Below are 57,671 nucleotides of genomic sequence, written 5' to 3'. Positions count from 1 at the left end.
TCACGCGCAGGCCGCTGCGCAGCGCGTACTGCATGATGTTGCCGTAATGGCCGCCGAACGCGCCCTTGCCGTGGATGACGACGAGCACCTTCGGATCCTTGTCGGTGCCGGCATACTCGTCCATGTAGCCGATTTCCCAGGAATTGCCGCTCTTGTCCTTGGCACTGCCGAATTTGACCGGATAGGGATAGGTCACATAGGCCTTCCAGAACGACTTCTTGGGATCGATGGTCTGGGCGACGTCGGGCACGCGGTAGTTCTTGTCGACAAACTTCTGGGCGCGATCGAGGGCCGCCACGTCATCCATGAAAGCGACGAACTTCGGATCGTTCTTGCGCTGGTTGATGATCGGGAACACGCCATAATGCGCGACCGGGCTCTCCTGCGCGATGAGATCAGCGCCGGGCACGCGATCGACAGCCTTCTGCGCCAGTTTGAAGTTCAGCCAGAGGTCGTTGGTGATGTGCATCACCAGCGTGCGGGCCTGAATGCGGCCGAGATACAGATTGACGTTATGGGTCTCGCCGACCCTGTTGCGCCAGACGAGGTCGACGGCATCGTAGAGCTTGGCACGGTTGGTCACGTTGAGACCGGCCTTCTCGTTCGGCGGATCCCAATAGAAGATTTCAGGCTGTACCGCCGCCCAATTCTGGGTCGTACGGAAGGCGAAGTCATAACCCGTCATGCCGAGGATCGACCAGCCGAAGGCCACGCCAGGCACCGGATGCTTTTCCTTCGGGAGCTTGTAATAGTCGCCTTTGGTTGCCTGCCAGACCGGATCGCCCTGGATCGCGGCTGTCATCATCTGGAAGGTCCAGTTGCCGACGGGATCGTCGCCATCCGATTGCGTCGTGCCGCCGATCGGCATCAGGGCGCTGACATATTCCGGATGCATCACGCCCCAGACGTAAGTCTGCGTGCCGCCCATCGAGACGCCGGTCACCAGTGCGACGCGCGCGACCTTCAGCTCGTCGCGCAGCAGGCGGTAGTTCGCCTGCACCATGTCGTAGTAGCTGTATTGCGGAAACTTGATGCCGAGTCCGTCGGACGGCTTGCTCGCGCCCCAAGTGCCGAGCGGATCGACCATGATGACATAATAACGATCCGTGTCGATCGGCCGGCCCGGACCGATGATGGGCACGCCACCCGACAACGCCGCACCCTTGACCCATTGTTCATACATGTCGGTGGAATCGCCGGAATAATAGGAGTTGATCACGATGGCATTGGTGATCTCGCCGGCGGCGTTACGTCTTGCGTTGCCGACGGCGATGTAAGCGGCGCGCAACTTGCCGGCGCCGAGCGATTCCAGCGTGACGCCGCCCTCGCCGCCGTTCTCCCATTTGGAGGGATCGGACAGGTCGTACTTGCCGCCGAGACGGAAGTTGGCGATTTCGTAGGTCTTCTTCAGCCCATCATGCTGCACCTGCGACGAGCGGCGCGTGAAAGGCTGTGCGGTTGCAATCGCCGTTCCAAGCACCAGCACGATCAGGCTCATGAAGCAGCGCTTCATCGCGTCTTGTCCGGCCATGACGCAATCCTCCCTGGAAGATTTTTCTGAAACGCTAGGCAGGGCGGCCGGGGGAGGTTTGATCTAACTCAATGGAATCCGTTCGGAGGGATCGAGGATCGCGGGCATCAAAACACCGGCAGTACCCTCGCGATGCCCTTCCTCAGCCTCGGCTCATATCGGATCCGCTATGAGCTCGACGGGCCGGTGGGCGCGCCGGCCTATGTCCTCGTGAACGGGCTGACGCAATATTCCGAATTGTGGGGCGCCTATCGCGAGGCCTTGGCGGCGCGAGGCTTTCGCGTTGCGACTTTCGATCTGCTGGGCCAGGGCGCCTCCGACAAGCCGAGGCTCTTCATCAGCCAGGACGACCAGGTCGCCGCCTTGCGCCTCCTGATCGACGAGTTGGGGGACGGTCCCGTTTTTCTGAGCGGGATCAGCTTTGGCGGCCTGATTGCACTGCGATATGCGATCGAGCAGGGCAAGCGACTGGCCGGGCTCGTGCCGATGAGCTGCTTTGCGGAGCTGTCGCCACAACTCTTGCTGCTCGGCAATGCGCTGCGGACCGCGCTGATCCTCGGCGGCACCAGTTACCTCCAGGACCTCCTGTTGCCCATGAACCTCTCGGACCAATGGCTGAAGCCGCTGCTGGACAAGCTCGATAGCGTGAAGCGGCAAGGTTGGCTGGTCAACGACGTTTACGCGCTGCAGAACCTGATGGAATCCTTCCTCGACTTCCAGCCGCTCACGCCGCGGCTGTCGGCGATCGCCGTTCCGACCATGATTCTCAACGGCGAGTTCGACTTTCTCACGCCGCGGGGTCTCCACGAAACCTTGCGTGTCGAGATTCCCAACAGCTCTTTGGTGATCATTCCCAAGGCCTATCACGCGTTCACGCTGGAGAAGGGCGCGCTGACGGCGGACCTGCTGGCGCGCTTCGCCGATGACGTGCTGGCTGGGCGATGGCAAGGCAACAAGACCGTCTGGGTGGCGTCGGACGAGCCCGGCGGCGAGCTTACACCGTTTCCCGAGGGTTACGACCATCTGCGTGCCATCCCGGTCAGAAGAGCGATGCCATGAGCGGCTTCCTCGGCCCGCTCGATCCTGACAGCCGCATTCCGCCGCGCCAGCAGACGCGGGTCGCGGCGTTCCTGATCTCGGCGCATGGTGCCCTCGCGCGGCAATTTGCCCTCGCGTTGCCGGCGAGGCTTGAAGCGGCCTGGCAGACCGAATTGAACGCGCAGTTCTATCGCGAGACCGAGATCGTCTCCCTGCTGATGCGCGCCACCTCCTGGGTCCCGGATGTTGCCCTGGGATACATGCTGATGACCTGGGAGACCGCTTGGCTTCCTGCGCCGATCGCAGAGATCACGGACCCTCCCCTCGCCCAGGCGGTTCACCTCGCAACGCTCGCCCATGCCGTGCACGCCGCTATCCGGCCGGCGGCGCTGGTCCCGGTCGAAGCCAATCCGCAGGATCCTTTCGTCATGGCGTTGCGCCGCATCGAGTTCGAGAGCGGCCGGCTGCTGCAAGCGCAGATCCTGTTCCTGAGAGGCCCTAACCTTGCTCCATACCGGGATGCGGTGAGCGCGGCCCTCGAGCAGCGCCACGTCGGTGTTCGCAAGCTCTGGCGCGAGACACTCGAAAGCATCGGCATCGACGCAGCCGGAGCGGAATGATCCGGAAGCCTTGACCCAGATCGCCAACATCCGCACGTTACCGCGCTTCAGCCCATCTCGGCCGACGGGAGTTTCGATCATGACGGCCGTTTCCGTCGAAGAAGCCGTGGAGCGGCTCATCGAATTTGGTCGCCATGCGGTCGCAACACGATGCGAGAGGCTTCCTTCTGCTCATCATCGAAGCCACAATGCGAATAGTTCGGATAAGGATCCAGGCCGCACATTAACAGACCAGTATACGGAGCAGGCTATTCAACATCGGCCCTGCGTCCTGCTCGTTTCGGTCGACGACAATGCAACACTTCAAATCAGCAGGTCATGATGCGCAGGTACAGTGGCGTGATGCGGACCGTTATTGCCGTGGTTGGCCACATGTTCGTCCAGTGCATTGGGGAGGATTTTGACGAGGATATCGGGGGTGGCCACCTGACCGGGCTGGACGTGTGGATCGAGCGGAATGTGGACCTCGCTAGGTTCAGCTCTGACGATGAGAGTGAAAGGAGTTGCGTCGCTATCGAATCGGAACACCCGTTCTTGATCGGCGCCGCCGGTCTCGAACGCAGCGTTAGCCGGCTGTGCGGCCGCTAATGCGATTGCAGCAGGTTGCGTAGCGTGCTGCGAGTTTCCGTTCCCTGCGCCATCGCCTCTTGTGGCGCTCGATTCGGCAATCTCGGTTGCTGCTGATGCGTTTGGAGAGGTCGAGGGTAAATTGTATCCCGAATTGCTGTGCTGCAGGTCAGCCGTGGCCACTGTTGCCGACATGCTTGCGTTCGATGCACGATGATTGTCGCCATCGCCGACACCCTTCTCGGATGTGAAGAGAGTTTCAGGTAACTCGGCGGTTGCCGCCGCCTTTGCAGGCTCCGGCTCCGCGACATTTTGCGTGCCAACTCGGTCCGCGCTACCGGCCGCTGCAGCACTTTCGTCATCTTTCGGCCCGTGGGCAGAGGCCGAGTGCTCCCATTCGTTGCTGTGCTCCACGCCGCCGGGCTCTGCCATTTTCGCGGACCCAGGCGTATCCGCCGGAGTCCAGGAATGATGCTCATTGTCATTGCCAACGTCCTTGCCCGGTATGGCCATGGCTTCGGCCGTCTCCGTGGCTGCCTTTGCCGCCCCTCGCTCCGACGCGTGCGAGTTGCTGTGGTCCAGGCCGCCTGGTTCGGCCGTTTTCGCTAGCCCTGACGAATCGTCCGAAACTAGTGAATCATGCGCGTTGTCATTGCCGGCGCGATTGCCCGGCATGGACTTCACTTCGGCCGTCTCCGTAGCCGCAGTTGCCGACCTTCGCTCCGATGCGTGCGGGTTGCTGTGGTCCAGGCCGCGTGGTTCGGCCGTTTTCGCTGGCCCTGACGAATCGTCCGAAGCCACTGAATCATGCAAGTTGTCATTGTCGGCGCGATTGCCCGGCATGGACTTCACTTCGGCTGTCTCCGTAGCCGCAGTTGCCGACCTTCGGTCCGATGCGTGCGGGTTGCTGTGGTCCAGGCCGCCCGGTTCGGCCGTTTTCGCTGGCCCTGACGAACCGTCCGAAGCCGGTGAATCATGCGCGTTGTCATTGCCGGCGCGATTGCCCGGCATGGACTTCACTTCGGCCGTCTCCGTGACTGCCTTTGCCTCCCCTCGCTCCGGCGCGTGCGGGTTGCTGTGGCCCAGGCCGCCTGGTTCGGCCGTTTTCGCTGGCCCTGACGAATCGCCCGAAGCCACTGAATCATGCGCGTTGTCATTGCCGGCGCGATTGCCCGGCATGGACTTCACTTCGGCCGTCTCGGCGGCTGCCTTTGCAGACTCTCGCTCCGATGCATGCGGGTTGCTGTGGTCCAGGCCGCCTGGTTCGGCCGTTTTCGCTGGCCCTGACGAATCGTCCGAAACCACTGAATCATGCGCGTTGTCATTGCCGGCGCGATTGCCCGGCATGGACTTCACTTCGGCCGTCTCCGTGACTGCCTTTGCCTCCCCTCGCTCCGGCGCGTGCGAGTTGCTGTGGTCCAGGCCGCCTGGTTCGGCCGTTTTCGCTGGCCCTGACGAATCGTCCGAAGCCGGTGAATCGTGCGCGTTGTCATTGCCGGCGCGATTGCCCGGCATGAACTTCACTTCGGCCGTCTCCGTGGCCGCCTTTGCCGACCTTCGCTCCGACGCGTGCGAGTTGCTGTGGTCCAGGCCGCCTGGTTCGGCCGTTTTCGCTGGCCCTGACGAATCGTCCGAAGCCACTGAATCATGCGCGTTGTCATTGCCGGCGCGATTGCCCGGCATGGACTTCACTTTGGCCGTCTCCGTGGCTGCCTTTGCAGACTCTCGCTCCGATGCGTGCGGGTTGCTGTGGTCCAGGCCGCCTGGTTCGGCCGTTTTCGCTGGCCCTGACGAATCGTCCGAAGCCACTGAATCATGCGCGTTGTCACTGCCGGCGCGATTACCCGGCATGGACTTCAGTTCAGCCACATCTCTGGCGCCCGCCCTTTCAGACATTTGCTCGGGAGCGTGCCGCGCCCCTTCGCGGTCGTCCCTGTGCGCTGTCGCGGGGCTCGATTCACCAAACTCGGCTGCTTCTGGTGCGTTTGTAGAGGTTGAATGCACCGGATTGCCATGTTCCACGCGGTCTGTTTCTGCCGTCTTCGCTGACCTTCCCGAAGGGTCCGACGCCGGGGATTGATGCGCGTTCTCATCACCGACATCACTCCCAGGTATGAAGCCAGCTTCTGTCTGCTCCGCCCCCGTTTCCTTTGCAGGCCATGGCTCCAGAACATGCTGTGAGTTACTGCCGCCCGCGCTACCGGCTATGCTAGGACCGGTATCTGCATCGATCCGCTGGCTCTTCAATGTAAGACTTTCAACTGCCGTGACCGCCGCGGCATGAGCAAGCACGATCGGTGATGTTCGAGCCGACCCGTCGGCCCGATCGACTCTCTCTTCCGTTGTGCGGGCCGGCGCGAATTCGGTCCTCCAGTCGACATCAGCCAGAATGTCCCAGACTCCAGCGGTCCCGAATGCGCTCTCCCTCGTACCGATAATTGTATGGACACTGTCCGTACTCAGAACAGTTTCGGTTGCAGTCACCGATGTCAGCGCTTCTTCGAGCTGCTCCAAGGTGAGAGCGGCGGCCGCGGCCGTCGGCTGGCCGACGAAATCCGATTCTGCGATGGATACACCCCCCTGCAGATGGATTTCCAACAGGTCGCGATCTCCGATCTTCAGAACATGATCGGTCGCATTCACATAGACGATCGTTTCATTGCTTGCGGAGTCGAAGATCCAAGCGATGGTGTGTGGCGGTATGGACTTGCTTGCTGCTGTCATATGAAGCCTGGCAAGGGCTCCGAAGGCCGCAAGATTGATCCTGCTCGGCCCAGACGCGAAGTTGAAGACAGAGCCGGAAGAGGTAGAATTGGAATCGGTCGGGTCGCGATGAACGACGTTTTCAGCGACGTTGCCGCCCATCAGCTTATCGCCACTATATCCGCCACTCCCGGCATCGTGACCGAAGTGCACGAGGCCAGCAAGTTTTTGGAGGGTCTCCCCTTCTCCGGCGGCGCTTTCGTTTTCAGCGGCCACAAACGCGGAAGACAGGCGAGAATCGTGCGCACGGAAACCCTGGACTGAATCGTCTACATGATTATCGTCGGCATTGCTGATCGCAGCCAGTTTGGTGGCCGCCTTGTATCCGGTAACGTCCACGAAGCTGTCGAGCGGCGCTTTGGCCGGGTCATGCGACAGCAATGCCAAATGGGGATCGCTGAGTGCGTAGATCAACGCACCGGTGAGAGTGGCGAAAGTACCATACCCTCCGTGAATCAACGTCGGATTGGATGTAAGCCGCGAGAATAGATGTTCCGCGGTGGACTCACCGCCAATCTGCGCGTCGTTCATTCCTCGCAGGGAAGGTGTGGCCGAACCGGGCGTGCTTGATCCAACAGAACTGTAGTCCTTCCACGATTTCGCGCCTGCGGATTGCTCGGCGGTGCGAAGCGCTTCTATTGCCGATGCCGCGGTCGAGATTTGGCTCGCCCCGACCAGGACACCTCTCTGAGTGAGCGACGGGTTTTCGTCAGAGTCCGCGACGATGACGTGACGGAGAATAGCTCGCTTCCAGAGCTCATATTCGGCATGCTCCGCTGCGGAGCCGGTACTGTCGTCGTGCGGAAGCAGGTCGTTCGCCTCCGACGCCTTGAGTTCGTCCGCAATGGCGACCGCCAGGAGAGCCAGCGAGAGCATGCCGAACCCAGACGGGCGTTGTAGCAATGCGAGGGTGGCGAGCACCGTCCTGTTGGTTATTTCAAGCTTCTGAAATATGTTGTGCAGGTGTACTTTAACGGTTCCATCGGAAACGTTTAGCTGGTGCGCGATCTCCTTGTTCGACATTCCTTCTGACACAAGTCGTACAATTTGACGTTCGCGCGGCGTCAATAGCTCCAGCAGGTTCTCGTTTTTGCTGCTGTCAGTTTCCTCTGCGGTTGGCGAGAGATCGGACTGCTCCAAAAAGCTACGCTTCGCCATCAGTCGCAGTGATCGCAGCATAGCGTCCGGTGCGACATACTTCGCGATTGCATGACACGCGCCAGCAGCGATGGCCGAGGTTAGATCGTGGTCCGTGTCGGAATCCGTAAAGAACACCAGGCGCGTGGGCAGGCGCTCAGCTTTCGCAATGGCGAGGATCTCGGATACCGTCAGATCTGGCAGGGTGTCGGCAAGAAGTGCAACGTCGGGTGTCAAATTCCGGATCGCTTGGATACAACTTGTCCCGTCGCTGCACGACGCGACAACGTCGAAGTCCGGCTGTGCCCCGAGAACCGACTTAAGCCCCTGCAGAACGATCGGCTGTCGGTCTACGATCACAAGCCGGATGCGCTTGAATATCCGCTCTTTCGCAGACGTGTCTAACATGGACCCTGCCTCGACCCGGCCGTCTATGTCCTTCGGCATATAGCCGAGGCCGAGTGAGGGCATTAAAATACAACTAATCGAATAAAGAAAGAGATTTAATTAGTTTAACCATACCTAAAATCGTTAGTTTCGAGCGGGAAATGTGCACATTTTGCCGAATGTGTTCATTTTGCCGAACAGTATAGCGACGCCACGCCGTTGGTTGGTTTCGAATGGGCACCTCGAACGCGTCACGGCCGTCATTCCAACACTGTTAGTCCCGGGGCCAGAACACCACCTTAGAAATTGTTCGACCTGAGACGAGACTTCCAGAGCGCGCTCGCGATCCGCACCTGGCGCGCTTCACAACTCGCGGCCTATCAGCTGTTCGGAGAATGATCGTTGGCTGGGACGCTGTTCAGCCGCCGCGCAGGCTGCCGTCGGCGAGTCGACAGCATTGATTGCGCGTCCGCGACAGGTCTGCATTGACGCAAGCTGGAGTCGCGGGCGCAGGCCGTCCGTGCGATTGGCATCCGCCTCAACGAGGGAACGATATCTGTGGTTGCCAGTTAACTGCTGTTGAGCTGCACGCAGGCGAGCAGTTCGACGAGCCGGCATGAGTTCTCGCGCCGGGCATCCGTCGGGGGTCGATCCCATGATGGACCACGCGACCAGGGTTGGTAATCGGTTGTTAGCAGCGTTGCCGCCAGCGGATTTTGCTTTGCTTGCGCCTCATCTGCGGAAGATCGTGATCGAGCGCGATTCGGTGCTCGTCCGATCAGGCGATCGGATCGAGCATCTTCTCTTCCCCCTGAGCGGCGCGATAGCCACTATCATGGAGCTGCCGAACGGGCAGACGGTCGCCACGACGATAGTCGGCCATGAAGGGGCTGTGGGTCTGACCACAGCGCTTGGCGCATCCCACTCGCCCGTGACGGCCGTTGTTCGCATCTCGGGGGCCGCGCTGCAAATATCGCCCGCGCAATTCCTCACGGCGCAACATTGCAGCGCCCCCGTCGGAGCCATGGTGCAGGTCTTCACGAGATCGTTGCTGACGCAACTCCAGCACGTGGCGGCTTGCAACGCATTACATTCCGTCGAATCCCGCCTGGCGCGCTGGCTGCTTCACATTCACGATCGGGCAAATGGCAGCGATCTCCTCCCGCTGACCCAGGAAACGTTGTCGGAATTGCTGGGCGTCCGCCGCACCACCGTCACACATGTCGTAAGCACAATGCGGGCATCAAGAGCACTAAGATCCAATCGACGTGGCCAACTCGAAATCGATCGGCCGCGGCTCGAAGCCATGGCATGCGAATGCTACAAGGTCATGAGCCGCAGAATCGATCGAATAGTCTCGCAGAGCACGGTCGGGCTCGTTCATAGGTCTTCAGCGCGGAGCGCCTCCCGCTCGCCTGGCAGCCGAATAGCCGGGACAGGCTCTTAGAACCGGTGAACCGGTTCGTTTTCGCGAACCACACCGCATGTACCCTCGCCAATCGGCAAAACCGCGTGAGGCTCGGCCGCTGCAAACGCCCAATCCTGCGTAGAAGCGAGTTCAAGATTTTGCAGCTTTGCGGCCGGGCTCCCCGGCCGAAGCGAACGATGGACGAGAAGTCCGTCACCCATTCGCCTCGGGATGCTCGTCACAACAGCCCGACTTCTCGCGACTAAGCAGCACAGGCATGAGCTTTGCCTATGCGAAGCTGGAACGCCCATTCGCGGTCCGAGCTCGGTTATAGGCGCCGCCCGCCCTACGCAGCTCGCGCTGAAGATTTTCCTCTCGACCTACCCGCTCTCTGAGCCTCTCAAGTTCCGCGAGCTGTGCGACCAGCGCCTCGAGACGCTCGCGCAGCATAGCGGCAGGCCCCTCCGCTCGAACGCGGCTATTCATGACACGCCTCCTGATCGACGTCTTGAGGAGAAGTCCCCCACTGACGAGTCGGGAAAACTATGCAATTGCGGCACAATCGCACTAACAGCACTAAACATTTGGCATGCTGCATCCGCCAACGCGTTGCTGCGGCGCAACAAGGGATCACTCGGCCGGGCATTTAGGCAGGGAGAAAGGGTCCAGCCCTGCCAACCATGCGGTGGCCCGCAGGCTCACGCATGGGCTGAGAAGACTGCTATCGGCCGGACTCGGTCGCACTCGAAATCCTCGTGTTAGCTCCCGGGCAATCGGCCTTGCGCTTTTCCTCGTTTTCTTCGTCTGCGCAATCGAGCCCTCCAGTTGCGTTTGGAATTCCAGAGCCGCCGGTCGCGAAAGGCCCTTTCGCACTGCCTCCGCCACCGCCAGACCCACCGCTACCGCTGGATCCGCCACCGCCGGCTGCTCCTCCGGCGCGAGATGATCCAGCAGAGGCTCCCCCGCCCCCAGATGACCCGCCGCTGGAGCTCCCCGGCCCTGATACGGACGACCGGTCGTTGTCAAAGAACGACGACTGCCTCGCGTCCTTCTGCGTCACTCCATGCAGCCCCCCCGACCTTGCAATGGCTCTTGAGGTCAGGGAAGTGGACAGAAGCAGGGTCATCACTGGGGGTGTCACGGCCGCAAACCTTCCGCAGGTTTTCAAAAACGCCCGCCGGTCGTCATCTTCGTTACCGTCCCGGGTCACAACACGCTCTCCTTGGTTTAAAATTCTATTTACGGTATTATATATTAAATGCACTTTCAACCGATAATTTTCTTTATGCCGCTGACGTTATTTAACGTGCACCATCAACTGATCGTCGGCAATTTCCGCGCTCGTTCTTGCACTTCCTGGCTCACTCCTGCCTGTCGGGCGCCGTTTCGGAGTTGCGCTCGCCATTTAATGCGATTAATTTGTTTTTAACGGAAGTCGAGCGCGGGGCTCGATTGCAACGGATCATGACGATGCCACTGCAATTCCATCGGTCCGTCCGGGACATGGAGATCTGGAGCGCGACTAGCGAGGGCTTCTCGTTCGTGATCAGCTTCGAAAGCCCGAGAGGCCCCGGCTTTCATGGACGCGCCGGCTATTTGGCGAGCTGGCGTCCGCTCCACAAAAACCAGGCCGCAATCAAGATTGGCGGCTCGCCCTTTCGAACGTTAGCCGAGGCCGAAGAGGCCTGCAGCGACATGGCTGGGCATCTGGCGCCACGATCACCCCCCGCGCACGCTCCGGAAGAAGCCAGACACCCTCATCATTTCACGCTCGCCGGATCCTGACGCAACAGATCAGGGAGATCCATCTCACGTGACGCGGCATGCAGCTCGTTTCGCGAAATCGCCAATGCCGCGAGAACCGTGCGATTGCTGATGTCCAGCTTTTGGAAGATATGATGAAGGTGGACCTTGATCGTACCGTCGGCAAGGTTCAACCGACGTCCAATCTCCTTATTCGATAGACCCTCCGACACGAGCCGCATGATTTGCCGCTCCCGGTCCGTCAGTTGTGTCAGGAGCTTCTCATCGGGGCGGGCCTCATCTTTGGCTGGCCAGGCGCTCGGCGAGACCGCTGCTTGGCCCTGGGCGGCCTTCCGCAGGGTTGAGACCAGCATTTCGGCATCCGAATCCTTCGAGAGGACGATACAGCCGCCCTCCAAGGCCAGCCTTTGCAACTCACAATCGGCCGCGACACCGGCGAAGAAGACTACCGCGGGTCCTGGGCCTGAATCGTTCGCACGAGCGAGGATCAGCTGCCGGCTGACATCGGGCAGTGCAGCGTCGACAAGCGCGACGTCCGGCACAAGGAATCGGATTGCCTCATTGCAGCTTGCACCATCGCTGCAGGACGCAACGATCGTAAAATCACGCTGCGTCGCAAGAACGCTCCTGATCCCTTGCAAGACGATCGGATGTCGATCCGCGATGACAATTCTGGTGCGGTGCATGCTTCCCCTGCCTATCGCTAACAACCCCCCGTGCGGCCGTTTAATCCAACAATTTCTTCGAAACGCGAAGATGACCAGTCCGCTCGGCCAAAGCGTCACACCGCCTCAAATCCTGGACAGTCCAACATTCGACGACTGCGCCACGGTAACTTGACTGGCAATTGCGCGCAGCACCGTAAGAATGCGGTGCTTAAAATTCAAGGCTGCAAGCTCCTCGACGAAAGCGACGCACTTTCGACAACGCCTGATAGATTAAATCAGCAAATTCCCCCAGAGAATGTCGTCGGCGCACCGATCAGCTAAGGTGTTATGTTGGTCAACATTCAATTAACTTCGTTGGCACCGTTATTACCAACGATATATTGGGCTATTCACGATTCAAATCTAACATTCGACGAAATTTCGACGAACGCGAGACCGTTCAAAAGCCGCGCTTCTCAAAGGAGGAAAAGTAATACTATTCATCAAGGCGAAGCTGGGCAATGAAGCAGGAAAATGGCTGCGTTGCGCAGCCAAGTGTGTAGCAACGATGAAAACCGGTCACCCAAATTGGAGCTGCATATTCGTCGGCAACTTCAACGAGCGGTCATGGAGGGCATCGTTGGCAATGAGTAAGGTGGTCACATGTATTCTTCAGCAGTTTTGCGTCAAACTCATCAGGCTCTAATCGTTCAATTCACTGAATTGCAGAACTTACGTAGCCGCGTGTTGAAGGCCGAGCAGCGATTGCTTGCGCCAAGGCGACGAGTCCGGGGGCGGAGGGGCAAAGCGGCCGCTGGTTCGGAGGCAGGGGCCCAGCCGGTAACTCCGACCACCACGTTGCACGCTGGCGCAGCGGCACGGGTGGATCGTGCTTGCCGGACCCCGGTTTGACCTGATAATCCCCCCTCCTGTTTCGGTTCGGAGGTAGTGGGGACGGCTTCCATGGAGAACGACGACTGGGCATCCATGACCACAGCTGAGCTGTGGCGACTTTACGATGAGGTCACTGCTGTTCTTAGTCGCAGGATGACCGCGGAAAAAGCCAAGCTCGAAGAGCGGCTTCGCAAGATTGAGGGGACGGCCGCTTCGGCCCAGAACGGGGAACGTCCTCGGCGCCCCTATCCTCCAGTGTTGCCGAAATACCAGAACCCCAAGAATCCGTCCGAAACTTGGTCCGGTCGCGGTAAGCAACCCCGATGGCTGAAAGCCCAGCTTCGAGCCGGCAAGAAGCTGAATGACCTTCTGATCGACCGCCCGTCCGGACAAAGGCGCCGCCGGGCCGGCTGAACCTCCAACCCGTCACCGGGACGGCGGTGGCGGGACCGGGGCCGCAGGCGCCACTTTAGCGAGTAACGTCCTCTTTCCCGTTAGGACTGCCGTCGCTACCAAGGTTACCCTTGCCATTGTTGCCCTGCACAAGTTTTCCGCCAGAACTAGCGATGGCGGTCGAGGTCAGAGAGGTCGAAAGCAGCAGCGTCATCACGGGAGGAGTGACGGCGGCAAATTTTCCGCAGCTTCTCAAGAACTCACGGCGGTCTTCACTGTTGGAGTCGAGCGGGTTCATCGGCGCTATCCCTGCGATGGTCGAGGATAGAAAATAAGCTGATTTGGATGCGTCGCAAGTTAAATATGTTAATCCGACCTTTAAATTGTCTGCCCGCAAACGACATCTTGAGAGCTATCGCGTGCCGCGCTCCCGTCGCGCGCAGAGCGTTGAGGTGAGAGCTCCTGCGCAAAGCGAGATCCGGAAGCAGCTTATACCAAACGCCCTATATGCACAGGACGCGCTTGGAGCTATTATAATTTTAAATACATTAAATGATACGGCACCTCTTTAGCCGCCGCTTCGGCACAAAACGAGGCTAGAGCAGTCCCGGCACATGCGCCCAAACGACCACTTCCCAACTGGCGAGAACGAGGGGCAGTTCATGATCGGAGCCGAGGCCGGTGTAGCATTCGGGCAATTGCGGTCTCGCTTCGACACCACCTTCCGACCAGGCTTCTCATTGCCACGTCTGGGCGCCCTGATGGGCCGCGCCCTCACCGAAACTCTCTTAGACCTTTCGGAACTAACGGTTCTCACCGAGGCTGCGACCGGTGCGTATGCCGTGACGGCCGTTCTTGCGGCGATGGCCGGAGCCAGGCAGGTCTATGCCTTTACGAAAACTACGCGGCACGGCACCTCAGCTGAGGCCAGGGAACAGACCCTCAAGCTCGCAGATTCGGTCGGTGTGGCCAATCGCATCGACATCCTGGAGCAGATCACCCCGGATATCCTCCATCAAACGGACATCATAACCAACAGCGGCCATCTTCGGCCTCTTACCGCCGCGCTTATTGATGAGCTGCCAAGGGAGGCCGTCATCGCCTTGATGTTCGAGGCCTGGGAATTTCGCTCCGAGGACCTCGACATGGACGCATGCTTGCGGCGCGGAATTCCAATCGTCGGCGTGAACGAACGTCACCCGTCAGTCGATGTCTTCTCGTTTCTCGGTCCGCTGTGCGTGAAGCAACTGCACGATAGCGGTTTATCCGTTTACAAGAATCGCATTGCTCTGCTGTGCGACAACGACTTCATTGGCTCGCTTCGCTCCGGTCTGGCGAGCTCCGGAGCGAGCGTGGACGTCTTCGAGGACGTCCAGACCCTCTATCGCGACCAATGGGACGCAATCATCGTCGCGCTGAGACCGACGGCTGAGCCTCGCATCGGTTCGCCGGAAGCAGCTCACCTCGCTGCGTGCGCGCCCGCTGGCGCCATTGTCGTGCAGTTTTGGGGCGACATGGATCGAACCTTATTGTCAGCAAACGGGTTGGGCGTTTGGCCAACAACGCCTCCGGGATTGGGGCACATGGGCATTCTACTGTCGGAGCTTGGCCCCGAGCCGGTCGTGAGACTGCAGGCCGGCGGCCTGCGCGCTGCTGAATGGGTTCGGCGCAGCGGAGCTGTCTCGTCTGACGGATTCGCGCAAATCGTTACCCCAGCATCCGGATCAATCGCAAATTCGCGCTAGGTCCTCGCCTCGATGAGCTCAACGAGCGTGAGCGTCGCGGAGGCAAGAAACACTATGCGGCGCATGTCGAACGCGACCGCCGGCGCGGGTGACGATACAGGAAGATACTGCTGCGCCCTGAAGCTGGCGATCGCGTCGTCGAAGCGAGCCGCTTCGTAAGCAAGATGATAGAATTTGCTGCCGCGCTTCAAGATACCCGCCACCGGCGATTGTGCGCCGGCCGGCTCAATGAGCTCCAGGCGCGGACCGCCGCCTGATACAAACTGAATCCGAACCTGCTGGATCGGGTCCTCGAACATGGGGCCTTCAGCACTGTAACCAACGACTGCGAGCTCGGGCAGCTCCGCCGCGATCTTTCGACACGCCATTCCCACGTGATGAAAGCGCAAATCCATGCGCTGCTCCTCCCTTCCCTGCCAGCCTAAGGAGACGGGCGGCGTCGAACGGAATCTGGCCGGTTGCTCCGACAGTTAACTTTCTCGTGCATCGAGGAGCAGCGCCGACCAGACCTGTTTTAGCCGTGGATAGTCTGCGCGCGACATCCGAAACGTAATCACATCGTCGCCGTTCCACCAAGCTTTCGGCGCAACCTTTTCAATCTGGAAGCCGAGGCGGATATGAAAGTTCTTCGCGGCCTTATTCCTGCTTTGAACGTTGGCCACGACGGCCGTAAGCTCCAGCTGCTCGAACGCGAATTCGAGTAAAAGGTCGAATATCTCTGCCAAAAAGAGGCGCGCGCCAGGATCGACGATCAACCGCGCAACTTCGCCCTGTCCCGCCGCGAAATCCAGGTTCGCAAGCGCGATGCTGCCAGCCGGCTTCTTCGAGCGCTTGAATTCGGCAATGAAATAGTAATCGTCCACTCTCGCCTGATATTTCCGGAAAAACTCTTCCTGCTTAGCCAAGGTCAGCTTCTCGCGGGTCAGGAACTTGCCGAGAACGGGATCATTCCGCCAAGCGATGATTTGCGCGGAGTCCTCCAGCCGGACCTCTCGGAGAAGCAGGTTATTTCCTCCGGGAAGCTGCTTGAGATTCTCAGCCTTGGTGGAAAGCGTGCTTGGGCTCACCGGCTGCGGTCTGATATTCGCCACCATCTATTTATTACACCCTAATAATGTGTAATTTAAATACATTTAATTGACCAGAACCTTATCATCATTTAATGTGAAGGACAATCAAATGATGCCGCTGTTCTGACGGAGGCTCGCCATTCTCGCTGCAGTACCCGTGCCGGACCGGCCCATCAATGATGCCGAACTCAAGTCCCGGGCGTTGTCGGGCGATGCCACGTTCTGGGGGCATCTTGTCGCGCGCTCGCGGCAAGCGACGAGCTTCTCCGAGCTGTTCTTTCTGTCGACGCTTCGAAAAAAGGCGAAGCTTTATGCACCCGAAAGCGTCCAGCCAAGACTCCGCCTCGCCCTGATAGGCGGCTACAACCTTTATCCGTTGCACGAACTGGTTGAACATCTCCTGGCCATTCGTGGGATCGAGTGCGAACGTTTCCTCGGCGAGTACGATAATTTCGTCTCGGAGATCCTTGACGGCTCGAGCTCACTGTACGCCTTCAGGCCGGATCTCGCCTTCATACTGCCGAACGCGAGCCACTCCCGGTTTTCCGGCTCGCTCCTCGATGCCGTCGAACATCAGCGCGAAGCCGCAGTCCGCGCCGCCGAGCACCTCCTCAACCTCGCGCAGACTTTCACCGCGCGCTCCGGTGCGGCGGCGATCCTCGCCAACCTTGCGCTGCCCGGCGACCTCGATCTCGGCTCGTTTCGTTCACGCACGCTTGGCACCGACTGGAGTTTCCGAAAGGCGGTCAATCTCGAGCTCGGGCTTCGGGCCCCAGCTGAAGTGCAGATCTGCGACGTCGAGTTCCTCTCGGCGCGCCGGGGGATCTCAGCCGCGGCGGATGCGCGAGCGTGGTATGAATCGAAGCAGCTCGGCTCACCTGACTTTCTCGTCGACATTGCGCAAGAGCTAAGCCATCTGATCGCCTCCCGGAAGCAGGGCCCCAAGAAGGTCCTGGCAATCGACCTCGATCACACGCTATGGGGCGGCGTGATCGCGGAAGACGGTATCGAGGGAATCGAGCTTGGCGACTCGTCCCCCCGCGGTGAAGCTTTCAAGGCTTTCCAGAGATACCTGCTTGGACTTTCCCAACGCGGCGTCCTGCTTGCGGTATGCAGCAAGAACGACCATGCACGCGCAATCCAGGTATTCGAAAAGCATCCCGAGATGGTTCTCCGGCTGGAGCACTTCGCGGCCTTCAAAGCCAATTGGGACCCGAAGTCCGACAACCTGCAGAGGATCGCGGAGGAACTCCGCCTTGGCCTGGACAGCTTCGTGTTTGCCGACGACAACCCGGCGGAAATCGAGATCGTGCGCCAGTTTCAGCCCTTGGTTACAGGTGTACTCCTCGGGCCGGACCCCGCCGAATTCATCGTTCGCATCCAGGCCGGACGTCATTTCGAACCGCGGACCGTCACCGAGGAGGATCTCGAACGGACGGCGCAGTACAGGCAAGAACGGCGACGTACGGAGCTCGCAGCGAGCGTAACCGACATGCCTGCCTACCTCGCCTCGCTTGAGATGCGAAGCACGATCAAAGAGTTCGACTCGCTCGACGTTCCCCGCATCGCCCAGCTGATCGCGCGCAGCAACCAGTTCAACCTGACGACGATCCGTCGGTCCGAGACTGAGATCCAGGCACTCCTAGGAAGGCTGGACTACCGGTGCTTCACGATGCGGCTCGAGGATAGGTTCGGTGATTCCGGGCTCATCTCCGTAGTCATTGCAAAGATCGAGGGCGGCGTCTTCGTTCTCGATACCTGGCTCATGAGCTGCCGCGTGCTGAAGCGCCAGGTCGAGGACGAGATCATGAATGAGATTTTTCGGCTCGCAGAGGTGGCTGGTTGCACGACAGTACGCGGCATTTATCTTCCGACAACCAAGAACGGTATCGTCGCGGAAATTTACGAGGAGTTTGGTTTCGCGCGTACGGAAGACTCCACAGCCCGAAAAGTGTTCGAGCTGGAGGTGAGGAAGTATCAGTTGCGTTCGACAAAGATAGATGTGGCCCGGAGAGCTTATGATGCAGGCTGAAGTATTAGCGAAGTTGCAGGAGGTATTCGACGGCATCTTCCTCGAGAAGGTCGCGGCCACGCCCGAGCTCTCGGCGGCGGATGTCGATGAGTGGGACTCACTCATGCAGATCTCGCTCGTGATCGCCGTCGAGCAGAAGTTTCGCGTCCGCTTTCGCATTGGCGAGGTCGAGGCGGCGCGGAACCTGGGTGAGCTCGCCGACCTGATCGCGCAACGGATGGAACCATAAAAGGTGGACCTCGAGGGTAAAACGCGGGAATACGTGGCGTAGCGCCGCTTTTGGTGTCTCGCACCCCAATCTGTCGGCGTACTCCGCACCGCTTCGCAAAGCCGCCCCGGCGACCGCTCGTCTGAGAGCGAGCGGACGCCCGCCAACCAGCTTTTCTTGAGTAGAGGCCGACAGCGACTACATCCTTCAAGAGAAATTGACATCCGTGCTCACGCTGGCTGCTTCCCAAGTGCAATAAAGAATGAGACACATTTAATCTTAATTTGGTTTAAATGCACTGTCTGCCGTTTGGTTTGTAAATCACCAGGTTCGGGAATTCGACTGCGCGGGAGAACAAAATGGCGAGTTTGTTCACCACCCAGACGCCGGCTAACACCAATGCCACCGACGGGACTGGGGCCGATTATGAGCTGGGGATGCGCTTCACAGCTGATGCCTCCGGCGTGATCGAGGCGATCCGGTACTACAAGGCTGCGAACGAGACCGGTACCCATATCGGCCACATCTGGTCGGCCACGGGCCAGCAGCTGGCGACCGTCACGTTCACCAACGAAAGCACATCGGGCTGGCAGCAGCAGGCGCTGGCCACGCCGCTCACCATCGCGGCCGGCACGACCTACGTGGTCTCGGTCAACATCAACAGCTACTACGTCTCCACCACCCAGGGCTTCGCGTCCGGCATCAGCAACGGCGGCCTGAATTCGCCCGTCGGCGCCGGCGTGTTCGACTACAGCGCGGGTGTCTTCCCCACCAACGTCTATCAGAATGCAAACTATTTCCGCGACGTCGTGTACACTGCCGGTTCGAAGAAGCCGAACAATCACCCGGGTACGGTGAGCGTCAGCGGGACCCCGACGCAGAACCAGACTTTGACTGCGACCGTGAGCGATGCCGATGGCGTGCCGGCCACCGTCACCTATCAATGGCAGCAAAGCACGAACGGCACCACGTGGAGCAACATCACGGGCGCCACGGCGAGCACACTGACCCTCGGGCAGGCCCAGGTCGGCAGCTTCGTACGTGTCGCCGCCATCTACACGGACCAGCTGGGCAGCAGCGAGACCCCGGTGAGCGCTGCGACCGCCACCAAAGTGGCCAATGTCAACGACGTCGGTGTCGTCACGATCAATGGCACGGCGACCCAGAACCAGACGCTGACGGCCAGCGTCACGGATCCCGACGGCGTCCCGGCAAACATCACCTATCGCTGGCAGAGCAGCCCCGACGGCACCACCTGGACCAATCTGTCCGCCACGACCGCGAGCCTCACCCTCGACAGCAGCCTGGTCGGCAAGCGGATCCGGGTGAATGCCACCTATACAGATCTGCTCAGCACCAACGAGAACGCAACCAGCGCGGCCACGGCGATCGTTGCAGCCGCCAGTGCCACCACCACCCTGTTCACCACCCAGACGCCGGCCAACACCAATGCCACCGACGGAATTGGGGCGGATTATGAGCTGGGGATGCGCTTCACCGCCGACACGTCCGGCGTGATCCAGGCGATCCGGTACTACAAGGCTGCGAACGAGACCGGTACCCATATCGGCCACATCTGGTCGGCCACGGGCCAGGAGCTGGCGACCGTCACGTTCACCAACGAAAGCACATCAGGCTGGCAGCAGCAGGCGCTGGCCACGCCGCTCACCATCGCGGCCGGCACGACCTACGTGGTCTCGGTCAACATCAACAGCTACTACGTCTCCACCACCCAGGGCTTCGCGTCGGGCATCAGCAACGGCGGCCTGAACGCGCCCGTCGGCGCTGGCGTGTTCGACTACAGCGCGGGTGTCTTCCCCACCAACGTCTATCAGAATGCAAATTACTTCCGCGACGTCGTGTTCGCTGCGAGCTCCTCGACGCCCAACAATCACCCAGGTACGGTGAGCGTCGGCGGGACCCCGACGCAGAACCAGACTTTGACTGCGACCGTGAGCGATGCCGATGGCGTGCCGGCCACCGTCACCTATCAATGGCAGCAAAGCACGAACGGCACCACGTGGAGCAACATCACGGGCGCCACGGCGAGCACACTGACCCTCGGGCAGGCCCAGGTCGGCAGCTTCGTACGTGTCGCCGCCATCTACACGGACCAGCTGGGCAGCAGCGAGACCCCGGTGAGCGCTGCGACCGCCACCAAAGTGGCCAATGTCAACGACGTCGGTGTCGTCACGATCAATGGCACGGCGACCCAGAACCAGACGCTGACGGCCAGCGTCACGGATCCCGACGGCGTCCCGGCAAACATCACCTATCGCTGGCAGAGCAGCCCCGACGGCACCACCTGGACCAATCTGTCCGCCACGACCGCGAGCCTCACCCTCGACAGCAGCCTGGTCGGCAAGCGGATCCGGGTGAATGCCACCTATACAGATCTGCTCAGCACCAACGAGAACGCAACCAGCGCGGCCACGGCGATCGTTGCAGCCGCCAGTGCCACCACCACCCTGTTCACCACCCAGACGCCGGCCAACACCAATGCCAGCGACGGAATTGGGGCGGATTATGAGCTGGGGATGCGCTTCACCGCCGACACGTCCGGCGTGATCCAGGCGATCCGGTACTACAAGGCCTCGAACGAGACCGGCACCCATGTCGGCCACATCTGGTCGGCCACGGGCCAGGAACTGGCGACCGTCACGTTCACCAACGAAAGCACATCGGGCTGGCAGCAGCAGGCGCTGGCCACGCCGCTCACCATCGCGGCCGGCACGACCTACGTGGTCTCGGTCAACATCAACAGCTACTACGTCTCCACCACCCAGGGCTTCGCGTCGGGCATCAGCAACGGCGGCCTGAACGCGCCCGTCGGCGCCGGCGTGTTCGACTACAGCGCGGGCGTCTTCCCTACCAACGTCTATCAGAATGCAAACTATTTCCGCGACGTCGTGTTCGCCCCGTCCAACGTCATCGCTCTGCTCAACACTTCCACGATCTACGTCAGTGAAGCGGCCGGCACCGTCACCGTCACCGTCACCCGCTCCGGCGACCTCCAGTCTCAAAACACCGTTGAGTACACGACGAACGAAGTCGGCGCAGGCGGAAGTGCGACGGCTGGATCGGACTTTATCCAGCCCACCTTCAATGGTCGGGCGAACACCGGCCAGATCGTGTTCCAACCGGGAGAGAGCACCAAGAGCTTCACCATCCCCATCGTCAACGATCAACTGACCGAGGGCAACGAAACGTTCGCTGTCGGACTTCAAAATCCCGGCTCCGGATCCCTCGGAGCTCCACGCACTGTGCTCGTGACCATCATCGACGACGACTCACCCGCTACAATCGCAATGGCTGACGTTGTGCTGAGTGTTGCAGAGACTAGTCCGACCGCGACGATCACGCTGCTGCGCAGCGGGCCCGTCAATCAAGCAGCAACGGTCGGCTTCACGACGAGCAGCGGCAGCGCACTCGCGGGATCCGATTACACGACCACATCAGGCACGGTGACCTTTGCCGCCGGACAGGCGAGCCAGACCATCTCTGTGCCGATCGTCAATGATACGACTCCGGAGAACGACGAGACCTTCACCGTCACCTTGAGCAACCCGACGGGCGCCACTCTCGGATCCCAGGCGACGACGACAGTGAAGATCCTGGATAATGACAACCCCGCTCTCGGCAACCTGGTGGGCGAGACAGCGGTGACGGGTCTGAACCAGCCTGCGGCGATGGACTGGACGCCCGACGGCCGCTACATGCTGATCGCGCAGAAGGACGGGGTGGTGCGCGTGGTGGACAACGGCACATTGCGATCGACTCCGCTCATCAACCTCGCGAGTGAAGTGAACGATTTCGGCGATCGCGGGCTGCTGGGAATCGCGGTGAATCCGAATTTCGCAAGTAACCACTACGTCTACCTGCTCTACACCTATGATCCGCCCGAGACGGCGACCCAGAGCGGTCTCGCGGCGGCCGATGGGGGCGGCAACCGACCCAGTCGTCTGGTGAGAGTCACCGTCGACCCCACCACAATGATTGCCGATCCAGCCAGTAAAGTGGTGCTGGTCGGCAAGAACAGCGTATGGGCCTATACCAGCCGTCCCGACGCAAACAGCGGAGGTGATCCCAGCATCGCTCCTTCCGGGATCGTCAACGGCACCACAATCACGGCTCCCGTGAGCCAGATCGAGACAGGAGCGCAGGACAACGATCCCGACAGGTCCGGCATCCAGAACCAGAACATCCGTGATTATCTTGCGACCGACAGCGACTCGCATTCGATCGGTGCCGTTCATTTCGGGCCCGACGGTTACCTCTACCTCACGGTCGGGGATGGCACGTCGTACAACTTCGTCGATCCCCGCGCAGTGCGGGTCCAGGACATCCACAATCTCTCGGGCAAGCTCTTGCGGATCGATCCCGTCACGGGTGAGGGAGCGCCGGGCAATCCGTATTATCAGGCCAGCGATCCAAACAGCAATCAATCGAAAGTGTTCTACTACGGTGTCCGCAACGCCTACCGCTTCAGCTTCGATCCGGTCACGAATCTGCCTGTGCTTGGAGACGTCGGCTGGAACAATTGGGAAGAGATCGATACCGGTCCCGCCGGCTCCAATTTCGGATGGCCCTACTTTGAAGGGCCGGACAGAACAGCCAGCTATCAGAATCTCGCTCAGGCGATCACCTTCTACAACAATGGCAACCGCAACAATTTGTCCGATCCGCCTGCCGTGTTCCCGATCCTGCCTCTCAGCCACGGGGCACCAGACAATGCCCATGTGATCACCGCGGGAGACTTCTACAATCAGAACACGATGTTCTTCGATGACGTCTACAATGGAACGATCTTCGCCGCTACATTGAATGCGAGCCGCCAGGTCGCAACCGTCCAGTTGGTGGACACCGTGCCGGGCATTGTAGATCTGCAGAAGGGGCCCGACGGCTGGCTCTACGGCGCCGACATATACGACGGCACGATCCGACGTTGGGTGGACCCCTCGGCCGCCCCCAACGCGCTGGGCCTCGCGGCGTCATGACGGCGGGCGCGCCTGGAGAAGGTGCAGCTTGAAAGACTTGTGTAGGTCAACGGGGCACGACAGAGCCGAAGCCAACACCGCACTTGCACGCTTGGCTCAGGCGTCCCGCCGGCAGAGCCCAGCGTGATTCCGGCGGCATGGCAGGAGGCATGCTCAAGCTCCCAGGCGGCCAATCGTCGCCCACATCCGGCTATCGCTCGGCATCTGCATGCGGACCCAGCCGTATGGCACTTGCGACCAGGACTTGATCTCGGGCGTCAGATTATCGAGGACCAGATCGCCGCTCTTGGCGCGCACCACCAGCACAAGGTGATGATCTCCAGAATTGGTGACCACCTCGCTCAATAACAGGACCCGCGCCGGCCAGCCGCGTTGCAGCAGTTCGTGACGCTTGCTTACTGCATAGTCGTTGCAATCACCGCGATCGGGGTTGACGATCCACTCCTCACCCGCAAGGCCGAGTTGATTGGGCTGCGGAACAATGGCGCGGTTCACGGCGCGATTGACTGCTTTCAGCTCTGCCCATCGTTCCCTCGTCAACCGGACCGGCCCGCCGCGGAAGAAGCGGCGCGGACGACATTCGGCGTGATAGCGCAGGCAAAACACCGTGTAAGTGAGGGGCGGAAGAGCGGGGCGCCCCAGCTCGATATGCGCAAGGTCCGCTTGGGAGGCCCTTGGCATGACCAGCAATGCCGCACGCGCCCACTGAACGCCACCGATCACAATTGCTATGGCTGCCGCGATGACCGGGCCCGAGGTTCGCTGCATCTGCGGATCCCCCTCCGTACGCCAAACCGTGTCGGGTCCACCCCGGCGCGCGCCGAGTCACACAAAACGATTTAATGCATCGTTTATAATTCAAATATATTTAAATGACAATAAATATTAAATAAGCCGCCGACCGCGAGTGCACAGCAGTGACACTGGGGGAAGACGAGCAGAATGAATGAAGGGGATGGAGCGAGACGGCCTCAATCGACGCCCAGTTGTTCTCGGCGAGAGTCGTTGACGTGCGGCGCGCCCCAAGTCGCGCTCCGTGCACCGGTGGACAATTATTTGCCACCAAATATTTTGATCATTGCTTTAAATCATTATGCGCGCCAAACGGGCCTTCTCGAACAGGACCTCATTCGCATGCCGGTCGAGCTACTCGTCATTCTGGGAGCTGAAGCTTCCATCCTCGGCTTCGTCGCCGCCATGACCCTGCATGCCAAGCGAATGGACGTTCTGAGCGGACGATCGTTCGAGCGCCCCATCGTCCCGCATGGAAGGAACGGGCATCCACCGCGCTCGCCCCATCGAAAGGTACGCAATTTAGTGGGGTTGACCGCGGGGTGGGCGATCTCGTCACGTTCGTTCCACCGGATTTGTCACGGCGCGCCGATCGCCCAAATGCTACGGCGGATCCTTCAAATCGGAGTTCAGACGCGGGTCCGGTTTGGGACGCGCGCGCGTCGGGCCGACACGCCCGCCCCTCGTGCTTGCGACCGTCCGGCCTTGCTTTCAGGAACTGGTCGCAACACCGACGCCCAGGGAAAGGGCGCCGGTCCCGAAAACATGCAGTCGAGCGCTGCTGCCATCTTGCACGAGCTCAGCGCTCCTTGAACGCCCGCCCCGCCTGGTCCTGCAGCGGCTTGAGCAAGTATGAAAGCGCGGTCCGCCCTGCCGTCTTGATGAAGACCTCGACGGGCATGCCGGGCAGCAACTTGGCCGAGCCGAGCTTCGCCAGCTCTTCCGGCTTCAGCAGGACGCGGCCTGTGTAGTAGCTGGTGCCGGCACGCTGATCCTGCGTGATGTCTGCCGAGACCATGCTGACCTCGCCATCGATTTCGGGCGTGGTTTTCTGGTTGAATGCTGCAAAGCGCATTGTCGCGGTCTGCCCCACATAGACCTGGTCGATATCCTTCGGCGCGATCTTGACCTCGACCGCAAGCGAGTCCGCATCAGGGACGATCAGCATGATTTGCTCGCCGGGAGAGATCACCCCCCCAACCGTATGCACGCTGAGCTCGTGGACGCGACCGGATTGTGGCGCTCTGATATCGACGCGATTTAACTGATCCACTGCCGCAGTCTTGCGCTCGCCCAGCTCGGAGAGTTTCGAGCGCGTTTCAATCAAGTCCTTGCCGACCTCCGTCCGGAGGTCCTGGTCGATTTGAATGATCTGGAGTCCAATTTCGGAGATCTTGCCCTTCGACTGCGCGATCATCCCTGCAAGCTGGCTGCGCTCGCCCTCGATGCGGGCGGAGTCGCGCTCGAGGGAATTGAGCCGCGTGATCGGCACCAGATTCTTTTGCCAGAGGCTGCGTACGCCCTCCAGCTCCTGGCGGATGAATTCCACTTCCTTCTGCTTGGCCTCGGACTGCCCCGTATAGCCCTTAATCTCGTTTTCCAGCTGCGCGCTCTTCTCCTGCAACTGCGCTTTCTGGCCGCTCCTTGCCTGGCGCCGGAGGTCGAACAGCTTCCGCTCCGCAGTGATCGCACGGCTCGCCTCGGAGTTGCTCTCCTTGGCCCGGTCGAGCAGCACCTTGGGAAACACGACCTGCTCGGCACCATCGCGCTCGGTTTCGAGACGAGCCTGCCGCGCCAGCAGCTCATCGATGCTGTTGGTGACAATCGTCGCATTCGCGAGCGTCTGCGTCTGGTCGAGGCGGATCAAAACGTCGCCTGCATTCACCCGATCGCCCTGGCGCACACGCAGTTCTCCCACAATTCCGCCAGTGGCGTGCTGGACCTTCTTGACGCTCGAATCCACCACGACCACGCCCTGAGCGATGACCGCGCCAGACAACTGGGTCGTCGTCGCCCAGCCGCCGACCCCAAAGGTCACCAGAGCGAGCAGGATCATTCCGACGATCATGTAACGTTGGATCGACTGCAACGCCGGCGCTACCTGACCGTTCATCGGCCGCCTCCTTGAGCTTCCGCGACGACCTTGAGCGGTACCGGATTCCGCAACACTCTCTTGAGAACCTCCTCTCGTTTGCCGAAGGACTGAACTCTGCCCTCGCCGAGGCACAAGACATGGTCCACACCTTCCAGCGCCTTCGGCCGATGCGCGACAACGGCCACAATCCCTCCGCGTCGCCGCACGTTCAGGATCGCGTCGGTCAGGGCCTCCTCGCCCTCCGCATCGAGATTGGAAGAGGGCTCATCAAGCACGACCAGGAAGGGTTTGCCGTAAAAGGCGCGCGCAAGCCCGATACGCTGCCGCTGCCCCGCCGACAGCGCTAGCCCTCCCTCGCCGATCTTCGTGCTGTACCCGTCCGGCAGGGAGAGGACGAGCTCGTGTGCGCCCGCGGCATGAGAGGCTTCCAGAACAGCGGCGGCGGTTGCGTTCGGGTCGAAGCGCGCAATGTTCATCGCAATGCTGCCGTCGAACAATTCTACGTCCTGGGGCAGATAACCGATGTGCTTGCCGAGGGCGTCCGAAGACCAGTGCTCGAGGGCGGCGTTGTCGAGCCGGATCCTGCCGCGAATACACGGCCACACCCCAACCAGCGCACGCGCCAGCGTCGACTTGCCGGATCCGCTCGGACCGATGATTCCGACCGCCTGCCCACTCCGCAGCTGGAATGACACTTCGCTGAGAGTGGGTCTCTCGGAGTTCGGAGCACCGATATAGAGGTTCTCGGCGGTAAGGGTTGCAACAGGCGCAGGCAATGCCAACCGCTCCTCCTCGTGAGGCAGAAGCTTCAGCAAGTGATCGAGCCGTTGCCCCGATTGTCGCGCGGCGACGAATCCCTTCCAGTTCGCAATGGCCATTTCGACAGGCGCAAGGGCCCGCGCGGTGAGGATCGATCCGGCAATGATGATGCCGGCCGTCGATTCCTGATTGATGACGAGGACGGCGCCAACGGCAAGAACCAGCGATTGCAAGATCGCCCGGAAAATCTTCGAGGCACCACCGAGTCCGTTTGCGACATCGCTGGCCCGTTCATGGGCCGCGAGGTACTTCGCGTTGACATCCCGCCAACGCAAGGCCGCTTGTTGCCGCATGCCCATGGCCTGCAGAACTTCGGCATTGCGCCGTCCCTCGAGCGCGAGGGCAGTTCGCGAAACGGCGAGACGCGAGCTCGCCTTCGCTGGGCCTCGGGTACGCGTTTCCGTGAGCATCGTAATGCCGACCAGCACCAGCGCGCCAACCAGCGCAGTGACGCCAATCCAGAAGTGAAAGAAGAAGCAGACGCCGAGATAGATCGGCATCCAGGGCAGATCGAAGAGCGCCGTCGGCCCTCCGCTCGACAGGAAGCTGCGGACCTGATCGAGGTCCCGCACCGGCTGCAGGCCGTCGCCATCCGCTCTGGTCTTCAAAGGCAAGCGAACAAGCGCATCGAAGATGCGAATGCCGAGACTTTCATCGAAATACCGTCCGACCCGGGAGCTAATCCTGCTCCGCACGAGATCGAGCCCGCCTTGAAACAGGTAAAGCACCGTCGCCAGAGCCATCAAGGCGACCAGAGTCGGTATGCTGCGTCCGGGCAGCACCCGATCATAGACTTGCAGCATGAAGAACGAGCCGGTGAGCATGAGTAGATTGCTCATGCCGCTGAAGGCCGCGAGTGCCCAGAAAATCCGGCGGCAAGACCGCAGGAAAGCGGACAACTCTGACTGCGACTCGTCATAGTGATCCTCTGGCCGGGGTCGACCAGCGAATATCCGTTGCCGCACCGCTTCGAGCAGGTCCTTTGCCCAGCCGATCAGCTGTGGCGTCTGCAGTTGAGCGTTTTCTGCCCGCTGCCGTCCGGCTGTCCAGAGTGCCGATATGTGAAGAAGTGGAATTCGATAGAGATTCGCGGGCGGGGGGAATACCCCCCGCCGTCCAAAGTCAATCATGGCTGCTGCCCTTGAACTACGCCATTGTTGGAAGATCTCCCAAGAGATCACCAAGGCAGTTGTTGAAGACTACTCTGTGTGGATGCCGTCCCTTACGCGAAGTGGAAGTCGTTGCTGGTCAACGCGCCGACCTTGGTGTTCTTCAGCGTAAGCGTATCGCTCCCCGTCGCGATCACGACATCGGTACCTGACTGGGTCGCGTGGGAGAGAACGCTGGCAAAACTGTCGAACACACTCTTGCTGAACTCGATCGTGTCGTGAGCAGGTCCGCGGGCAACGAAGCCCTTGATCACGTCGTTGCCGAAGTTCGCGCCAAACACGAAAGTGTCGGCCTGGCTGCTGCCAACGAAGGTGTCATCGCCGGACGTGCTCGTCAGAGTAGTGTTGCCCGGCGAAGCAATGAACGTACTGCCCGCAATGGGAGCGGTGCTATTGGTTGCAGTGGACGACGTAGCTACGCTGGAAGTACCGATCTGCCCGTCACTGTTCAGATCCTGATGGAAGCTGGTCTCCAGCGTCTTGAGGCCAGAGTCCGTACCCGAGACCGAGCCACCGTCCGTGGAGCCGGTCAGGGAGCTGACATGGGAGACGTAGTTGCCATCGTTGTCGGTGTTCCACGCCGTGTACTGACCGGTGCTCGTCTCCTTCCAGGCAACTTGATAACCCGTCGCCGTCTTCTCCGCACCAATGGGAGTCCAGGTGCCATCCGACCCGCTCACAAACTCCACACCGTTGTCCTTCAGCGTGGGGCCCGATCCGGTGCTGCCGTTGAGATAGTATTTGCCGCCACTCTCAACGAGACTTGTCACACCAGCCGATTCGATGACCTTGCCAGTCGTCGGCGTTGGCGATGTCGGGGTAGTTGCAGTAGAAGTACCGATCTGCCCATCACCGTTAAGATCCTGATGGAAGCTCGTCTCGAGCGACTTAAGGCCGGAGTCCGTACCCGACACCGAACCACCCGACGTGGAGCCGGTCAGGCTGTCGACATGGGACACGTAGTTGCCATTGTTGTCAGTATTCCACGCCGTGTACTGACCGGTGCTCGCCTCCTTCCAGACAACCTCATAGCCCGTCGCGGTCTTCTCAGCACCAATCGGTGCCCAGGTGCCATCCGACCCGTTCACAAACTCCACACCGTTATCCTTCAGCGTGGGGCCCGATCCGGTGCTGCCCTTGAGGTAATATTTGCCGCCGCTCTCAACGAGAGTTGTGGCGCCAGCTGACTCGACGACCGTGCCGGCAGTCGGCGACGAGGGTGACGTCGGCGAGGTCGGTGTGGCTGGCGCGGAGGTGCCGGTGATGCTGGCCGTGAAGGCGGTGGACGCCGCGCCGGTATTGCCTGCTGCGTCCGTTGCCGTCGCGGTAAGGCTATGCGAACCGGCCGCAAGGGCGCTGCTTGTATAGCTCCACCCGCCAGTGCTGCTTGCCGTCGCGGTCCCGATCTGGGTCGTGCCGTCGAACACCTTCACGACGCTGCTCGCTTCGGCACTGCCCGACATCACCACCTGATTGGCGGTGTTCACCGTATGGCTAGCAATGGTCGGTGCAGTCGGAGCCTTGGTATCGACGGTGATTGCCAACGCAGACGACGCCACGCTGGTCTGACCCGACGAACTGGTTGCCGTTGCGGTCAGCGTATGCTTGGCGTCGGTCAGGACCTTTGTGATGTAATCCCAGGCGCCGCTCGAGTCCGCAGTGGTCGAACCGATCTGGGTCGCACCGTCGTAGAACTTGACGGTGCTGCCGGCAGCAGCGGATCCCTTGAGCTCGATCGTATTGTCGTTGGTGATCTTGTCGCCGGCGGTGCCGCTGTCGGTCGAGAACGACGCGATGATGGGAGCATCCGGCACAGTTGGGGCCGTCGAGCCCGAGCCGCTGTTCGCCGATGTGTTGAGGGTCGCGATAAGGCTCCCGCTGTCATCCACATTGCCGGTGTAAACTGGGGTGTTGCCGGTGAATGCGGTCGGGCCCCAATAACCTCCGCCCATGTGATTGTTCGTGATCGAGACTCCCGTGACCGAACCGCCGTTGAACTGGGCCGAGCTGTAGATGTTGTAGCCACCACCATACAATAGATTGTTGTCGACAACGACGTTCGAGACAGGTCCGAAGTAATTGTCGATCATGATCGCTGCCGTTTGAGTGTGGTCGTTAATGACCGTGTTATGGCGGATCGTGATGTCGTAGTTTTTCCCGTCAATCGAGATACCGTCGTAGTGCGGGGATCCCGATGCGATCATGTCGTGGATGTAATTGTCCTGAATGAGGGTATTCCCTCCATCCACGCCGATCCCATTCTCAACGTTGTAGATGTTGTTGGCGATGAACGTTCCCTGACCCATGATTCCATAGTCGCCGTCGTTGCCCGAGCCGACGCCATTGATCTCATTGTGCTGGATCACCGCACCCGTTACCCCCGTCGCAACCCTCACGGCGTAGAACGCATCCGTCGTGACCTTGCAGTTCTCCAAGGTGACATTCGGAGCGTTGATGTAGACCGATCCATGGATGTCGAGGCCGCTGATCACGGCTCCCGCGGTATTGATGACGAGGTCCCCGTAGTAAGGAGTGAGGGTCACGCCCGCCGACACTCCAGTGTTCGTAGCATCAGGCCACGCAGTCGTCGTTGCCAAGATATTTTTCTCCTTCGCAGTTAAATCGAACGTGCAGCGCACGCAGGTGCGCCATCCCCAAAGGCGCGCCACGGCCGGTGTCATGCTCCATCGGCGGGGGCTTTTTTGGGACAAGATGGGGGCGCCACTTGGGTCATTTTTTGGGTGCAACGCGCGACCAAATTCAACGCGATTAAAAAAACCCGAAGTAACACCGCGATATAAGCCGCGACAGAGTGCGAGTGTTCGCGCGTTGCCGCAAGAGCACACTGCCGACTTATTCACCTTTATCTTCGCAGACGGCAACGAGCGCGCAGCTTCTCATCGCCTCTTGGCATTTTCGCAATTTAATTGCGGATATATATTTTTAACAACTTCACCAAAGGCTCGCTTCAAAAAGACCGCCAGACCACGATTGGGTGGGAATCGATTCTCTCCGTTCGACGGATCTCGCGCGAACTCGTCAGCAGAGTTCTGCCGGGGACAGCGGAACACAGGCGCTCTTCTGAGGTGTGGCAGTCGAAGGCTGTCGAGGAGCTATTTGGAGGGAGATCAATTCGGTTGCGTATCCGTAGCCCTTGAAGCGCGCGAGTCCTCATGCCCGGAAATCGATCGCCGCTGAGGCGAGGCTCGCCGCGTAGTCGCGACACGGTAACGAATGAGAATACAGCCATTCCCTCCCGGTGAAGACGCCGGTTTTCCACTGCCCTGGACGACCTCACATGCGAGCGATCTGGTCTGGACGGCGGAATGGCAATGGGCCACAATATTCTCGTGCATCGAAGCGGAGCCTTGCTAGGCCGAAGATTGTCCCATTTCTACAGATCGGAAGTGATGATCCATGCACTATTTCCGCGAGTCCGTTTACCGAGTACTCGATCTGATTTTGACGCCGGTCGTTCTACTTTTTGCTCCACTTGCAGTCCTCCTTGGTCGCCTCCGTGATCGAGCTCCCTTGTCGAGGTCAATCTGTGACAGATTTCAGTTCGCCATCGTGCGGCATCACTACTATGAGCCGATCGTTCTCGCGAAAGACCTGAAGCGCGACCTAGATCTTCCGCGAGAAATCGCTGGACTGGATCTAAACGAAGCGACACAGCTTGAGCTGGTCGAGCAATTTAAGTACCGCGACGAACTGCTCAAAATTCCAACCGTTCAAAAGGGACCCGACGAATTCGGATACCACAACGGCTCGTTCGAGCCTGGAGACGCCGAATTTCTCTATAACATGATACGTCACTTCAAACCCAAACGGATCGTCGAGGTCGGGAGTGGCAATTCGACCCTCATGGCCCGCCTCGCGATAGAGGCGAACGGGAGGGACAGCCCGGGCTATCGATGCGAGCAGATCTGTATTGAACCGTTTGAGCAACCTTGGCTCGAATCAGCGGGTGTCACGGTCCTGAGAAGAAAGGTCGAGTGCTGCCCAGACAGCCTTTTTGAGGCGCTGGGAGAGAACGACATTCTCTTCATCGACTCCTCACACATCATTCGCCCGCAGGGCGACGTCCTGCACGAATACCTGCACGTACTCGGCCTCCTCCGTCCCAACGTGATCGTGCATGTCCACGACGTCTTCACGCCGCACGATTACCCTGCTCAATGGCTCCTTCGCGATCGCTGGCTATGGAATGAGCAATATCTCCTGGAGGCCTTCCTGAGTTTCAACGCACATTTCGAGATCATTGGCGCAGTTAACTGGCTTGCACGCAATCACAAGGCTAGGCTGAACAACGCATGTCCGGTTCTGATGCGCGAACCGTGGCGGGAGCCAGGATCATTCTGGTTCCGGCGTGTGGATAAATAGGCGACCTGAGGCCGCAGATGATCTACCGAGGACCAATGGTGCGCCCGGTCGCGCTATCTACGTTTTCCCGCCACACCGGGAGGTTTTTCACAATCGAACTATAGCCCCACCTCCCTCTGCCCATGCGATTCTTGGTGAACGAAACCCCCTCGACCGATCCGCCATTGAACTGCGCCGAGCTGTAAACCGTGTATCCACCGCCCATCAGCAGGTTGCCGTCGACTTCGATGTTGGAGATCGGTCCGAAATAATTGTCGATCATGACCGCGGATGTCTGCGTGTGCCTGTTGATGACCGTGTTGTGCCTGACAACGATGTTGGCGTTGCCGCCATCGATCGAAATGCCGTCATAGTGCGGAGAGCCGGACGCAAGGAGATCATGAATGTAGTTGTCCTGAATGAGCGTATCAGACCCAGACACACCGATTCCGTTCTCCACATTGTAGATGTTGTTTGCGATGAACGTACCCTGACCTACTATGCCATAGGAGCCATCATTGCCGGAGCCACCGCCGTTGATCTCACAGTTCTTGATCACTGTGCCAGTGACACCGGGCTCGATTCTCACGATGTAGAAGGAGGCGGAAGTCACCTTGGAATCGATCAGCGTTACGTTCGGTGCCTTGATATAGACGCGGCCTTCAATATCGAGGCCCGAAATCGTGACGCCGGCCTGGTCCGCTACAACGTCGCCGGAACGCGTTAGCTTGACATGCGGACGCACCCCCGTATTCGTAGGGTTTGGCCATTCGGCCGTGGGTATCGGGTCGCGCTCCGCCGCGCGCGCAACAATGTCGTCTTCCCCGGCGCTCACGACTAAAAGCAACAAGAGCGATTGAATGAAGATCGACCGTCGCATCCGCAGGTGCCCTTGCGTCCGTTATTGTGCCATCCGCTCCTTCGGCCGGCCCATCTCGCCTCTCAATCCAGCGACGAGCCCTTCGATCGCTGCACGGCTGTTGCTTGGGGCTCCCTGCAGTAAGAACCTGAGTGCATAAAGGACGGAGACCGCAACTCTAAGAGGCAGCGACCATGGGAAATGTCGGCGTACAAAGCGAACGCAGTTGCGGTGCTGGAGGTAAACGGAGAGCACTGGTATGGCCGATGAACCTTTGGCGGATCCCGTCGTGGTGCCGCGCTTGTGAACGACGATCGAGTCGGCGGCATAACCGAGTCCCAAATGTCTTGCGCGCAGTCCCCAATCCATATCCTCGTAAAACAGGAAATAGCTCTCATCCATGAGACCAATCCGCTCGATGCACCAGCGGGTCACATACATCGATGCCCCCGAAGGGCTATCCATCGCGTCTTCGACGGCCGCGGTGTTGCAGGATGCATTGAGAAGGTCTCCCAGGCCGATGGCAACGTCTCTCGCGACCAGCTTCTGCCAGGAGAGCCCACCGCGGAATCTCACGTGATCCGCATCGAGGCTGTCGAGAATAGTGCTGCCCACCATTGCCTTTCGACCGGACTCCGCCCGTTTGTGTAGCGCGGCCAGCGCGGACTCGGTCGGCTGGGTATCTGGATTCAAGATCCAGATCGCCCGCCAAGTGGGAATTGCAGAGAGTGGGCGCAACCACGCATTTATCCCACCGGCATAGCCAAGATTGTCGGAGGCGCACGCAACCCAGACATTTGACGATCTCGCTCGCAGAACCAGGCGCTCCACGCCGGTAAATCGGCTGATGTTATCACCTATTCCGGTTCCGCGAGCTTCGCCCCGCAGGCAAGGGCCTCCCTCGCCGACCAGAGCTGAGACCAAGTGGTAATAGGCATCCTCGCCACCATTCTCGCAAATGAAGACGTCGAAGGCCGGCGAAGTGGTCGCACGGGACAATGCCAGTAGACATTCGACGATGTCATGCGGGTTGCGATAGCCAACGATAAGCACCGCGACCTCGGAAACGAGACTTTCCGCCAACCCATACGAGGCATCCATCTCGGTTGTTTTCAATCCGATCGCCATGGGAACTTCCACGTTGACATTTAAATTATTATATATATTCGATATCTTTAAATGCCACTTATTGCAATTGGATTTATTTTGTTTAATCTGACGCAGTGATTGCCGCGCAATGGGGCCGAGGTCCTATCCTGATGAATCTGAAGCCTTTTGCCCGTTTTGCATATGCAAACATCCCCGGCGTGGCGGCGGCGCGATTTGCCTTCAAGGACGCGGCGGCCTCATACCTCCCGAAACCCGAGTATAGGGGTGTCACGTGGACCGCCAGAGCAGATGGTCTGATTATCGATATCGGGGCGAACCGCGGACAAAGCATTCAGGCCTTCAAGAGGTTTAGACCACAATCGAGCATCGTCGCTTTCGAGCCGGAACCCCTCTCGGCCAAGCGGCTCAAGACTCGATTCTCCGAAGATCGGTCCATCTCGGTATTGCCTTACGCGCTGGGGGCCAGGCCGGGCACCATTACATTCTTCGTTCCATCATACGGTTGGTGGGCGTGCGATGGTATGGCGGCCACCTCCCGCGAGGCCGCGACCGAATGGCTGAGCGATTCCGGCCGCATGTACCGCTTCGATCAGTCCAAGTTGACCGTGGGCGAACACAGAATCGAATGTCGCACCCTCGATTCCTTTGCGATGGCACCCTCCCTGATCAAGGTGCACGCTCAGGGGGCCGAACTGGACATCCTGCGAGGATCAGTACACACGCTAGGCCGATACAAACCAGCACTGATGTGCGCATTTGCATCGGACGAGATTTCTCACTTCGTTTCCGACATCGGCTATCGGCCTTACGTCTTTCAGGATCGACGCTTCGTGAAGGGGCTGGCGCCGCGTTCAGTCACCTTCACGTGGTATTTGACTGACGATCACAGACGCCGCGCTCAGATCGAAACCGCATCGCCGGGCAAGGCGACCCTCTCATGAGCGTCACGGTTACAGGCGGCGAGTTCGGGCTGACGAGAACAGCCTCTCCGAGAGTTCCCGAGCGATGCAGTACGCTGCCGGCTTGGCTGCTGCTGATCGGACTCGTTCTGCCGGCGGCGCAAGTCCAGCTATACCTCGCCGATGCGAAATTGACGATTGGGCGGATCGGAATCCTGCTCCTCATAGTACCTGCGGTGGCAAGGCTAGTCAGGGCCGGTCGTCACATGCTCGCCTCGGACTATCTTGCATTCGGCGTGGCAACATGGATGTTCGCGGCAGCCTACTACACGAGCGGCCCGAGTGCGCTCTCGTCGACGGGCGCCGAGAGCCTCGAGTTTCTTGGGGGCTACCTTGTGGCGCGCGGCTTCTTCTTTGGCCCGGCGGCGATCTATAGCTTCATCCAACCATTCAGGATCGTGACTGCTTACGTCGTCCTGCTGGCGCTCTTCGATAACCTTTCGGGCCGGCTCATTGTTCAAGAAGCGTTTTCTGCCGCTTTCGGCGGCCAAGCGCCACTCTCGCCCGACTTCAGGCTGTACTGGGTAAGAGCTGCCTCGACGTTTGACCACCCAATTCTGCTGGGCACCTACTGCACCGTTGCTTGCGGCATCTTTCTGTTTTCGGAGCAACGCCCGTTGTCAAAACTGCTCTGGGCGGGACTTTGTGTTTTCGGCTGCCTCTTGTCGTTGTCCTCCGCGCCCCTTTTGTCGTGTCTCATTGTCCTGATGCTGTACCTCTATAATGCGGCACTGAAGGAATATTCCGGGCGTTGGTCCGCGCTCCAGATGTGTCTCGCTACCATCGTTGTCGTGATAATGGCCGTCGCCAATCACCCGCTTGGCTGGATCATCTCGCACCTGACCTTCGATCCAGTGTCGGGATACTTTCGAATGTTGATCTGGGACGCGGCCACCCAAAAGATCATGGAGTCTCCTCTCACCGGATACGCGTTCGACCGACTCAATCACGACATTCTCGATACCACCATCGATTCTGTGTGGCTGGTATTCGCGCTCCGGTTCGGACTTCCGATGATTTTCCTTCTTGCCCTGACAAATATGGCGAGCGTCCTGCCGGTAAAACGCCGCTTCAACGGCGTCATGGAGGATCCCAGCGCGCCAACTCTGCGCATCGCGTTCACCATCGCGGTGGTGATGCTCATGTTCACCGGGCTAACGGTTCATTACTGGAACTACCTCTGGATATTCTGGGGAGTTTGCATCGGCATCAGGGCGTCGCTGCGCGAGTTCTCGATGTACCAGGCTTGAACCCGGCAAACGCGCCAGAATGTTCTCGCGGCAGCACCGTGAGCAGTTTGCGATCGGCGTTGAATGCCGATCTTGACGCATCCCAGAAGCTCGGAGCCGATCACGGCGTCCTTAACCGCTCGATTGCCGGCCGCAGCAACTGCCATCCCCGCGATCCTAATCGCCGTTTGCAGGCGAGAAGCCACCAACGACGCGATCGCGTAACCTCCGGGTCCAGCTTCGACGCAAGCGCCGAGAGCCGTTCCGATAACCCAACGTCTCCCTCATTGAAGGCACGGCTCGCACAACTGATCGCGTCGAGCGCTAAATGGCGCATCAGCCAGAACCTGAGCTCATCGGCGTCGGGAAGCACTGCGGCACAGCGATCCAGAAACCGCTCAAACGCCAATTTGCGTTGATGGAAGTCTTGCTCGGCGGAATATCCGCCCGACATGTTAGTTGAATGTCGCCGATACACAGCCTGGATGGCATCGATATACCCGACGGGACCATGCGCTGCGAACCGGAGCCACATCTCCATATCACCGCTGTGCGTCAAATCGGGTAAGTATCCCCCCACTTTCTTCTGCAGGCTCGTTCGCACCACCACGCTCGGCGCCAACACTATATTCCTGGCGCCGCTAATTCTGATGAAATCGTGGCCAGACAGTATCCTTGTTCCGGGCCCAAGTTCCGCCGGCGGTGCCAGCATCTCCTCCCGCCCCTCTTGGAGTGCGATCGCCCCGCCAAACGTGAGGCCGACCGACGGATTGTCATCCATCAGCCTCACTGACCGCTCAATCGCGCCGGGCATTAAGTAATCGTCCGCGGAGAGCAAAATCATATAGTCGGCAGCGGCCCAGTCGATCCCCTCATTGAAGGTAGCAATATGGCCGCGATTAGTGGCATGCCTGCGAAACTCGACCCGAGGATCTGAACAGGCCAGTTCTTGCGCTATTTGAGCTGTACTATCCGTGGACGCATCATCAATGATCAGCAAGCGCAACTCGGGTCCGCACTGCTTCAATATGCTTTCAGCGCACTCCCTGAGGAAATGCCCATACTGATAACAAGGAATGATCGCATCGACGGAACTCATGAAGGTCTCCGGGGAAACGGCTTGGTTGGTCTCAGAGCCCTGCAAGAGAAACTCGGTTGCGCACGATGTTAGGTCGGCTGTTCATCAGGTCACGAACCGACATACGATCGCGCACACCCAAAGTGGCAGCCAAAATAAAAACACCCTCATTTAATTGGATATTTGTATTTAGGCAATATATTATTCTTTTTAATTGACGTACTGCCATTCCCCGACGGCACAAGACAACGGCATTCGAACCCATGGGCCTCAGTCAAAACGACATCTCTTTGCGCGGACGCGTGACACTTTGGGCCCAACGAAACTCCTGGCGGGTGCCGCGAGGCGTGAGACGTATCGCAAAAAAGCTTTTGATCAGCACCCAGCTGGCTTCCGCAAGTGACGGTATTGTTGACGACTGGTCCAGACCCCTCGTGCCACACGATACGAGCGTCGCACCGGATCCACCGGTTGCGCCCGCCTCGATTCCGACCGGCGGCGTGTGGAAGCGGGACGACTTGCTTGTACCGCCAGGGAGTGTGCACTGCCTGATCGTCACTCCCGTGCTCGACGCCGGCGGGCTTGATGAATTTGTCGCTTTTCTTGCAAGACGCCTCCCTCACTTCGGATTTCGCGTGACGGTTATGTGCGCACATCAATCGGCGGCGCCTGCCGGAGAACTGTTCACAACTTTGCAGAGAGAGGGAACCGAAGCGGTTGCCGCCTCGCCAAACGACGCCTGTCTATGGTTCGAGACGAACCGCCCTGACGTCATCAGCGCGCACGATCCGCCCGGTTGGCTCTTGCGGGCAGCCAGCGCTGCCCGCATTCCGGTCGTGGAAACGCTCCATGGCATTCCAACGCCCATAAGCACGAATTGGAGGGAAGAACGCCGGAGATCGAAGTTCATTGTCCGCTTTGTTGCGGTAAGCGAGCTCGTGAGGCGCCAGTACCTTTCAGGCAATCCGTCCTATCCCGATTCCGCGGTCATCACCATCCCGAACGCGTTCAACCAGACACACCGCCCGGCGGTGAACCGCTCGAAAGCCCGAGCTTGGCTAGGCCTTAACGACGAGTTTCTCTTTCTCTCGCTCGGTCGTCATACGGTTCAGAAGAATGCCTACGGCCTGGTCCGGGCCTTTGCCGAGGTCGCCGAGAATGATCGCAAGGCACATCTGCTGATCGCCGGCCGCCTGGATGATGCAGTGTACACGCGTCAAGTGCGCACTCTTCGCGACACGATGCCTTGCAAGGACCGCATTCACCTCCGGCAGTCGTTTCCGACTCCTTCGATCCTGCTAGCCGCCGCCGACTGCTTTGTTCTAAACTCATTTTTCGAGGGATGGTCTCTGGCCTCTATGGAAGCCTTGAGCGCGGGGCTGCCCGCAATCGTGAGTGATGTCGGAGGCGCGCGTGAGCAAATCGGTATGGACGGCAGCCGCGGATTCGTTGTGGCGAACCCCGTCGGCGATCCCGAAAGGGCGAATTGGCATCGCTCCTGTCTTATGCGATTTCGGCCACAGAAGAATAAGGAAGAACTCGTCTCTGCCATGAAGTCAGTGCTCGCACGTCGAGATCATTGGTCCGCAGTACGGGAACAACTATCCGCGGATTCACAAAGCATCTTCGATCCCGTCATATGTTCCAGACGCCACGCGGAAGTCCTTCTTTCGGCGATTTCACGATCTGCGACCGAAAGTCAGTTCGCCGATTATGGTCGCCCATAGCCGATGGTCCCGAGCGTACTGCGCACCTTCGGGAAGCAAGGCAGTCCACCTCTTACCTATCGTGTTTCTAGCTGATCAGCCGGCTCTTCTTCCAATCTATTCTTGGCTGTGCGACAGGCCCACCAGTCAGCTCACCCGCCATGATGTATTGCTTTGCCAAGTGGTGGGTCAGGAGTCCGAGGGTCAATCGGTCCAACATCATGGACTTTGGACCTTCAAGGCCCGTGATCAGACCATCCTTGACCACCAGATTTGAGTCGTTGAAAAGCTTAACGGCGGTGTCTTCGACAAAGAACCTCAGATGGGTGCGGTCAAGAATTCCAGAATCCGTGTAGGCAAATCGACGTTGGAAAAGCAGCGGAACGGTCACGCTCAGATGCGCGATATTCGGAACAGAAACAATCACGCGACCACCGTCCATGAGGAGCTTTCTGGTGATCGCCTGAAGCGTGCGAGTTGGGTCCGGGACATGCTCAAGCACATCAAGCAACAGAATTAGGTCAAACTTGCTGCCTACTCGGGATATCAACTCGTCGATGTCTCCGATGATCGCGACATCGGCATGCTCTCGCAGGTCGGCCTCGAGCGCTTGATTGAGTTCGACCCCGAACGTCGTGGCATCAGGGTAGATCGACTTAAGCCACAGAAGCGTGAAGCCTGCGCCAGGTCCCACTTCGAGTATGCGGGAGGCGCGGCTGGGCAGCAACGACCGTATCTCGCGGCGAGAGCGGCTATAGTAGTCCTTCGCAGCCGAGACTTGCGCAGGACCCCTGTGTCCCTGCATGTCACCCATTTCGATTCTTTTGGCGGTCTCCAAACTCATTGAGCGACGCTCCTTCTGGAAACCTCCATTCTTTCCATCTCGTGCCCGCCACGAAAGAAAGGCTTCCACGCTTCGTGTCTCTTGGCGGTTACAATCAGGTCTGTCGCAAGTATAGGCGACAGGAGCTGCAACATCGGACCAGTTCTTTTTGGACCGCATCTTTCGATCTTTTCGATCACCAGACCGGCCTCCGCGCACCACCTTTGAATTCTACCGATTGTCGTATCGTGAATCCCTACAGCCTCGAACGTCCCCCACGGCCGAAGGACTTTGCCGGATTTCGCGCATTCCCAGGCGTAACGAAGGCTGGGGCGATTGGGCGCGCAGATGATCACTTTCCCGTCCGGAGCCAAGAGACCGGAAAATAGCCTGAGCAGATAGGCCGGATCACGGACGAATTGCAGAACATCAACGTAGAGCAACCGGTCGAAATGTTCCGCTGCGATTTTCGCGGGTGCCGTCGTGACGTCGCCCAACACGACCTCAGCCCCGAACTGGGCCAAGCCACTGCCCACCACGGGGTCGAGGGGGACAGCTACCACACGGTGTCCTCGTTCCAGGAGTCGACGCTCGTTTGCAGCCGAGCATGATCCGATCGATAATACCACCGCGCCTTCCGGAACACCGGACAACACTTCGTCCCTGGCCGGCTCGTAATAATCCTTTGAATACATGCCATGCCAAAGCCGGGTCTCGGCGCTGAATAGCGGGACCGCATTGCTGCCCTCACGCGCAATCTGCATCAGGACCGAGAGTTGAGCGTCCAATTGCTGGCGATCGACTCCGAGCCGGTTAATATATTTGTTCGGCAAATGGTGGGCCGAGAAATCATCGATGTTGGAAATCGGTATCAGCTTCTTGAAACCACACTGGGTGTATGGATCAGTTGCAGCGGTGCAAGGCAGGTCGTACTTGCCTTCGTGCGGTCCGACCAGGAATCCGCCGGACGCGATCGCTCTCGCAAGCTGCTGCTGAGTGAGTATATAGCTAGCGGCATGCTCGTTGGTAAATTGGGCGAGGCAGTAATCCCCCCTGATCTTTACCGACGTGCAATCCCAATGAAAGGAGCCATGGGCCTGAGGATAATTCAGTTCGCCGCTTGAAGCTTTCTCGACGAGCATCAACCCGGCAACCTCGTCTTCATGCAGCACTGAAGTCACGTCAAGGAACGCTCTGATGTTCTTTTCAGTTATCAAGATGTCGTCTTCGGAATATATGAAGATGTCGTATTGATCAACTCGCGCTACAAATTGCTCCTTGTGCGCGAAGGGGAGCGACCACGGATTCTTGTTGGGGAGGCCAACGATGCATTCGACGTCTGCAGCGGGCCTTTTATCAATGTTTGATATGATGACGATGTCCACATCGAACGACATGGACCGGTACTCCTGGATCACCCGATCCAGGTAGGCGTTGTTTGCAGTCCCATAGCTCGCGATCACGACCAGAAGTCGCAATGACTTTCGCTCGGCGATCCCCGAATTCATCGCTCCAACTCTGCCCGCAACGCAGCACTCACCTTCGAGGTATCTTCCGCGCTCATCTGAGCGTAGATGGGCAGCAAAATGGCCCGATCCTGGGCGAGCTCGGATTGGCGCAGATCCTGATCCTGCGTGACATCGTAATATGGCGCCTCACGGTGGGCGCACATGATGCCTCGCCGGGTCGCGATGCCGTCATCGAGGAGGTGTTGCATAACGATGCGCTGGTCGAGCCGATCTGGAAGACGCACGCAATAGCTCTGCCAGTTGGATCTGGCCCACGTCGGCTCGGTTGGCAACCGCAGTCCTTCCAGATTGCCGAGCTGTTCGGCATATTTGGCGGCAACGGCCCGCCGGCGTGCTACCAGCTCCGGAAGCCGCTGGAGCTGTTTGCGGCCAATTGCGGCCTGCATATCCGTCATTCGGTAGTTGTAACCCAGAACGACGTACTCCTCGAAGATCACGGACGACGAATTGTGCCGCACCGTGTCCGGAACGCTCATGCCGTGCTGGCGCATCAGCCTGAACTTGCGGTCAAGCTCGGCATTCGCGGTGGTGAGCATCCCCCCCTCACCCGTGGTGATCACTTTTCGCGGGTGAAAGGAGAAACAAGCAATGTCTCCATGCGGCTTTCCGATCGGCTCCCATTCCCCGTTCATCCGGATCTGCGATCCGGCGGCGCAGGCCGCGTCTTCGATCACGGCGATGCCGTGGCGGCGCGCTATCGGCAGAAGCGCGGCCATGTCACAGGGCATGCCCATTTGATGAACTGCAATGATCGCTCGCGTGTGCTCGGTGATGGCTTCGACCAGCCGAGTGCAATCCAAATTGTACGTTTCGGGATCAATATCGACGAAAACCGGGGTGGCGCCCTGGTGTCGGATGACGTTTGCGGTCGCGATGAAGGAGTGGCTTACCGTGATCACCTCGTCGCCGGCGCCGATGTCCAATGCCGCCAAGGCGAGTTGCAGGGCCGTCGTGCAGTTCGCGACGGCACAGGCGTGCGGAGCGCCGACAAGCGCAGCGAACTCGCGCTCGAACGCGGCCACCTGCGGACCTTGCGACACCCAGCCCGACAGCACGGCCGCGCGCGCAGCGTCAGCCTCTTCCTCCGCAAGTAGCGGCGCAGCGATCGGAATCACGATGCCGCCGCCTGCCGATGATGATCCGAAGCGAGCTCGCGCTCGGATCGCCACCATTTCACGAGATCGGAGAGCCCCTGCTCCAGCGAAACCGTGGTGCGGAAGCCCAGCAAGCGCTCTGCCTTGCCCGTCGAGGCCAGACGTCGCGGTACTGGATTGACCGAGCGCTCCGGCGCGAATTCGGGCGTGAGGCCGCGGTGTCCCATCACCGACGCGAGCACCGTAGCCAGCTCGGTCAGGCTTGTTTCAGTGCCGCTCCCGACGTTAAAGACCTCATCGGTAATCTTTGCCCTGGCGGCAAGGATGTTGGCACGCGCGACGTCGCGGACGTGAACGAAATCCATGGTCTGACGGCCGTCGCCAAAGATAACGGGAGGCAATCCAGCTTCCAGCCGCTCCATCCAGCGGATCAAGACCTCGGTGTACCGTCCGTGGATGTCCATCCGGCTGCCATAGACGTTGAAATACCGGAATGCCACATAGTCGAGGCCGCATGCATCGTTGAAAGCCCGCAGTAGCCCTTCGTTAAACGCCTTGGCGGCCCCATAGAGAGTTCGGTTATTGTAGGCATTCTGCCGCTCTGTCGTCGGAAACTCCTCGGCCATGCCATATACCGATGCCGAAGAGGCCGCGATGATCTTCTCAATATCGTGCTTGATGCACAGTTCCAGCAGGTCGTAGGTGGCATCCACCATGACCTCCTTGGCCAGACGCGGTTCGGCCGCACAATGAGTAATGCGGAGCGCGGCCTGGTGGAAGACGATATCGGCCGCCTTGACCAACGCTTCCATCAGCTTGCGATCGCGAATGTCGCCATGAACCAGTCTCACCGGCCCACGCCCGAGCGCGCGCCGGAGATTTTCCGGCCGGCCTCTGATCATGTTGTCGAGGGCAACAATCTCGATGCAGCCCTCGTCGCAGAGCAGATCAACGATGTGGGAGCCGATGAATCCGGCCCCGCCGGTGACCAGAACGCGTTTACCCTTGAGATCAATCAAGACGCTCTCCTGTTGTGGGACCATGTCATGAAGCTTTGTGGATGCTCCGACCGGGTGCTGATGGCTACGCTAGGCTGCAGCGCCGCCGCACTCCTCAATATTCCGACAACCTCGGCCGCCTGTTCCGGCAGCAACTCGGGATAGATGGGAAGAGAAAGGAAGTCGTTCGCAAGCATCTCAGTGACGGGGAGATCACCGGCGCGATAGCCGAGTTCTGCATACGCCCTCTGCAGATGCACCGGGACGGGATAGTGAATCCCGGCGCCAATTCCGGCATCACGCAATAGCTTCAGCGCGTCGTCGCGGCGCTCCAATCTGACCGCATAGACGTGATACACGTGGCGGGCGTACTGGGGCGGCTGGGGACGCGCGAATGGAAGACCAGAAAGCAGTGCATTGTATCGCTCAGCCAGCGACCGACGTGCATCGGTCCAATGCTCAATATAGTCCAGCTTGACATTCAGTACCGCGCTCTGGATTTCGTCCATGCGATAGTTGTATCCGGCAATGACGTGGTCGTACTTCGCCTCCTGCCCCCAATCCCGCAACAGGGACACGCGGCGTGCGAATTCAGGCCGGTCGGTGACGACCGCCCCACCCTCGCCAAACGCTCCAAGGTTCTTGCCGGGATAAAAGCTGAAGCATCCCAGATCGCCGATCGAGCCTGCGCGACGTCCGCGATACTCCGCGCCGTGCGCCTGCGCGGCGTCCTCGATGACGACCAGGCCGTGACGACGCGCGATCTCCATGATGGGATCCATGTCGGCCATCAACCCGTGGAGATGAACCGGCAAGATAGCCTTGGTTCGCGGCGTTATCGCAGCTTCGACCAAGCCGGGATCCATTGTCCACGTCACAGGGTCGACGTCGACGAACACCGGCCTGGCGCCGCTGTAGAGAATGGCCGCGGTAGTCGCGACGAAGGTCATCGAGACCGTGATGACTTCGTCACCGGGCCTTACGCCCGCCGCCAGCAAGGCAAGGTGAAGCGCCGAAGTTCCGCTGTTCACCGCGCGGCAATGGGCAGTCCGGCAATATTCCGCAAAGCGTCCTTCGAAGGCCGTCACCTCAGGCCCGAGCACAAAGTGCCCGCTCCCGATGACCCTCGCCACAGCCGCGTCGATTTCGGGCTTGATCTGGCTATATTGGGCTTTCAGATCCAGGAAGGGTATCAAGATTCAAGACCTTGGATTGGATTGAAATTATATCCGCATTTAAATATAATCATCATATTAAATCAAGCATTAAATTCGAACGGGATGAATATTAACGACGCTCTTTCCGCTGCGCCTCGAATGAGCCGAGGCCACCCAGGACCGTCTCAGCTGCGGACAGAACACGAGCGGGCACCCCCGCGACGATGGCGCCGTCCGGAACGTCTTTCGTCACGACTGCACCCGCACCTATGCAGGCTCCCTTTCCGATCGTCACACCGCACAGGATGGTGGCGTTCGAACCGATGGACGCCCCCTTGCCGACGTGAGTGCGCTGAAGCGTCCAGTCCGACGCCTGCTGAAGACGACCGTCCGCGGTCGTTGCCTTCGGGTATTTGTCGTTTGTGAACATCACGCCATGACCGATGAACACTTCGTCCTCGATCGTGACGCCCTCGCAGACGAAGCTGTGCGACGATATCTTGCAATGCGCACCGATTTCCGCCCCCGCCTGGATCTCGACGAAAGTTCCGATCCTGCTTTCGTCACCAACGGTGCAACCATACAGATTGACCAGGTCCGGATGCAGGATGCGGACATCGCGACCAAGCTGGGTATCCTTTATTGGCATGTCAGTTTCCCTGTCTCTACAGTCCGGCAAAACCCTTACAGTACTGAGCGTGACGGGCGCAGCCTGGGCGCCATCTCGACGAGACCCGCGGCCGCTTGACGAAGGTGCTGCAGCAGAGGGTGCCTTGTGACGATCAGTCCCCACCCCCAGCAGAAGGCGGCGACCACAAACGCTGACAGAAGGCCGACGAAGAAATTGAGAATTCCTGTCTCGATCAACACCGCACAGGCGGCTACGCCCGAGGCGGTCGCCATCGTGACGACACCGCTCTTCAGAACGGCACGGCCAAACTCGCGCGGCCGCAGCGCAAGATGCCGACTGAGATAGTATATCGCTACTGCCGCTTGGAACGGCAAGGTTAGCAACGCGCACGCCGCGACTGCCTCCACGCCAAAGAAGGACGCGCCCAGGAGCGCAAGGAGCGACGGTGGCAGCGAGATGAAGGACGAGACAAGCGCGTCACGCACGCCACCAACCGCCAGGAACACAGGATAAGTCAGGCACGCAGCGAACAATGCCAGATTTGCGAGGCAGAGAATGCGCACTAACGGCACGACCTCCAGCCAAGCCTGACCAAGCCAGATCAAAACGATCGGTTTTGCCATAATCGCTACGAATGTGAGGAACGGCCACTGCACTGCAGAAAGCAGCTGGACCGCGTCCAGATATACGCCCTTTAGATCTGCCCCGGTTGCACGCCTCGTCACGATCGCCGGCATGATGACCGGGTTCAGCACCTGCGTGACGAGCCTGTCAAATACCTGGGTCAGGTTGATGGCCCGGCTATAGAGACCTACAGCCGTAAAATCGAGAATCTTCGCGAGAAAGAGCTGGGGGGCGAGATTGTAGAAGATATTGATGACGCTGACGCCGCTGGAATAGAGACCGAATCTGAGGACGTCGCGGTATTCCGATAGCGAAGGGCGCAACACGCCGAAATCCTGATAGGAGCCCAGCAGCGTAGCCGTGAGAACGATGCTCCCCGCCACACCACCCCAGATCGGAGCCATATAGCTGAAGTTCAATACCGCCAGTCCGATCGAAACCAGCGCAACCGTCATGTTGCTTGCAAGATTGCAGATCGCCAGCGTCCCAAACTGCATGTCACGGCGAAACAAGGCGATCAAAGTTCCGGAGACCGGCAGAAGGAGAAGGTTAAGCGTAGAAACCTGGATACCTCGCCTCAGGCTGTCCTGCCCAAAGAGTTGCGATACGACGTCGGCCGAGGCTAACAGGATCAGGGCAACTGCCAGCGAGACCCCCAAGATCACAGTGAACGCCGTGCGAATGGTTCCGCGCGACAACTCATGCTTCTGAATCAGGTAGTTCGCCCCTCCAAATTCCTGAAATGCGGCTGCGACAATAGCGGTAAGCGCGTTGACCACCGCAAAGACCCCGAACTCGCTCGGCGTCAGCAGACGCGAGAGCACCGCGGTCGAGACAACGAACAGCACAAGGGCGGCATAGCGGTCCACCCCAGAAAATAAAACCGAACGATGCACTGAATTCATCGAGACTCCGTCGCGGGGGCTCGGCTGGCCAACAGCCACGGCCAAGGCGCCAATCAAGCCGTGGCCCGGGTCTCCTCCGGTAGTATACGCGGCAACTGCCTGATCGGGATTGGCCTGCCCTGTTTGGCGATCGATCGAGAAGCTGCTTCGAGCACCTCGATCACCCGCAGCCCCGACATGCCACTGGAAATCGGCTTCGTCCCCGTGCGGACGCAGTCGACAAAATGCTCGACCTCCGTTTGCAGCGCCTCCTTGGGCGAGATATGCGGAGCCCACATGTCACCAGCGCGATATCCGATCCGGAACTGATGTGCACTCTCGGGAGGCCTATCGAGTGTAATTCCCTTGTCGTAGACCTTAACCTTCTCGGTCGGCTCGAGATCGTCGTAGACGATCATCTTCTTGCTGCCTCCAATGAACGTCTGCCGCACCTTGACAGGCGAGAGCCAGTTGACGCTGACGTGAGCCACGCATGCGTTGGCAAAGAACAAAGTGATATGGGCCATGTTCTCCGGCGAACCGACAACATGGCACGAGCCCGTCGCCGAGACCGCAACCGGCTCTTGATCGAGGATATGATGGATGATCGAGATGTCGTGTACCGCCAGATCCCAGATCACGTTTACATCTCTTTGAAACAGTCCGAGGCTCGAGCGTATGCTATCGTAGTAGTAGATGTCCCCGAGCTCTCTCTTCAGCAGGAGCTCACGAATCTTCTGGACCGCCGGAGTATAGAGAAAGGTATGATCGACCATCAGCGTCAATCCGCGTCGGTCCGCCTCGTCGATTAAGCGGGACACCAGCTCCGCGCTCGGCGCAAGTGGTTTCTCGACCAACACGTGCTTGCCAGCTCTCAACGCCGCCATTGCCAGCTCGTAATGCGTGTGCACCGGCGTAGCGATGGCGATTGCGTCGATCAAGGAGTCCTTCAGCAGATCGTCATATCGAGCGGTGGTCGCTACCCCTGGGTACAGCTGCCTGATGGCGGCCAGCCTACCTGGATCAAGGTCGCTGACGCCGACGACGCGGGCGGCGGGATTGATCGAGAAATTGCGAACGAGATTGGGGCCCCAATAGCCGTAGCCGACGACCCCGATTCCCAGCTGACTATCTCGCATACTGACCTCGATCCATTCGGGAAACTTCGATTTTGTTGGTTAGGTGCGCGCGGGCATATCCTGCCATATGCCTCGCGTATCGATGACGTCGAGGTGCCGGCGCTCGGCCAATGGCACCATTTTGAATTCATCGTGATCAACGAGCAGGACCGCAATTTCGCAGCTGCGCAGGGCTTCGTCGATGGTCACGAATGCGACGCGATAATCGGCCAACTGAGACGGCAGACGGCGCAGATTCGGTTCGACAACCTTGATCCGTTCGCCATATTTGGCCGCGAGATGCATAGCAATCTCCAAAGCCGGGCTTTCACGCACGTCGTCGACATTCGCCTTGAACGTCAATCCGCAACAGGCAACGTTCGCGTAGGGATGATCGTCGATCAGCGCCTCTGCGTGCTCGATGATCTTCCGTGTCTTGGCGTTGTTCACATCGCGGCTTGTCCGCATCACACGCGCGAGGTCGGGCGCAGAGTCAATGATGAACCAGGGATCGACCGCAATGCAGTGCCCGCCCACACCAGGGCCCGGCCGCAGTACGTTTACGCGAGGATGACGGTTGGCGATATCAATCACCTCCCAGACGTTGATGTCGAACCGGTCGCAAATCAACGAGAGTTCGTTGGCAAATGCTATGTTGGTGTCGCGGAAGGCGTTTTCAGTCAGCTTGACCAACTCGGCCGCGCGCGCCGTGGTGCCGACGCAAGCGCCGCGAACGAACATCTTGTAGAAACGTTGAGCACGCCGCGTGCAGGTTGGCGTGATCCCGCCAATGCACCTGTCATTGTTGATGAGCTCGGTCAGGATCCTTCCCGGCAACACGCGTTCTGGACAGTATGCGACGTAGATCGCCCCGTCGTCCCTGCCGTTGACGCCTATGTGCAGCTCTGGCCTGCGTTCAACGATCCGCTTTGCGATGGCTTCGGTTGTCCCGATCGGCGACGTCGATTCAAGAATGACAAGATTACCTGGCGCGAGAAGATCTATGATGTTTTCGACTGCGGCGTTGACGCTCGCCAAGTCTGGACGGTGCTCGTGGTCGATCGGGGTCGGCACCGCGATGATGAACACGTCGGCCGGCTGCGGCTTTCTGGACGTCGTGAGCGCACCGCTTGACACGACCTTGGAGACGAGACCGTCCAGATCGGGCTCAGCGATGTGAATTTTGCCAGACGCAACGGTGTCGACGATGCGTTCGTTTGTATCGATCCCAACCACCTGCAGTCCACGGCTCGCGATCAAAGCCGCGGTCGGCAGCCCGATATAACCAAGCCCAACGACATTTATCTTCTGGAATTCAGGCATCGAGAAGCACCTTCACGATCCGCTCGCTCGCGTGTCCGTCACCAAACGGATTGTGCGAACGCGCCATGGCAGCATAGGTCTCGTCATCGTCAAGGAGGCGAAATGTCTCTGCAACGATCCTGTCGTAATTGGCGCCGACCAGGCGCGCCGTTCCCGCTTCCACGCCCTCGGGACGCTCGGTTGTTTCGCGCATCACCAGGACCGGCTTCCCGAAGGTGGGGGCCTCCTCCTGGACGCCGCCTGAATCTGTCAGAACCAGATATGACATCGAGAGCAGGCTCACGAAATCCGTGTATTCCTGAGGAGAAATGAGGACAACCCGCGGGTGATCCGACAACCGAGACGCAAACAGGTCTCGGACATTCGGATTCGGGTGCACGGGCAGCACCACGGCGACGTCCTCCCGCTGCAGGATGGTCTCCAACGCGTTCACGATGTTGGTCACGCCGCCACCGAAATTTTCCCTGCGGTGGCAGGTCACCAGGATGATGCGCCGATTGCCGTGACGCTGCTTGATGCCGTCCCAGCGGCACGCCAGTCCCGGATCGGATTCGACCATCGCTTTCGCGAGGATGAGAGCGTCCACCACCGTGTTTCCGGTGACGTGAATGCGATCGTCGGCGACGTTCTCAGAACGCAACGCTCGGGCGGCGCGCTCTGTCGGGGCAAAATGTTGATCGGCGATCGAGCCGACGATCTTGCGGTTCACCTCCTCCGGCCATGGAGCGAAGATGTCGCCGCTGCGCAGTCCGGCCTCGATATGCGAGACCGGTATACGGTGATAGTAGGATGCCAGTGCACCCGTCATAGCAGTCGCGGTGTCGCCCTGGACAATGACCCTGGTGGGCTTCACTTTTTCGAGGAGCTCGCCGACTTGTCCGAGCAGCCGGGCGGTCAGATGATCCAGCGTCTGATTTGTCGTCATGACGTTGAGATCAAAATCCGGAACCACATTGGCCAACTTGAGGACTTGATCAAGCAGCTGCCGATGCTGTGCGGTCGCACATATCGTTACGGAGATGTCCTTACGCTTCTCGGCCTTGAGCCGGTTGATGACCGGAAAGAGCTTGATTGCTTCCGGACGGGTTCCCAGAAGGATGAAAAAATGCTTGCGCACGCTTCACCCCCCGATCCGGCTCGGACCAGGGGGAACGGCGCCGGGCGCACCGAGCGGGTGCCGAAGCCCCTGCCTGATGAGCGCGTGCGCCAGGACGCCCGCAAACAGCGTGTTCGTTTTGGCGTATCGCCACCACATCCGCCCAGGCTCTTGATAGATCCGGTACAGCCATTCGAGGCCGAGCTTCTGAACCTGGACCGGCGCGCGCCGAACGGTGCCTGCCAGAACGTCGAATGCACCACCCACGCCCATGATGAAAGGTACGCCGAGATTGTCGCGGTGAGCGGCCAGAAAGCGCTCCTTCCGGGGCGTCGGCATGCCGATGAAAAGGCAATCGGCGCCGCTGGACTGGATGTCCCGCACGACGTCATTCTCCTGCTCGCGCTTGAAATAGCCGTCGTGCCAGCCCGCAAAGACAAGTGAGGGATGGCTCTCGCGCGCGTTCTGCATCGCCTGGTGCAGTACGCCGGGAGTCGCTCCCAGGAAATAAGGTTTGAAGCCTTCGCGCGCGCATACTGCGAGCAACTCGGCGAGGAGATCCACGCCCGCGACGCGCGACGTGGCCGGAAGCCCCAGCGCTCGAGCGCCCCAAACGATTCCCATGCCGTCCAGGCCGACGATATCGCTGTTGGCGACGTCGGCCGCGAGCACCGGATCAGCCCTCATATTGACGAATTTGGCGACGTTCAGCGCCACATGTTGCAGCCTTATCCGGCTGTGCATGGCCCCGCGCGCAAGATCCACGGTTTCTGCCATTGTCAGCAGGTCGACGGGACATCCCAGGAACGAGGCGCGCATTGGAGTTACCTCTCGGAAAATACGACCTGTTTAAGTTTGCATTTAAGATTATTATCTAGATAATACGCGCGAGATATTTAATTGCAACATTTAAATAGGACTGACTGCATCATTGGAAGCCGGATATCGGGGCTCCAGCGCTAGAGGACGGACGACACAACCCAACGCAAATTAAATAGAGGATTTAACTAGTGATTTCAGTCATTATTCCGCATCTGAACCAGTCTGATGCGCTGGAAGTCTGCTTGCGCACCCTGGATGCGCAGAGCCTGCCTCGTCAGGCGTTCGAGGTCATCGTGGTGGACAACGGCTCGTCAACGCCCCCAACGGACATCGTTGCCGGCCATCCTGGTGTACGGCTGCAGCACGAATCACAGCCGGGTCCGGGACCGGCGCGAAACGCAGGCGTCGCTGCGGCCAAAGGCGAGATCCTCGCCTTCATCGATGCCGACTGCAGGGCGCATCCGGATTGGCTGAGCAGCGTGGTGAAATGGTCCAACTTGTCGCCGGCTGGCACAGTTCTCGGGGGCGACGTTCGCATTTGGCGCGCGGAAAATGCGGAGCTCGATGCCATTGCGGCTTATGAGAGCGTCTTCTCTTATCGCTTCAAACTCTATATTGAGCGCCACGGTTATTCCGGCACTGGCAACATGGCGGTGTTTCGCCGCGATTTCGATCGCGTCGGCCCTTTTGCTGGCATCGAGGTCGCCGAAGATATGGAGTGGGGAGAGCGTGCGTTGCGCGCGGGGCTTCGGTTTCGATACACCCCCGAGATGATCGTCTTCCACCCGGCCCGGAGCTCTCTGCAGGAGCTCTACGCCAAATGGGATCGACACATCGCACACTATCGCAACATGGCGGAAGGCAAACCTGTTTGGCAATTGCGCTGGCTCGCGCAAGCCTTGCTCGTCTTCGCATCTCTCGCGCCAAACGCTGTGACCGTGCTGACCAGCGACCGTCTGCATGGCAGCGGCGTCCGCCTCAAAGCCATTGCCGTATTGTGTGCCGTCCGGGCGCACCGCGCCATGACGATGCTCTCGCACCTACGGAGCAGGCGAGCAGTAGCCTGGAATCGTTAGTGCAACGGCAATTCTGTCAGGGGCCGCCAAAAGCGACATTGTGAGTCAGTTCCGGCAAGTCGGTGCGCCGGCCGAATGACCACAGAATCCAGCCCAGCTCGTAGCTGCGGCACTCAAGCCGAACTTCCACATCCGCAGCGTCGATCAGCCGCTCCCCGTGTCCGAGCCAGGCGTTCTTGAGGGCGCGGAACACCCTCGGCGTCCTTGTTGTCAATTCACCCTTGCGAACTTGCGAGCGGATAGTCAGGTTCAGTTCAGGGACGAGCATGGGTCGGCGCAGTTGATTGCACCCAAGGACCCAGTTGAATCCCTTGACCAAGGCGTCCCGCGATTGCCTCTGCCCAAAGCGCTCGGCCCATTCCAGCAGCGCCGGAGCCATTCCATACTGATGGACCGAATAGACTTCGTAGTAGTCAATGACGCGGCCGCTCAGCGCGTCGAAAAACCAAGGCCATTCGCCTTGCGAGCCTTGAAGCGCGATCAGATTGCGCACACAAGTATCGGCCATGACAAGTGCGGACGCATCACCGGAAAATTCGCCATACTGATAGCAGGCGATCGAGAGGTAGGTCTGCGTCGCAAAGGACGAGAAACGGCGACGAAGCCCAAACGGTGCATCGAAGAACATCCCCGATTCGCTGTGAAAGCGTTCCTTCAGGAGTCGATAAAGCGGCTTGGCATAGCGCCACCACTCGTTCTCGCCTGCCCTCGCCTGAGTCACGACTCCCGTGAGCAACATGCCAAGATCCTGCGCACGGAAGCTCCTCCACCGGGATTCATCGGAAAGAATGGCTCTCAACTCGCATTTAACCGGGTCCGGAATTTCGAGCCCGAGCTCGGCCGCGCTCCATAGCGCCATACCGAAGGCATACTTGCGTACAGGAAGCTTCGTGAGTTGCAGAACGTTGCGATGAAATATCTCGGGTATATCAATGCCATTTGGAATTTCGGCAACGCGCGACATTCCAAGAAGCACATTGAGAGTATAGAATACGTCGCTGCTCGGTACCGATTCGTTTGGTGAAGAACGTCCATCGAGATGGTAGATGTGCGACCACCGGCGGTATTCAGGCAACCAACAACGTTCCAGCCCCTTGAGCGCGTAGTCCACCAGTGGTGCATTTCGCGAGAGCTTACTCTCCACGGTAGGCACCACGAGCTTCACTCCAAAATTCGGACTAATCATCATGGTCGATCGCCATTCCAAGCCGGGTTAGTATTCTCGAATGCTTTCATCCAATCCGCGCAGCAGCGGATAAAGGAAGTACGAAATCACGGTGCGCCTGCCGACTTTCAGTTCGGCCGTCACCGCCATACCCGGAATCAGTTGGATGCGCTCAGCCGGCAGCCGAAGGTGCGTGTCAGACAAATCGACCAGTACGCGGTAATAGGGAGCTGGCGCGCGGCGCGCACCTTCGGCCTTCGTATCCGGCGAGAACGTATCCTGACTGATGACGCGGACTTCTCCCGTTGCAGTTCCATACTTCTGGAAGGGAAACGCTTCGAACTTGATCCGAACCGCCTGTCCGAGCGTCACTTGACCGATATCCCGCCCCTCGACGTTGACCTCCGCCTGAAGCGGAACGTTGCGCGGAACCAGGACGAACAGCGTTTCGGCTTCGCGAACCACCGAGCCGACGGTCCGGTTCGCGATATCCAGCACCACGGCATCTGCCGGCGCCTGCAGGACGATCAACTGTCGACGAAGCTCGGCCTTCTTCAATTCCTCTGCTGCGCTGTTGCGCTTCGGCAGCGTCTCCACCAGTTCCTGATAGGTGGTGCGACGAAACTCCTCGGCGAATACTTTCCGATCAGCGCGTGCCTTCTCCAGCCGATGGGTACTATCGGCGATACTGCCGCGAACACGCGCCAGATTGCTTTCGACCTCGAGCCGTGCATCGCGAGACAGTAGGAAGTTCAGCCTCGAACCGACCTCTTTGTCCATCAGCGTGGTTCGCATCGCTTCAATCGAACGCATCGTGTCGAGCCGCTGAAGGAGAACCGCCTCTTCATTCTGTGCTGTCTTGAGATTGGCTTGCGCGGAAGCGATCTGTGCGTCGTAGTTCTGGATCTGCGCCTCGTAGGCGGCTCTCCTCTGCAAGAACAACTTGCCTTGCAGGATCTGATCCGAATTCGTCAGCTCCTTGACGGCGTACTCGATTCCATTCAATTCAGCGCTCAGACGATCGATCGACGCATCGAATCCAGCCACTCTGCCGCGCAGTTGGTCGAAATCCGCCTGCGAAAACGTCGGATCGAGGGTCGCCAGAACGTCGCCGCGGTTGACGCGATCACCGGCCTTGACGTGGATCTCGCGTATGACCGACGTTTCCAACGGCTGCACAACCAGATTTGGACGCGTCGTGGTGAGTTTTCCCTGCGCCGTGACGATCATCTCCACCTGCGAAACGGAAGCCCAGATGACCGCGAAAGCAATCAGTGCAAGTACGCCGTAAAGGGTGAAACGCGCGAGCCGCGGTGGCGCTTGCTGCTCGAGTTCGGTGGCATCGGACTGGAATTCGGCGATGACTGGCGCTCGCCTCGGCCCTGGCCTGAATAGCTTGCGGCGGCGCTCGACCGGCCTGGCCGGAACAAGAGCGGTCGGCTTCACATCCGCGCGTGATGGCCCTGTCTCCCTCATGCAATCTGCTTCATCTGTTGATTCCACAAGTGCCTGTAAATTGTGCATTTCGACAGGAGGTGGTCGTGGCGATCCACATCGACGATTCGGCCGCGGTCCATCACCAGTATCTGGCTTGCTTCAGTGAGCATCGACAACCGATGCGAGACGATGATGACAGTACGCCCTGCCGCCAAGCGGCGGAGATTGCGCCTGATGATCATTTCGCTTTCGGAATCGAGGGCACTCGTCGCTTCATCCAAAATCAAGATCCTTGGATTGACGATCAGAGCTCTCGCAATCGCGAGCCGCTGCTTCTGCCCGCCGGACAGGTTCGAGGCATCTTCCTCAAGCATGGTGTCGAAGCCACGCGGCAACCGTTCGATGAACTCGTCGGCGCCTGCGAGCTGCGCTGCAGCGACGACCTCGGCAAATGTGGCATCACGTTTCACGCAGGCGATATTGTCGCGAACCGTCCCGCGAAACAGGAAATTATCTTGCAGGACGATTCCAAGGTTTCGGCGCAGATGCGCGAGGTCGAGCTCCCTCGAGTCATATCCGTCGATGCGCAGGAGCCCCTGCTGCACCGGATACATGCCCGAAATCAGCCTGGTGAGAGTCGTCTTGCCTGAGCCGCTCCGTCCCACGATCCCGAAGATCGATCCTGGCTCGACGGTGAAGGAGACATCATCAAGCGCCGGCGATCCGTCGGATCCGTAGCGAAACGAGACACTTTCGAACTCGATTTTGCCGGCAAGGTCGGGCCGCAGCCCATCTTTCCGACCGTCGCGCTCAGGCTTCTGATTCATCACCTCGCCGAGCATTTTCACGGCAAGAGCCACTTCCTGGTACTCGTGCACCATGGTCACGAGCTGGACCAGCGGTCCGGAGACCCTGCCGGCCAACATGTTGAAAGCAACCAGAGCGCCGATGGTCATTTCTCCAGCGAAGACATCGAGTGCTCCGACAGAAATGATTCCAAGCGTCATGATCTTCTCGAGAAATCCGGTGAGCGCCTGGGCGCCTGCGGAAATCTTCTCGACACCAAATCGCATGGTCACGGACTGCGCGCAGCGGCTATCCCAAACCCTGCTCTGCGCTGGCTCCATCCCCAGCGATTTCACGGTGCGCATGCCGTGGACTGTTTCGACGAGGAGAGCCTGCCGCGCACCTTCCGCTTGGTATAGATCGTACAGTCGTCGCCGAAATGGGCCCATGAGCAGGCCGACAACAGCGCCGCTCGCGGCGGTGAAGGCCAGGACCATCAAAGTCAATTTGACGCTGTACAGCGCGAGGACCGGCAGGAAGACGAACAACGAGAGCGCATCGAGGGTCGTCAAAAACAGGCGGCCAGTCAGAAACTCACGGATCCGCGCCGCTTGTTGCATGTGCTTGACCAGAACCCCCGCGGCCATATGTTCGAAAAACGTGACTGGCAGCCCGAGGAGATGACCGAACGTCTTCGTCGCAACGCGAATGTCGACTCTGTTGGTCGCATATAGCAGCAAGTAGCGCCGCAGAAAGCCGAATATCGCGTCAAAGACGAGCGCCACGGCCGCACCTGCCGCGAGTACGTACAGAGTGGTGAAGCTCTCGTGAACCAAAACCTTGTCGATGACGAGCTGGAAAAAGATCGGGACGACGAGGCCCAGCGCATAGAGCAGGATGGCGGCAATGGCGACGTCCCTGAACAGCCGCCATTGAAGAAGCAGTTCCGGCACGAACCACCGGAGGCCGAAACTCCTTCGACCATCCCGTGTCAACTGCTCGCGCTTGATTAGGATCGTGTCACCGGCCCACTGCGCACAGAAGCGATCGCGGTCGACAACCAAGACCTCGTGCTTGCGGTCGGCGAGCGGGTCGAAGATGCTGACGACCTCGGTGCCATCAGTTCGCCGCCCCGCACCAAGGACGGCGATCCAGTTGCCATTGGCGAGCCTCGCCAGCGCCGGATAGGCCTCTCCGAGACGAATCAGTGCGCTCCAATCGAGCTTCGTGCTTCTCGCGCGCAGGCCTGCATCCTTCGCCATGCGCAACAGGAGATTCAACGAGAGCGGGCCGGCTACCGCATAGGCGTGCTTCAAGCGCTCGACCGGCAGATCTATGCCATGGTGACTGGATACCTTGGACAGGCATTCCAATGCCGTCTGGGTTGACAATCCGGGTGCGGGCGCGTCCGCAACCCGGTCCTTCGCGCCGCCAGCGGCATCGATTTCAGCGGAAATTCGAAGAGACATTCAGAGACCGTGTGTTGGGCGCCAGCGCATCACGTACTCCCGACGCACCGTTTTGCGATCCAGCTGGCTGGTTCCGCCGGACCACGCCCGCATCAACCAGGCCCTGAAGCGCCTTCTGCATCACGTCGACCGAATTGGCGAAAGCTTCGACCGAAAAGATCAGCCGCTGAGAAAATACGCGCTTCGGGGCGTTGTTGGCGTCACGCTCTGTCGGTGAAAGACTGACCAGATCGATGCGGACGATGGTTCCGCTGACGGTA

Annotated in this window: 43 protein-coding genes (2 of these 43 cut by a window edge); 15 read left to right on the top strand and 28 right to left on the bottom strand. The window is 59.5% G+C overall.

Features of this window, described 5'->3' with window-relative positions; translation table 11 throughout:
* Positions 1–1,531: the 5' portion of an alpha/beta hydrolase gene (locus tag AB7M16_RS34740; RefSeq protein WP_453946724.1), read on the bottom strand. The gene continues 977 nt to the left of window position 1, outside the view; 1,531 of the gene's 2,508 nt are visible here — the first part of the coding sequence; its start codon is at positions 1,529–1,531; the stop codon falls past the left edge of the window.
* Positions 1,532–1,663: 132 nt separating this feature from the next.
* Here AB7M16_RS34740 and AB7M16_RS34735 point away from each other — a divergent pair, with 132 nt between their 5' ends.
* From AB7M16_RS34735 to AB7M16_RS34725, 3 genes are read left to right on the top strand one after another with little or no spacing between them, the layout of a single operon-like run.
* Positions 1,664–2,590 carry an alpha/beta fold hydrolase gene (locus AB7M16_RS34735; RefSeq protein WP_453946723.1) on the top strand — a complete coding sequence of 309 codons (927 nt, stop codon included), beginning with the start codon at positions 1,664–1,666 and terminating at the stop codon, positions 2,588–2,590.
* On the top strand, positions 2,587–3,189 hold the full coding sequence (locus tag AB7M16_RS34730) for a hypothetical protein (RefSeq protein ID WP_453946722.1): 603 nt from the start codon (positions 2,587–2,589) through the stop codon (positions 3,187–3,189). The genes AB7M16_RS34735 and AB7M16_RS34730 overlap by 4 nt, the downstream gene beginning before the upstream one ends.
* 10 nt (positions 3,190–3,199) lie before the next feature.
* Positions 3,200–3,511, top strand: a complete 312-nt coding sequence (locus AB7M16_RS34725; protein ID WP_212256443.1) for a hypothetical protein — start codon at positions 3,200–3,202, stop codon at positions 3,509–3,511.
* On the opposite strand, the gene AB7M16_RS34720 is transcribed toward AB7M16_RS34725, so the two are convergent.
* On the bottom strand, positions 3,493–8,064 hold the full coding sequence (locus AB7M16_RS34720) for a LuxR C-terminal-related transcriptional regulator (protein ID WP_453946721.1): 4,572 nt from the start codon (positions 8,062–8,064) through the stop codon (positions 3,493–3,495). The genes AB7M16_RS34725 and AB7M16_RS34720 overlap by 19 nt on opposite strands.
* Positions 8,065–8,659: 595 nt before the next feature.
* On the opposite strand from AB7M16_RS34720, the gene AB7M16_RS34715 reads away from it, so the two are divergent.
* Entirely contained in the window at positions 8,660–9,490 is an 831-nt protein-coding gene (locus AB7M16_RS34715) for a Crp/Fnr family transcriptional regulator (protein ID WP_453946719.1), read from the top strand.
* Between the two features lie 1,721 nt (positions 9,491–11,211).
* Here AB7M16_RS34715 and AB7M16_RS34710 read toward each other — a convergent pair.
* A complete protein-coding gene (locus AB7M16_RS34710; RefSeq protein WP_439363499.1) occupies positions 11,212–11,901 on the bottom strand; it encodes a LuxR C-terminal-related transcriptional regulator in 690 nt (229 codons plus the stop codon).
* Positions 11,902–12,825: 924 nt separating this feature from the next.
* Between AB7M16_RS34710 and AB7M16_RS34705 the strand changes: the two genes are divergently transcribed.
* The gene (locus tag AB7M16_RS34705; protein ID WP_172789651.1) at positions 12,826–13,170 is read left to right on the top strand and encodes an H-NS histone family protein; all 345 of its coding nucleotides are present in this window, start codon (positions 12,826–12,828) and stop codon (positions 13,168–13,170) included.
* 55 nt (positions 13,171–13,225) lie between these two features.
* Here the strand turns inward: AB7M16_RS34705 and AB7M16_RS34700 are convergent, their stop codons facing one another.
* On the bottom strand, positions 13,226–13,447 hold the full coding sequence (locus AB7M16_RS34700; RefSeq protein ID WP_172789650.1) for a hypothetical protein: 222 nt from the start codon (positions 13,445–13,447) through the stop codon (positions 13,226–13,228).
* 364 nt (positions 13,448–13,811) lie between these two features.
* On the opposite strand from AB7M16_RS34700, the gene AB7M16_RS34695 reads away from it, so the two are divergent.
* Positions 13,812–14,894 (top strand): hypothetical protein, encoded by a 1,083-nt coding sequence (locus tag AB7M16_RS34695; protein ID WP_453946717.1) that lies wholly within the window; start codon positions 13,812–13,814, stop codon positions 14,892–14,894.
* On the opposite strand, the gene AB7M16_RS34690 is transcribed toward AB7M16_RS34695, so the two are convergent.
* The gene (locus tag AB7M16_RS34690; RefSeq protein ID WP_172789649.1) at positions 14,891–15,289 is read right to left on the bottom strand and encodes a VOC family protein; all 399 of its coding nucleotides are present in this window, start codon (positions 15,287–15,289) and stop codon (positions 14,891–14,893) included. The genes AB7M16_RS34695 and AB7M16_RS34690 overlap by 4 nt on opposite strands.
* Before the next feature lie 75 nt (positions 15,290–15,364).
* Positions 15,365–15,988, bottom strand: coding sequence for a GNAT family N-acetyltransferase (locus tag AB7M16_RS34685; RefSeq protein ID WP_453946716.1), 624 nt, complete (start codon positions 15,986–15,988; stop codon positions 15,365–15,367).
* A gap of 133 nt (positions 15,989–16,121) precedes the next feature.
* On the opposite strand from AB7M16_RS34685, the gene AB7M16_RS34680 reads away from it, so the two are divergent.
* The 3 genes from AB7M16_RS34680 to AB7M16_RS34670 all read left to right on the top strand — a co-directional run bounded on the left by AB7M16_RS34680 (position 16,122) and on the right by AB7M16_RS34670 (position 23,201).
* The gene (locus tag AB7M16_RS34680) at positions 16,122–17,996 is read left to right on the top strand and encodes an HAD-IIIC family phosphatase (protein ID WP_453946715.1); all 1,875 of its coding nucleotides are present in this window, start codon (positions 16,122–16,124) and stop codon (positions 17,994–17,996) included.
* On the top strand, positions 17,983–18,225 hold the full coding sequence (locus AB7M16_RS34675) for an acyl carrier protein (RefSeq protein WP_453946714.1): 243 nt from the start codon (positions 17,983–17,985) through the stop codon (positions 18,223–18,225). Before AB7M16_RS34680 ends, AB7M16_RS34675 begins: the two co-directional genes overlap by 14 nt.
* 338 nt (positions 18,226–18,563) lie before the next feature.
* Positions 18,564–23,201, top strand: a complete 4,638-nt coding sequence (locus tag AB7M16_RS34670; protein WP_453946713.1) for a DUF4082 domain-containing protein — start codon at positions 18,564–18,566, stop codon at positions 23,199–23,201.
* Between the two features lie 153 nt (positions 23,202–23,354).
* Here the strand turns inward: AB7M16_RS34670 and AB7M16_RS34665 are convergent, their stop codons facing one another.
* Entirely contained in the window at positions 23,355–23,969 is a 615-nt protein-coding gene (locus AB7M16_RS34665) for a transglutaminase-like cysteine peptidase (protein WP_453946712.1), read from the bottom strand.
* A 276-nt stretch (positions 23,970–24,245) separates the two neighbouring features.
* On the opposite strand from AB7M16_RS34665, the gene AB7M16_RS34660 reads away from it, so the two are divergent.
* The gene (locus AB7M16_RS34660; RefSeq protein WP_453946711.1) at positions 24,246–24,806 is read left to right on the top strand and encodes a hypothetical protein; all 561 of its coding nucleotides are present in this window, start codon (positions 24,246–24,248) and stop codon (positions 24,804–24,806) included.
* On the opposite strand, the gene AB7M16_RS34655 is transcribed toward AB7M16_RS34660, so the two are convergent.
* The 3 genes from AB7M16_RS34655 to AB7M16_RS34645 all read right to left on the bottom strand — a co-directional run bounded on the left by AB7M16_RS34655 (position 24,793) and on the right by AB7M16_RS34645 (position 30,757).
* Entirely contained in the window at positions 24,793–26,106 is a 1,314-nt protein-coding gene (locus AB7M16_RS34655; protein ID WP_453946710.1) for an HlyD family type I secretion periplasmic adaptor subunit, read from the bottom strand. The two genes, AB7M16_RS34660 and AB7M16_RS34655, sit on opposite strands and share 14 nt — an antisense overlap.
* Complete coding sequence (locus AB7M16_RS34650; protein ID WP_453946709.1) at positions 26,103–28,037, bottom strand: type I secretion system permease/ATPase; 1,935 nt, start codon at positions 28,035–28,037, stop codon at positions 26,103–26,105. Before AB7M16_RS34650 ends, AB7M16_RS34655 begins: the two co-directional genes overlap by 4 nt.
* A gap of 92 nt (positions 28,038–28,129) precedes the next feature.
* Entirely contained in the window at positions 28,130–30,757 is a 2,628-nt protein-coding gene (locus AB7M16_RS34645; protein ID WP_260383191.1) for an Ig-like domain-containing protein, read from the bottom strand.
* 736 nt (positions 30,758–31,493) lie between these two features.
* Between AB7M16_RS34645 and AB7M16_RS34640 the strand changes: the two genes are divergently transcribed.
* Positions 31,494–32,459: a class I SAM-dependent methyltransferase gene (locus AB7M16_RS34640; protein ID WP_453946707.1), complete on the top strand. Its 966-nt coding sequence runs from the start codon at positions 31,494–31,496 to the stop codon at positions 32,457–32,459.
* A 22-nt stretch (positions 32,460–32,481) separates the two neighbouring features.
* Here the strand turns inward: AB7M16_RS34640 and AB7M16_RS34635 are convergent, their stop codons facing one another.
* Complete coding sequence (locus AB7M16_RS34635) at positions 32,482–33,318, bottom strand: right-handed parallel beta-helix repeat-containing protein (protein WP_172784607.1); 837 nt, start codon at positions 33,316–33,318, stop codon at positions 32,482–32,484.
* Positions 33,319–33,339: 21 nt separating this feature from the next.
* Positions 33,340–34,425 (bottom strand): glycosyltransferase family 2 protein, encoded by a 1,086-nt coding sequence (locus tag AB7M16_RS34630; RefSeq protein ID WP_453946706.1) that lies wholly within the window; start codon positions 34,423–34,425, stop codon positions 33,340–33,342.
* Between the two features lie 131 nt (positions 34,426–34,556).
* On the opposite strand from AB7M16_RS34630, the gene AB7M16_RS34625 reads away from it, so the two are divergent.
* Both AB7M16_RS34625 and AB7M16_RS34620 read left to right on the top strand, forming a co-directional pair.
* Entirely contained in the window at positions 34,557–35,348 is a 792-nt protein-coding gene (locus tag AB7M16_RS34625; RefSeq protein ID WP_260383188.1) for an FkbM family methyltransferase, read from the top strand.
* Positions 35,345–36,616 carry a hypothetical protein gene (locus AB7M16_RS34620; RefSeq protein WP_260383187.1) on the top strand — a complete coding sequence of 424 codons (1,272 nt, stop codon included), beginning with the start codon at positions 35,345–35,347 and terminating at the stop codon, positions 36,614–36,616. Before AB7M16_RS34625 ends, AB7M16_RS34620 begins: the two co-directional genes overlap by 4 nt.
* 100 nt (positions 36,617–36,716) lie before the next feature.
* Here AB7M16_RS34620 and AB7M16_RS34615 read toward each other — a convergent pair whose 3' ends face one another.
* A complete protein-coding gene (locus AB7M16_RS34615; protein ID WP_453946705.1) occupies positions 36,717–37,694 on the bottom strand; it encodes a glycosyltransferase family 2 protein in 978 nt (325 codons plus the stop codon).
* Positions 37,695–38,020: 326 nt separating this feature from the next.
* Here AB7M16_RS34615 and AB7M16_RS34610 point away from each other — a divergent pair, with 326 nt between their 5' ends.
* The gene (locus AB7M16_RS34610) at positions 38,021–39,400 is read left to right on the top strand and encodes a glycosyltransferase family 4 protein (protein ID WP_453946704.1); all 1,380 of its coding nucleotides are present in this window, start codon (positions 38,021–38,023) and stop codon (positions 39,398–39,400) included.
* 67 nt (positions 39,401–39,467) lie between these two features.
* On the opposite strand, the gene AB7M16_RS34605 is transcribed toward AB7M16_RS34610, so the two are convergent.
* From AB7M16_RS34605 to AB7M16_RS34555, 11 genes are all read right to left on the bottom strand, one after another.
* Positions 39,468–40,223 (bottom strand): class I SAM-dependent methyltransferase, encoded by a 756-nt coding sequence (locus AB7M16_RS34605; RefSeq protein ID WP_246708754.1) that lies wholly within the window; start codon positions 40,221–40,223, stop codon positions 39,468–39,470.
* Positions 40,220–41,710, bottom strand: coding sequence for a class I SAM-dependent methyltransferase (locus tag AB7M16_RS34600; RefSeq protein ID WP_453946703.1), 1,491 nt, complete (start codon positions 41,708–41,710; stop codon positions 40,220–40,222). Before AB7M16_RS34600 ends, AB7M16_RS34605 begins: the two co-directional genes overlap by 4 nt.
* Positions 41,707–42,903: a DegT/DnrJ/EryC1/StrS family aminotransferase gene (locus AB7M16_RS34595; RefSeq protein ID WP_453946702.1), complete on the bottom strand. Its 1,197-nt coding sequence runs from the start codon at positions 42,901–42,903 to the stop codon at positions 41,707–41,709. Before AB7M16_RS34595 ends, AB7M16_RS34600 begins: the two co-directional genes overlap by 4 nt.
* Entirely contained in the window at positions 42,843–43,868 is a 1,026-nt protein-coding gene (locus AB7M16_RS34590; RefSeq protein ID WP_172784599.1) for an NAD-dependent epimerase/dehydratase family protein, read from the bottom strand. The genes AB7M16_RS34595 and AB7M16_RS34590 overlap by 61 nt, the downstream gene beginning before the upstream one ends.
* Complete coding sequence (locus tag AB7M16_RS34585) at positions 43,841–45,019, bottom strand: DegT/DnrJ/EryC1/StrS family aminotransferase (protein ID WP_453946701.1); 1,179 nt, start codon at positions 45,017–45,019, stop codon at positions 43,841–43,843. Before AB7M16_RS34585 ends, AB7M16_RS34590 begins: the two co-directional genes overlap by 28 nt.
* A gap of 91 nt (positions 45,020–45,110) precedes the next feature.
* Positions 45,111–45,629, bottom strand: coding sequence for an acyltransferase (locus AB7M16_RS34580; protein ID WP_453946700.1), 519 nt, complete (start codon positions 45,627–45,629; stop codon positions 45,111–45,113).
* Between the two features lie 35 nt (positions 45,630–45,664).
* Positions 45,665–47,140: an oligosaccharide flippase family protein gene (locus AB7M16_RS34575; protein WP_453946699.1), complete on the bottom strand. Its 1,476-nt coding sequence runs from the start codon at positions 47,138–47,140 to the stop codon at positions 45,665–45,667.
* A 53-nt stretch (positions 47,141–47,193) separates the two neighbouring features.
* On the bottom strand, positions 47,194–48,258 hold the full coding sequence (locus AB7M16_RS34570) for a Gfo/Idh/MocA family protein (protein ID WP_172784595.1): 1,065 nt from the start codon (positions 48,256–48,258) through the stop codon (positions 47,194–47,196).
* 39 nt (positions 48,259–48,297) lie between these two features.
* Entirely contained in the window at positions 48,298–49,560 is a 1,263-nt protein-coding gene (wecC, locus tag AB7M16_RS34565; protein WP_172784594.1) for a UDP-N-acetyl-D-mannosamine dehydrogenase, read from the bottom strand.
* A complete protein-coding gene (gene wecB / locus AB7M16_RS34560; RefSeq protein WP_172784593.1) occupies positions 49,553–50,677 on the bottom strand; it encodes a non-hydrolyzing UDP-N-acetylglucosamine 2-epimerase in 1,125 nt (374 codons plus the stop codon). Before wecB ends, wecC begins: the two co-directional genes overlap by 8 nt.
* A gap of 3 nt (positions 50,678–50,680) precedes the next feature.
* Positions 50,681–51,475, bottom strand: coding sequence for a WecB/TagA/CpsF family glycosyltransferase (locus AB7M16_RS34555; RefSeq protein WP_260383181.1), 795 nt, complete (start codon positions 51,473–51,475; stop codon positions 50,681–50,683).
* A gap of 191 nt (positions 51,476–51,666) precedes the next feature.
* Here AB7M16_RS34555 and AB7M16_RS34550 point away from each other — a divergent pair, with 191 nt between their 5' ends.
* Positions 51,667–52,554, top strand: coding sequence for a glycosyltransferase (locus tag AB7M16_RS34550; protein ID WP_453946698.1), 888 nt, complete (start codon positions 51,667–51,669; stop codon positions 52,552–52,554).
* Between the two features lie 16 nt (positions 52,555–52,570).
* Here AB7M16_RS34550 and AB7M16_RS34545 read toward each other — a convergent pair whose 3' ends face one another.
* The 4 genes in view from AB7M16_RS34545 to AB7M16_RS34530 are tightly spaced (at most 24 nt apart) and all read right to left on the bottom strand, a layout consistent with a single transcriptional unit that may run on beyond the window.
* The gene (locus tag AB7M16_RS34545) at positions 52,571–53,743 is read right to left on the bottom strand and encodes a hypothetical protein (protein WP_453946697.1); all 1,173 of its coding nucleotides are present in this window, start codon (positions 53,741–53,743) and stop codon (positions 52,571–52,573) included.
* A 24-nt stretch (positions 53,744–53,767) separates the two neighbouring features.
* Complete coding sequence (locus AB7M16_RS34540) at positions 53,768–55,195, bottom strand: HlyD family type I secretion periplasmic adaptor subunit (protein WP_453946696.1); 1,428 nt, start codon at positions 55,193–55,195, stop codon at positions 53,768–53,770.
* Complete coding sequence (locus AB7M16_RS34535; protein ID WP_453946695.1) at positions 55,192–57,411, bottom strand: peptidase domain-containing ABC transporter; 2,220 nt, start codon at positions 57,409–57,411, stop codon at positions 55,192–55,194. The genes AB7M16_RS34540 and AB7M16_RS34535 overlap by 4 nt, the downstream gene beginning before the upstream one ends.
* Positions 57,389–57,671, bottom strand: partial view of a hypothetical protein gene (locus tag AB7M16_RS34530; protein WP_172784590.1) — the 3' portion only. The gene runs 38 nt beyond the window's last position; 283 of the gene's 321 nt are visible here — the last part of the coding sequence; the start codon falls outside the window, past its right edge; the stop codon is at positions 57,389–57,391. The genes AB7M16_RS34535 and AB7M16_RS34530 overlap by 23 nt, the downstream gene beginning before the upstream one ends.

It is taken from the genome of Bradyrhizobium sp. USDA 372 (assembly GCF_053629095.1).
Note: the sequence above shows the minus strand (reverse complement) of the source record. Positions and strands in the feature narration are given on the sequence as shown.

What these genes read in the sequence shown, in the direction of transcription:
- AB7M16_RS34735 (WP_453946723.1), top strand. Translation starts at nt 1,664, where the DNA reads ATGCCCTTCCTCAGCCTCGGCTCATATCGGATCCGCTATGAGCTCGAC.
- AB7M16_RS34730 (WP_453946722.1), top strand. Translation starts at nt 2,587, where the DNA reads ATGAGCGGCTTCCTCGGCCCGCTCGATCCTGACAGCCGCATTCCGCCG.
- AB7M16_RS34720 (WP_453946721.1), bottom strand. Translation starts at nt 8,064, where the DNA reads ATGTTAGACACGTCTGCGAAAGAGCGGATATTCAAGCGCATCCGGCTT.
- AB7M16_RS34715 (WP_453946719.1), top strand. Translation starts at nt 8,660, where the DNA reads ATGAGTTCTCGCGCCGGGCATCCGTCGGGGGTCGATCCCATGATGGAC.
- AB7M16_RS34710 (WP_439363499.1), bottom strand. Translation starts at nt 11,901, where the DNA reads ATGCACCGCACCAGAATTGTCATCGCGGATCGACATCCGATCGTCTTG.
- AB7M16_RS34705 (WP_172789651.1), top strand. Translation starts at nt 12,826, where the DNA reads ATGGAGAACGACGACTGGGCATCCATGACCACAGCTGAGCTGTGGCGA.
- AB7M16_RS34700 (WP_172789650.1), bottom strand. Translation starts at nt 13,447, where the DNA reads ATGAACCCGCTCGACTCCAACAGTGAAGACCGCCGTGAGTTCTTGAGA.
- AB7M16_RS34695 (WP_453946717.1), top strand. Translation starts at nt 13,812, where the DNA reads ATGATCGGAGCCGAGGCCGGTGTAGCATTCGGGCAATTGCGGTCTCGC.
- AB7M16_RS34690 (WP_172789649.1), bottom strand. Translation starts at nt 15,289, where the DNA reads ATGGATTTGCGCTTTCATCACGTGGGAATGGCGTGTCGAAAGATCGCG.
- AB7M16_RS34685 (WP_453946716.1), bottom strand. Translation starts at nt 15,988, where the DNA reads ATGGTGGCGAATATCAGACCGCAGCCGGTGAGCCCAAGCACGCTTTCC.
- AB7M16_RS34675 (WP_453946714.1), top strand. Translation starts at nt 17,983, where the DNA reads ATGATGCAGGCTGAAGTATTAGCGAAGTTGCAGGAGGTATTCGACGGC.
- AB7M16_RS34670 (WP_453946713.1), top strand. Translation starts at nt 18,564, where the DNA reads ATGGCGAGTTTGTTCACCACCCAGACGCCGGCTAACACCAATGCCACC.
- AB7M16_RS34665 (WP_453946712.1), bottom strand. Translation starts at nt 23,969, where the DNA reads ATGCAGCGAACCTCGGGCCCGGTCATCGCGGCAGCCATAGCAATTGTG.
- AB7M16_RS34655 (WP_453946710.1), bottom strand. Translation starts at nt 26,106, where the DNA reads ATGAACGGTCAGGTAGCGCCGGCGTTGCAGTCGATCCAACGTTACATG.
- AB7M16_RS34650 (WP_453946709.1), bottom strand. Translation starts at nt 28,037, where the DNA reads ATGATTGACTTTGGACGGCGGGGGGTATTCCCCCCGCCCGCGAATCTC.
- AB7M16_RS34645 (WP_260383191.1), bottom strand. Translation starts at nt 30,757, where the DNA reads ATGACACCGGCCGTGGCGCGCCTTTGGGGATGGCGCACCTGCGTGCGC.
- AB7M16_RS34640 (WP_453946707.1), top strand. Translation starts at nt 31,494, where the DNA reads ATGCACTATTTCCGCGAGTCCGTTTACCGAGTACTCGATCTGATTTTG.
- AB7M16_RS34635 (WP_172784607.1), bottom strand. Translation starts at nt 33,318, where the DNA reads ATGCGACGGTCGATCTTCATTCAATCGCTCTTGTTGCTTTTAGTCGTG.
- AB7M16_RS34630 (WP_453946706.1), bottom strand. Translation starts at nt 34,425, where the DNA reads ATGGCGATCGGATTGAAAACAACCGAGATGGATGCCTCGTATGGGTTG.
- AB7M16_RS34625 (WP_260383188.1), top strand. Translation starts at nt 34,557, where the DNA reads ATGAATCTGAAGCCTTTTGCCCGTTTTGCATATGCAAACATCCCCGGC.
- AB7M16_RS34620 (WP_260383187.1), top strand. Translation starts at nt 35,345, where the DNA reads ATGAGCGTCACGGTTACAGGCGGCGAGTTCGGGCTGACGAGAACAGCC.
- AB7M16_RS34615 (WP_453946705.1), bottom strand. Translation starts at nt 37,694, where the DNA reads ATGAGTTCCGTCGATGCGATCATTCCTTGTTATCAGTATGGGCATTTC.
- AB7M16_RS34605 (WP_246708754.1), bottom strand. Translation starts at nt 40,223, where the DNA reads ATGAGTTTGGAGACCGCCAAAAGAATCGAAATGGGTGACATGCAGGGA.
- AB7M16_RS34600 (WP_453946703.1), bottom strand. Translation starts at nt 41,710, where the DNA reads ATGAATTCGGGGATCGCCGAGCGAAAGTCATTGCGACTTCTGGTCGTG.
- AB7M16_RS34595 (WP_453946702.1), bottom strand. Translation starts at nt 42,903, where the DNA reads ATGGTGGCGATCCGAGCGCGAGCTCGCTTCGGATCATCATCGGCAGGC.
- AB7M16_RS34590 (WP_172784599.1), bottom strand. Translation starts at nt 43,868, where the DNA reads ATGGTCCCACAACAGGAGAGCGTCTTGATTGATCTCAAGGGTAAACGC.
- AB7M16_RS34580 (WP_453946700.1), bottom strand. Translation starts at nt 45,629, where the DNA reads ATGCCAATAAAGGATACCCAGCTTGGTCGCGATGTCCGCATCCTGCAT.
- AB7M16_RS34575 (WP_453946699.1), bottom strand. Translation starts at nt 47,140, where the DNA reads ATGAATTCAGTGCATCGTTCGGTTTTATTTTCTGGGGTGGACCGCTAT.
- AB7M16_RS34570 (WP_172784595.1), bottom strand. Translation starts at nt 48,258, where the DNA reads ATGCGAGATAGTCAGCTGGGAATCGGGGTCGTCGGCTACGGCTATTGG.
- wecC (WP_172784594.1), bottom strand. Translation starts at nt 49,560, where the DNA reads ATGCCTGAATTCCAGAAGATAAATGTCGTTGGGCTTGGTTATATCGGG.
- AB7M16_RS34555 (WP_260383181.1), bottom strand. Translation starts at nt 51,475, where the DNA reads ATGCGCGCCTCGTTCCTGGGATGTCCCGTCGACCTGCTGACAATGGCA.
- AB7M16_RS34545 (WP_453946697.1), bottom strand. Translation starts at nt 53,743, where the DNA reads ATGATGATTAGTCCGAATTTTGGAGTGAAGCTCGTGGTGCCTACCGTG.
- AB7M16_RS34540 (WP_453946696.1), bottom strand. Translation starts at nt 55,195, where the DNA reads ATGAGGGAGACAGGGCCATCACGCGCGGATGTGAAGCCGACCGCTCTT.
- AB7M16_RS34535 (WP_453946695.1), bottom strand. Translation starts at nt 57,411, where the DNA reads ATGTCTCTTCGAATTTCCGCTGAAATCGATGCCGCTGGCGGCGCGAAG.